The organism is Cupriavidus sp. 207A1, from assembly GCF_057798955.1.
This window is the reverse complement of record NZ_JBYOJO010000015.1, coordinates 131,425-174,717: the sequence shown is the minus strand read 5'-3', so window position 1 is coordinate 174,717 and position 43,293 is coordinate 131,425. Positions and strand designations below refer to the sequence as shown.

Annotated in this window: 34 protein-coding genes and 2 rRNA genes; 29 read left to right on the top strand and 7 right to left on the bottom strand. The window is 66.7% G+C overall.

The features are described from left to right. The first annotated feature begins 202 nt into the window (after positions 1-202). From AC3FMM_RS25045 to AC3FMM_RS25035, 3 genes are all read left to right on the top strand, one after another. Positions 203-3,187: ribosomal RNA gene (locus tag AC3FMM_RS25045) — 23S ribosomal RNA — on the top strand. Between the two features lie 115 nt (positions 3,188-3,302). After that, positions 3,303-3,419: ribosomal RNA gene (gene rrf, locus AC3FMM_RS25040) — 5S ribosomal RNA — on the top strand. A gap of 294 nt (positions 3,420-3,713) precedes the next feature. After that, positions 3,714-4,661, top strand: a complete 948-nt coding sequence (locus AC3FMM_RS25035; protein WP_115710946.1) for a DUF3047 domain-containing protein — start codon at positions 3,714-3,716, stop codon at positions 4,659-4,661. Positions 4,662-4,682: 21 nt separating this feature from the next. On the opposite strand, the gene AC3FMM_RS25030 is transcribed toward AC3FMM_RS25035, so the two are convergent. Together AC3FMM_RS25030 and AC3FMM_RS25025 are read right to left on the bottom strand one after the other, a co-directional pair. Continuing rightward, positions 4,683-5,708 carry a DUF2891 domain-containing protein gene (locus tag AC3FMM_RS25030; protein WP_488687625.1) on the bottom strand — a complete coding sequence of 342 codons (1,026 nt, stop codon included), beginning with the start codon at positions 5,706-5,708 and terminating at the stop codon, positions 4,683-4,685. Positions 5,709-5,795: 87 nt separating this feature from the next. After that, positions 5,796-6,989: a M20 aminoacylase family protein gene (locus tag AC3FMM_RS25025; RefSeq protein ID WP_115710942.1), complete on the bottom strand. Its 1,194-nt coding sequence runs from the start codon at positions 6,987-6,989 to the stop codon at positions 5,796-5,798. A 56-nt stretch (positions 6,990-7,045) separates the two neighbouring features. Here AC3FMM_RS25025 and AC3FMM_RS25020 point away from each other — a divergent pair, with 56 nt between their 5' ends. From AC3FMM_RS25020 to AC3FMM_RS24995, 6 genes are all read left to right on the top strand, one after another. Beyond that, positions 7,046-7,246, top strand: coding sequence for a hypothetical protein (locus tag AC3FMM_RS25020; RefSeq protein ID WP_147299319.1), 201 nt, complete (start codon positions 7,046-7,048; stop codon positions 7,244-7,246). A gap of 66 nt (positions 7,247-7,312) precedes the next feature. Next, entirely contained in the window at positions 7,313-8,899 is a 1,587-nt protein-coding gene (locus tag AC3FMM_RS25015) for an ABC transporter substrate-binding protein (RefSeq protein WP_116313130.1), read from the top strand. Positions 8,900-9,014: 115 nt separating this feature from the next. Further along, the gene (locus AC3FMM_RS25010) at positions 9,015-9,992 is read left to right on the top strand and encodes an ABC transporter permease (protein WP_012353976.1); all 978 of its coding nucleotides are present in this window, start codon (positions 9,015-9,017) and stop codon (positions 9,990-9,992) included. 3 nt (positions 9,993-9,995) lie between these two features. Beyond that, the gene (locus AC3FMM_RS25005) at positions 9,996-10,928 is read left to right on the top strand and encodes an ABC transporter permease (protein WP_115710936.1); all 933 of its coding nucleotides are present in this window, start codon (positions 9,996-9,998) and stop codon (positions 10,926-10,928) included. Positions 10,929-10,941: 13 nt separating this feature from the next. After that, positions 10,942-11,940: an ABC transporter ATP-binding protein gene (locus AC3FMM_RS25000; protein WP_018003713.1), complete on the top strand. Its 999-nt coding sequence runs from the start codon at positions 10,942-10,944 to the stop codon at positions 11,938-11,940. After that, complete coding sequence (locus AC3FMM_RS24995; RefSeq protein ID WP_115681210.1) at positions 11,937-12,998, top strand: ABC transporter ATP-binding protein; 1,062 nt, start codon at positions 11,937-11,939, stop codon at positions 12,996-12,998. The genes AC3FMM_RS25000 and AC3FMM_RS24995 overlap by 4 nt, the downstream gene beginning before the upstream one ends. Positions 12,999-13,090: 92 nt before the next feature. On the opposite strand, the gene AC3FMM_RS24990 is transcribed toward AC3FMM_RS24995, so the two are convergent. Continuing rightward, entirely contained in the window at positions 13,091-14,293 is a 1,203-nt protein-coding gene (locus tag AC3FMM_RS24990) for an ABC transporter substrate-binding protein (protein ID WP_115681209.1), read from the bottom strand. Between the two features lie 288 nt (positions 14,294-14,581). Between AC3FMM_RS24990 and AC3FMM_RS24985 the strand changes: the two genes are divergently transcribed. From AC3FMM_RS24985 to AC3FMM_RS24970, 4 genes are all read left to right on the top strand, one after another. Beyond that, positions 14,582-16,681 carry a molybdopterin-containing oxidoreductase family protein gene (locus AC3FMM_RS24985; RefSeq protein WP_488687624.1) on the top strand — a complete coding sequence of 700 codons (2,100 nt, stop codon included), beginning with the start codon at positions 14,582-14,584 and terminating at the stop codon, positions 16,679-16,681. Further along, positions 16,678-17,811, top strand: coding sequence for an aminopeptidase (locus AC3FMM_RS24980; RefSeq protein ID WP_473703852.1), 1,134 nt, complete (start codon positions 16,678-16,680; stop codon positions 17,809-17,811). The genes AC3FMM_RS24985 and AC3FMM_RS24980 overlap by 4 nt, the downstream gene beginning before the upstream one ends. Before the next feature lie 68 nt (positions 17,812-17,879). Continuing rightward, entirely contained in the window at positions 17,880-18,542 is a 663-nt protein-coding gene (locus tag AC3FMM_RS24975) for a TetR/AcrR family transcriptional regulator (RefSeq protein ID WP_116313128.1), read from the top strand. Positions 18,543-18,730: 188 nt separating this feature from the next. Beyond that, complete coding sequence (locus AC3FMM_RS24970) at positions 18,731-20,413, top strand: long-chain fatty acid--CoA ligase (RefSeq protein WP_115710928.1); 1,683 nt, start codon at positions 18,731-18,733, stop codon at positions 20,411-20,413. A 76-nt stretch (positions 20,414-20,489) separates the two neighbouring features. Here the strand turns inward: AC3FMM_RS24970 and AC3FMM_RS24965 are convergent, their stop codons facing one another. From AC3FMM_RS24965 to AC3FMM_RS24950, 4 genes are all read right to left on the bottom strand, one after another. Next, positions 20,490-20,939 carry a hypothetical protein gene (locus tag AC3FMM_RS24965; protein ID WP_115681204.1) on the bottom strand — a complete coding sequence of 150 codons (450 nt, stop codon included), beginning with the start codon at positions 20,937-20,939 and terminating at the stop codon, positions 20,490-20,492. Then, positions 20,936-21,439 carry a MarR family winged helix-turn-helix transcriptional regulator gene (locus AC3FMM_RS24960; protein WP_062801825.1) on the bottom strand — a complete coding sequence of 168 codons (504 nt, stop codon included), beginning with the start codon at positions 21,437-21,439 and terminating at the stop codon, positions 20,936-20,938. The genes AC3FMM_RS24965 and AC3FMM_RS24960 overlap by 4 nt, the downstream gene beginning before the upstream one ends. Positions 21,440-21,603: 164 nt before the next feature. Then, the gene (locus tag AC3FMM_RS24955; protein WP_488687623.1) at positions 21,604-22,605 is read right to left on the bottom strand and encodes a Bug family tripartite tricarboxylate transporter substrate binding protein; all 1,002 of its coding nucleotides are present in this window, start codon (positions 22,603-22,605) and stop codon (positions 21,604-21,606) included. 172 nt (positions 22,606-22,777) lie between these two features. Further along, positions 22,778-23,911 (bottom strand): porin, encoded by a 1,134-nt coding sequence (locus tag AC3FMM_RS24950; protein ID WP_115681201.1) that lies wholly within the window; start codon positions 23,909-23,911, stop codon positions 22,778-22,780. A 336-nt stretch (positions 23,912-24,247) separates the two neighbouring features. On the opposite strand from AC3FMM_RS24950, the gene coq7 reads away from it, so the two are divergent. The 16 genes from coq7 (at position 24,248) to ftsZ (ending at position 42,993) form a co-directional block, all read left to right on the top strand. After that, complete coding sequence (gene coq7 / locus AC3FMM_RS24945) at positions 24,248-24,871, top strand: 2-polyprenyl-3-methyl-6-methoxy-1,4-benzoquinone monooxygenase (RefSeq protein ID WP_115710922.1); 624 nt, start codon at positions 24,248-24,250, stop codon at positions 24,869-24,871. A gap of 436 nt (positions 24,872-25,307) precedes the next feature. Continuing rightward, the gene (gene mraZ / locus AC3FMM_RS24940) at positions 25,308-25,736 is read left to right on the top strand and encodes a division/cell wall cluster transcriptional repressor MraZ (RefSeq protein ID WP_018006227.1); all 429 of its coding nucleotides are present in this window, start codon (positions 25,308-25,310) and stop codon (positions 25,734-25,736) included. A 7-nt stretch (positions 25,737-25,743) separates the two neighbouring features. After that, on the top strand, positions 25,744-26,733 hold the full coding sequence (rsmH, locus tag AC3FMM_RS24935) for a 16S rRNA (cytosine(1402)-N(4))-methyltransferase RsmH (RefSeq protein WP_115710920.1): 990 nt from the start codon (positions 25,744-25,746) through the stop codon (positions 26,731-26,733). After that, on the top strand, positions 26,730-27,041 hold the full coding sequence (gene ftsL / locus AC3FMM_RS24930) for a cell division protein FtsL (protein WP_018006229.1): 312 nt from the start codon (positions 26,730-26,732) through the stop codon (positions 27,039-27,041). The genes rsmH and ftsL overlap by 4 nt, the downstream gene beginning before the upstream one ends. After that, entirely contained in the window at positions 27,041-28,846 is a 1,806-nt protein-coding gene (locus tag AC3FMM_RS24925) for a peptidoglycan D,D-transpeptidase FtsI family protein (protein WP_115710917.1), read from the top strand. Before ftsL ends, AC3FMM_RS24925 begins: the two co-directional genes overlap by 1 nt. Positions 28,847-28,856: 10 nt before the next feature. Continuing rightward, the gene (locus AC3FMM_RS24920; protein WP_115710915.1) at positions 28,857-30,422 is read left to right on the top strand and encodes a UDP-N-acetylmuramoyl-L-alanyl-D-glutamate--2,6-diaminopimelate ligase; all 1,566 of its coding nucleotides are present in this window, start codon (positions 28,857-28,859) and stop codon (positions 30,420-30,422) included. Next, the gene (locus AC3FMM_RS24915) at positions 30,419-31,819 is read left to right on the top strand and encodes a UDP-N-acetylmuramoyl-tripeptide--D-alanyl-D-alanine ligase (RefSeq protein ID WP_326347928.1); all 1,401 of its coding nucleotides are present in this window, start codon (positions 30,419-30,421) and stop codon (positions 31,817-31,819) included. Before AC3FMM_RS24920 ends, AC3FMM_RS24915 begins: the two co-directional genes overlap by 4 nt. A gap of 13 nt (positions 31,820-31,832) precedes the next feature. After that, complete coding sequence (gene mraY / locus AC3FMM_RS24910) at positions 31,833-33,002, top strand: phospho-N-acetylmuramoyl-pentapeptide-transferase (RefSeq protein WP_012353957.1); 1,170 nt, start codon at positions 31,833-31,835, stop codon at positions 33,000-33,002. A 64-nt stretch (positions 33,003-33,066) separates the two neighbouring features. Further along, positions 33,067-34,581: a UDP-N-acetylmuramoyl-L-alanine--D-glutamate ligase gene (gene murD / locus AC3FMM_RS24905; protein ID WP_326347929.1), complete on the top strand. Its 1,515-nt coding sequence runs from the start codon at positions 33,067-33,069 to the stop codon at positions 34,579-34,581. Further along, entirely contained in the window at positions 34,578-35,819 is a 1,242-nt protein-coding gene (gene ftsW / locus AC3FMM_RS24900) for a putative lipid II flippase FtsW (RefSeq protein WP_018006235.1), read from the top strand. Before murD ends, ftsW begins: the two co-directional genes overlap by 4 nt. Before the next feature lie 109 nt (positions 35,820-35,928). Next, a complete protein-coding gene (gene murG / locus AC3FMM_RS24895; RefSeq protein WP_488687622.1) occupies positions 35,929-36,999 on the top strand; it encodes an undecaprenyldiphospho-muramoylpentapeptide beta-N-acetylglucosaminyltransferase in 1,071 nt (356 codons plus the stop codon). A 21-nt stretch (positions 37,000-37,020) separates the two neighbouring features. After that, positions 37,021-38,445 carry a UDP-N-acetylmuramate--L-alanine ligase gene (gene murC / locus AC3FMM_RS24890; RefSeq protein WP_115681194.1) on the top strand — a complete coding sequence of 475 codons (1,425 nt, stop codon included), beginning with the start codon at positions 37,021-37,023 and terminating at the stop codon, positions 38,443-38,445. Further along, positions 38,442-39,425, top strand: coding sequence for a D-alanine--D-alanine ligase (locus AC3FMM_RS24885; protein ID WP_116379241.1), 984 nt, complete (start codon positions 38,442-38,444; stop codon positions 39,423-39,425). The genes murC and AC3FMM_RS24885 overlap by 4 nt, the downstream gene beginning before the upstream one ends. Before the next feature lie 27 nt (positions 39,426-39,452). Continuing rightward, a complete protein-coding gene (locus AC3FMM_RS24880) occupies positions 39,453-40,391 on the top strand; it encodes a cell division protein FtsQ/DivIB (RefSeq protein WP_115681192.1) in 939 nt (312 codons plus the stop codon). Beyond that, a complete protein-coding gene (gene ftsA / locus AC3FMM_RS24875) occupies positions 40,388-41,620 on the top strand; it encodes a cell division protein FtsA (protein WP_012353950.1) in 1,233 nt (410 codons plus the stop codon). Before AC3FMM_RS24880 ends, ftsA begins: the two co-directional genes overlap by 4 nt. A 179-nt stretch (positions 41,621-41,799) precedes the next feature. Then, on the top strand, positions 41,800-42,993 hold the full coding sequence (gene ftsZ / locus AC3FMM_RS24870) for a cell division protein FtsZ (protein WP_092306216.1): 1,194 nt from the start codon (positions 41,800-41,802) through the stop codon (positions 42,991-42,993). Positions 42,994-43,293 lie beyond the last annotated feature (300 nt).

The following is a 43,293-nucleotide window of genomic DNA, read 5'->3' as shown; positions in this document are numbered from 1 at the left end:
GATCGGCTGTTCTTTAACAATATGGGATGTAGTAAAGGTGTCGCGGTGCTTTGATGAGAAGCACAGTAGTTAAACGCGATACCGGGTTGTGATTGTATCAACCAAAATGTATTTTAAAGTGATCGAAAGATGACTTGGAATACGGCACAAATGCGAGAACTCAACCTGTAGTGAGCGTGTCTTCGAGACACACTTGTTATAGGGTCAAGCGAACAAGTGCATGTGGTGGATGCCTTGGCGATCACAGGCGATGAAGGACGCGGTAGCCTGCGAAAAGCTTCGGGGAGCTGGCAAACAAGCTTTGATCCGGAGATGTCCGAATGGGGAAACCCGGCCCGTATGGGTCATCCCACACTGAATTCATAGGTGTGGGAAGCGAACGCGGCGAACTGAAACATCTAAGTAGCTGCAGGAACAGAAATCAACCGAGATTCCCAAAGTAGTGGCGAACGAAATGGGAAGAGCCTTGTACTCTTTAGCAGTGGTGTTAGCAGAACGGGATGGAAAGCCCGGCCATAGCAGGTGATAGCCCTGTATGCGAAAACACGATTGTGGAACTAGGTGTACGACAAGTAGGGCGGGACACGTGAAATCCTGTCTGAAGATGGGGGGACCATCCTCCAAGGCTAAATACTCGTGATCGACCGATAGTGAACCAGTACCGTGAGGGAAAGGCGAAAAGAACCCCGGGAGGGGAGTGAAATAGATCCTGAAACCGCATGCATACAAACAGTCGGAGCCCCGCTTTAAGCGCTTTCGGCGATTTTTACGACAGTAAAAATCGTCAAAAGACTCCAGTGTGAAATAGCACCACTGGCGCGCAAAGCGGTTTAAGCGCGAGAGCGCTTAAAGCGGGGTGACGGCGTACCTTTTGTATAATGGGTCAGCGACTTACATTCAGTGGCAAGCTTAACCGTTTAGGGAAGGCGTAGCGAAAGCGAGTCCGAACAGGGCGTTGAGTCGCTGGGTGTAGACCCGAAACCAGATGATCTATCCATGGCCAGGTTGAAGGTGCGGTAACACGTACTGGAGGACCGAACCCACTAACGTTGAAAAGTTAGGGGATGAGCTGTGGATAGGGGTGAAAGGCTAAACAAATCTGGAAATAGCTGGTTCTCTCCGAAAACTATTTAGGTAGTGCCTCGTGTCTCACCTTCGGGGGTAGAGCACTGTCATGGTTGGGGGGTCTATTGCTGATTACCCCGCCATAGCAAACTCCGAATACCGAAGAGTGCAATCACGGGAGACAGACATCGGGTGCTAACGTCCGGTGTCAAGAGGGAAACAACCCAGACCGCCAGCTAAGGTCCCCAAATATAGCTAAGTGGGAAACGAAGTGGGAAGGCTAAAACAGTCAGGAGGTTGGCTTAGAAGCAGCCACCCTTTAAAGAAAGCGTAATAGCTCACTGATCGAGTCGTCCTGCGCGGAAGATGTAACGGGGCTAAGCTATATACCGAAGCTGCGGACGCACGCAAGTGCGTGGTAGGAGAGCGTTCTGTAAGCCTGTGAAGGTGTCTTGTAAAGGATGCTGGAGGTATCAGAAGTGCGAATGCTGACATGAGTAGCGATAAAGGGGGTGAAAGGCCCCCTCGCCGTAAGCCCAAGGTTTCCTACGCAACGTTCATCGGCGTAGGGTGAGTCGGCCCCTAAGGCGAGGCAGAGATGCGTAGCTGATGGGAAGCAGGTTAATATTCCTGCACCGTCGTATGATGCGATGGGGGGACGGATCGCGGAAGGTTGTCCGGGTGTTGGAAGTCCCGGTCCCTGCATTGGAGAAGGCGCTCAGGCAAATCCGGGCGCAGGATTCAAGGATGTGGGGCGAGCGGCCTAGTGCTGCGAAGCAATTGGAAGTGGTTCCAAGAAAAGCCTCTAAGCTTCAGTCATACGAGACCGTACCGCAAACCGACACAGGTGGGCGAGATGAGTATTCTAAGGCGCTTGAGAGAACTCGGGAGAAGGAACTCGGCAAATTGGTACCGTAACTTCGGGATAAGGTACGCCCTGGTAGCTTGACTGGCCTGCGCCAGAAGGGTGAAGGGGTTGCAATAAAATGGTGGCTGCGACTGTTTAATAAAAACACAGCACTCTGCAAACACGAAAGTGGACGTATAGGGTGTGACGCCTGCCCGGTGCCGGAAGATTAAATGATGGGGTGCAAGCTCTTGATTGAAGTCCCGGTAAACGGCGGCCGTAACTATAACGGTCCTAAGGTAGCGAAATTCCTTGTCGGGTAAGTTCCGACCTGCACGAATGGCGTAACGATGGCCACACTGTCTCCTCCCGAGACTCAGCGAAGTTGAAGTGTTTGTGATGATGCAATCTCCCCGCGGCTAGACGGAAAGACCCCATGAACCTTTACTGTAGCTTTGCATTGGACTTTGAACCGATCTGTGTAGGATAGGTGGGAGGCTTTGAAGCGTGGACGCTAGTTCACGTGGAGCCGTCCTTGAAATACCACCCTGGTTTGTTTGAGGTTCTAACCTTGGCCCGTGAATCCGGGTCGGGGACAGTGCATGGTAGGCAGTTTGACTGGGGCGGTCTCCTCCCAAAGTGTAACGGAGGAGTTCGAAGGTACGCTTGGTACGGTCGGACATCGTACCTAAAGTGCAATGGCAAAAGCGTGCTTAACTGCGAGACCGACAAGTCGAGCAGGTGCGAAAGCAGGACATAGTGATCCGGTGGTTCTGAATGGAAGGGCCATCGCTCAACGGATAAAAGGTACTCTGGGGATAACAGGCTGATACCGCCCAAGAGTTCATATCGACGGCGGTGTTTGGCACCTCGATGTCGGCTCATCTCATCCTGGGGCTGTAGCCGGTCCCAAGGGTATGGCTGTTCGCCATTTAAAGAGGTACGTGAGCTGGGTTTAAAACGTCGTGAGACAGTTTGGTCCCTATCTGCCGTGGGCGTTGGAATCTTGACGGGGGCTGCTCCTAGTACGAGAGGACCGGAGTGGACGTACCGCTGGTGTACCTGTTGTCTCGCCAGAGGCATCGCAGGGTAGCTATGTACGGAAGAGATAACCGCTGAAAGCATCTAAGCGGGAAACTCGCCTGAAGATGAGGATTCCCTGGAGGCTTGACCTCCTTGAAGGGTCGTTCGAGACCAGGACGTTGATAGGCTGGGTGTGGAAGCGCAGTAATGCGTTAAGCTAACCAGTACTAATTGCCCGTAAGGCTTGATCCTATAACCAGTGTGTTTCACCTGGTGAGGCAATTGCCTTTGTGCCAGATACGCACAACCCCAACTACATCCCAATTCGTGACGCTGTCCCAACCCGACAGCGCCACAACCCCTCATGCCTGGTGACCATAGCGAGCTGGAACGAACCACCCCTTCCCATCCCGAACAGGACCGTGAAACAGCTCCGCGCCGATGATAGTGCGGATTCCCGTGTGAAAGTAGGTCATCGCCAGGCTCTTATTGTGCAAAACCCCTCGACAGCGTGTGCTGCGAGGGGTTTTTGCTTTGGCGCGGCGGAAATGCTGCGCTCGCTATTGCCCTAACGCCGGCACGCGGATCCCCGTTGTTTTCATGCTGCATTGCGGGTCGTGGCGCATTCCTGCCCGGTCCGCCTTCTGCTATGTTCGACCCTCAAGTGCCAACGGGTGGCACGAAGGCGGTTGCAACACGCGTTTGCAGCAAGCAGTGAGCAATAGAGCGGGCCGATGCCGACAGAGCGGGTCCGCGATTTCGGGTTTCGAGGGGTTACATGACGGCCAAGAGGTTCCGGCTGGTTTTGACTGGCGCCGCCGGCGCGCTGCTGCTGGCAGGGTGCGCTTCCACTTCCCCTCAATCTTCCCCACCGCAAGGCGGCTCGGCTCCCGCCGCCCCGATTGCCTCGGGCTCCGCCATTGATTGCCAGGCCTTCACCGAGCGCATGGCCGCCCACGCCGCCGCGCAGGCCGAGACCGCGGTCATTGAACCCGATGCCCTGGCCGCCGCCAACCCGCTGGCGGCCGATGCGGAAGCAGGGGACGATGGCGAACCCGCCGACGCCTCGCCGGCCACCCTCGCCACGCTGCCGTTGTTTTCGGTTTCCCCACGCGGCAACCGGCTGCCCGTTGGCTGGCAGCCGTGGACCATCAACCGCAACAAGATTCCCACCACTTACTCGATGGCCGAGGTCGACCAGCGTGTCGTGGTGCACGCCAAGGCCGACAGTTCGGCCTCCGGCCTCTATGTGCCGCTGCGCGAGCGCGACGCCGGCATGCTGCGCTGGACCTGGAAGACCAGCGGCATCATCCGCAACGCCGACAACAGCCATGGCCCGCGCGAGGATTCGCCGCTGCGCCTTTTTGTCGCGTTCGACGGCGACAAGGGCGCGCTGCCGCTCAAGGACCAGCTGATGTACGAGATGGCGCGGCTGACCACCGGGCGCGAGATGCCGTACGCGACGCTGATGTATATCTGGGGCGGGCAGCGCGCGGAAGGCGCGGTGGTGAAAAACCCGCATACCGATCGCGTGCGCATGATCGTAGTGGATAGCGGCATGAAGCACGCCAATGAGTGGCGTTGCCACGAGCGCGATCTGCGCGCCGACTACCGCAAGGCGTTCGGGACCGACCCCGGCCGCGTCATCGCGGTCGGCATCATGACCGATACCGACAATACCAAGAGCAAGGCCGAAGCCTGGTACGGCGACATCGCGCTGGATTAGGTTGCCGCGCCGGCGGCGCCCTCAGCCGCCGATCGGCTCGGCCAGCGCGAGCACCGCGAACGAGGCCAGCCAGTGCGTGGACACATACTCGCCCTCCACCGCCTGGGGCAGCGACGCCTCGATATGGTCAGACCACGCGCGGATTGCCAGCGGCCGCAGCGGATCGGGCAGGGCGGGTTCCAGCATGCGCCAGCACCACGCACGCGACAGGTTCAGGCCGTCCAGGTGTGCGGCCTTGGGGTCGCCGCGGTTGGTCACCGTGACCGGTGTCAGCCAGTTGGCCAGTTCGGCCTGGCCCGGCACGAACAACTCCCACCATTCCGAAAACGCGCAGCCGTCCATCACGGCGTGCATCAGCACGGCTTCGGTCAGTCCGCCGGACAGGAACTCGTCACCGCCGGGCTCGTAGCGGGCCGGATACTTCTGGTCGTGGCCGAACCAGCGGTGGGCGCGCCGTACGATGGCGCGCCGCAAGGCCAGATCCTGATGCGCGCGCGCATAGGAAAGCGCCATGACCAGCGCGAAGGCGCTGTTGTAGTGGGTCCCGGTGCGCACCGGAAACGCTGCCGCATCGAGGAAATCCGCCAATTGCTGCGATAAGTGCGAGGCCAGCGGCGCGCAGGCCTCGGCCCAGCCCGTGGCATGCGGGTCGTGCCGTGCCAGCGCCAGCAGCTCGGCCTGCAACTTCAGCATCCAGCCCCAGCCGTAGGGACGCTCGAAGGTGCTTGAGTCGGGCCGGCGGAAATACGCGAGTTCGGCGGCCATCGCGTCCGGACGCAACTGGGCGTCCAGCATGGCGCGGATGCGCGGCCCTTCCTCGAGGTCCGGATGCAGTGCCAGCAACCGCACCAGCAGCCAGTGCATATGCACGCTGGAGTGCCAGTCGTAGCTGCCGCAAAACACCGGATGCCAGGCGGCCGGCCCGGCGAGATCGCCGGCGCCCGCCATCATGTGGTCCAGCTTGTACGGATAACGGCGCAGGATATTCTCCAGCGCCACGCGCGCAAAGCTGCGCGCGGTCTCGCGATCCAGCGCCGAACGCCCCATCGCCGAAGCTCCCCTTTGTGATCGTATTGCCCTGCTCAGGCAGGCGTGCTCGGGCACGCTCTGGTCTATGCCATCAACTACCTGCCATCAGGCAGGTGCGAGCCACTTCTCCACCAGCCGCACGAAGAAGGTCGAGCCGACCGGCAGCAGTTCGTCGTTGAAATCGTAGCTGGGGTTGTGCAGCATGCAAGGCCCGATGCCATGGCCGGCATCGCGATGGCCGCCGTCGCCATTGCCCAGGAACAGATAGCAACCGGGCTTGTGCTGCAGCATGAACGAGAAATCCTCGGCGCCCATGGTGGGCTCGACGTTGCTGTCGACGTTGTCCGCGCCGACCAGCTCGGCGGCGACCGCGGCGGCAAAGCCGGTCTCGGCCTCGCTGTTGATGGTGGGCGGATAGTTGCGGTGGAATTCGTATTCGATGGTGCAGTCGAATGCGGCCGCCACCGCGCGCGCCACCTCTTCCATGCGCCGCTCGATCAGGTCGAGCACCGGCACCGTGAAGGTACGCACGGTACCGCCGATCCAGGCCTGGTCCGGCACGATGTTGGTGGCATCGCCGGCATGGAACTGCGTGACCGAGATCACCGCGGTATCGATCGGGCGCTTGTTGCGCGTGATGATGCCTTGCAGCGCAGACACGATCTGCGCCGCGGTGAACACCGGGTCGTTGCCGTTGTTGGGCATGGCCGCATGCGCGCCCTTGCCGCGCACGACGATGCGGAACTCGTTGCTCGAGGCCATCAGCGGGCCCGCGCGCGTGCCGAAGGCACCCGTCGGCATGCCCGGCCAGTTGTGCACGCCGAACACCGCGTCGCACGGAAAGCGCTCGAACAGGCCGTCCTTGATCATCTCGCGCGCGCCGCCGCCGCCTTCTTCGGCCGGCTGGAAGATCAGGTGCACGGTGCCGTCGAAGGGCTTGTGCTGTGCCAGGTAGCGCGCCGCACCCAGCAGCATGGCGGTGTGGCCGTCATGGCCGCACGCGTGCATCTTGCCGGTGTGCTGCGAGCGGTGGTCGAAGGTATTGGCTTCCTGCAGCGGCAATGCGTCCATGTCGGCGCGCAGGCCGATGGTGCCCGTGCTGCTGCCATTGCGAATCACACCGACCAGGCCGGTGGTGCCCAACCCGCGGTGGACTTCGATGCCCCACGCTTCCAGGTTGCGCGCGACTACGTCCGCGGTGCGCTGCTCTTCGAAGCAGAGTTCAGGATGGGCGTGGATGTCGCGCCGGATCGCGCGGATTTCGGCTTGTGCCTGCAGGATTTCGGGGATCAGCTTCATGATGCCGGGCGGCCTTGGAGTCGAAGGCGTTAGCAATTGGATACCCGGATCATACGATGCCTGTCGCGAAAGCGCCAAAACGCGACGATTTGCTGCGCGATCGTCGCCTTGGCGCAGTGCAATATGCCGGCGCGGGTGGGTTTCCCCGCATTGCCGTGGCATGTGCACTGCTGGAACAGTTCATGCTTGAAGTGCCCGGCCGGCAATACCGTCGCTTTGTGATGCCCCATCGCACCAAAAAGCAGCGCCGCTCGTGACCCGCTGCGCGCGCGCATTGCCGATCCTAAAACGTCTGCTTCACTTCCTACAGGGAGAATTGCGCGATGTCCCTTCGCACTTTCAAGAAGGCAATTGGCGCGGTGGCGGTGGCGGGGGCCCTTGGCCTCGCGCTGGCCGGTACCGCCCAGGCCGCGGACCTCAAACTGGCCATGAGTTCGCCGCCGACCTCGATGGATCCGCACTTCTACAACCTGTTCTCCAACATCAATGTTTCCGAGCATATCTTCGACTCGCTGACCAAGATGGACCCGGACAGCCGCATCATCCCGGGCCTGGCCGAGTCGTGGAAGCTGGTCAACAACCTCACGTGGGAATTCAAGATCCGCAAGGGCGTGAAGTTCCACGACGGCTCCGAACTGACCGCCGAGGACGTGATCTGGTCGCTCGACCGCCCCGCCACGATCCAGAACAGCCCGGGCAAGTTCGACGTCTACACCAAGGCGATCGTCAACAAGAAGATCATCGACAAGCACACCATCCAGCTCACCACCGCCCAGCCGTATCCGCTGATGCTGAACGACCTGACCTCGATCTTCATCGTGCAGAAGAAGGCCACGCAGGGCCTGGGCTCGGATGACTTCGCGCAGGGCAAGGGCATGGTCGGCACCGGCCCGTTCAAGTTCGTCAGCTATGCGCGCGACGACCGGGTCGAGCTGGTGCGCAACAACGATTACTGGGGCAACAAGCCGGCCTGGGACAAGGTCACGCTGCGCTTCATCCCCAACCCGGCGACGCGCCTGGCGGCGCTGCTGTCGGGCGATGTGCAGGCCATCGAGAACGTGCCCACGCCCGACCTGCCCAAGGTGCGCAAGGATCCCAAGCTGGCGTTCTTCTCCAAGATCTCGCACCGCGTGATCTACCTGTACTTCGATGCCAAGCGCGACAAGTCGCCTTACGTCACCACCAAGGAAGGCGCGCCACTGGACAAGAACCCGCTGAAGGACACGCGCGTGCGCAACGCCATCAGCATGGCGATCAACCGGCAGGGCATCAAGGACCGGCTGATGGAAGGCCTGTCCGAGCCTACCAACAACCTGGTGCCGCCCACGCTGTTCGGCTACAACCCCAACCTGAAGACGGTCAAGTACGACCCCGAGGGCGCGAAGAAGCTGCTGGCCGAGGCGGGCTTCCCCAACGGCTTCGGCGTGACGCTGCACACGCCCAACAACCGCTACGTCAACGACGAGAAGATTGCCCAGACCATCGCGCAGAACCTGACCCGCATCGGCATCGCGACCAAGGTCGAGGGCATGCCGATGGCAACGTACTCGTCCAAGGGCATCAAGCACGAGTGGTCGTTCGGCCTGCTCGGCTGGGGCGCGCAGACCGGCGAGGTCAGCTCGCCGCTGCGCGCGCTGCTGGCGTGCGAAGACAGCAAGAAGGGCTTCGGCACCACCAACTGGGGCGAGTACTGCAACCCGAAGATGGACGTGGTGCTGGAAAAGGCGCTGTCGACGGTGGACGACACCGAGCGCTCCAAGCTGCTGCAGGAAGCCACCGCGATCGCGATCAACGATGGCGGTATCATCCCGATCCACCAGCAGGTCACCACCTGGGCCACGCAGAAGGGCATCGTCTACGTGCCGCGCACCGACGAGCGCACGTACGCGCATAATTTCAAGCCCCAGTAAGCAGGCTGCCTGCTGCTGAATTCGCGGTGCCGCGCATGGCTGCCGCGCCGCCTGGAAGCGCCACGCGCTCCCGGGCGGCGTGCGCATTCCCGCGCGAAAGGATAGTGGTCTGAATATGCTGGTCTTTATCATCCGGCGCCTGATGCAGAGCGTGGTCGTGCTCTTCGTCATGTCGCTGCTGGTTTTCCTCGGCGTCTTTGCCATCGGCAATCCCGTCGACATCCTGATCAACCCGCAGGCCGACCAGGAGGACATCAAGCGCACCATCGCGGCGCTGGGCCTGGACAAGCCGCTGTGGGAGCAGTACTGGGTGTTCCTGCAGAACGCGCTGCAAGGCAACCTGGGCACGTCGTTCGCGCATGGCACGCCGGCGCTCAAGCTGATCTTCGAGCGCATGCCGGCGACCATGGAGCTGGCGGTCTGCGCGATCCTGCTGGCGATCGTGCTGGGCATCCCGCTGGGCCTGTGGGCCGGGCTGCGGCCCAAGGGCATTGCCGGCAAGTCGATCATGACGGTGTCGATCCTCGGCTTTTCGCTGCCTACCTTCTGGGTCGGGCTGATGCTGATCATGGTGTTCGCGGTGCAGCTGGGCTGGCTGCCGTCCAACGGCCGCGGCGAGACCGTGCGCGTGCTGGGCATCCCGCTCAGCTTCCTGACCGCGGACGGGATCCGCCACCTGATCCTGCCCGCCGTGACGCTGTCGTTGCTCAACATCGCCATGGTGATCCGGCTCACGCGCGCCGGCACGCAGGAGGCGATGCTGCAGGACTACGTCAAGTTCGCGCGCGCCAAGGGCTTGTCCAATACCCGCATCGTCGGCGTGCACGTGCTGAAGAACATCCTGATCCCCATCGTCACCGTGATCGCGCTGCAGTTCGGCTCGATCATCGCCTTTGCGATCGTGACCGAGACCATCTTCGCCTGGCCCGGCATGGGCAAGCTCATCATCGACTCGATCCAGCTGCTGGACCGGCCGGTGATCGTCGCCTACCTGATGGTGATCGTGACGCTGTTCATCCTGATCAACCTGGTGGTGGACATCATCTACAGCATGCTCGATCCGCGCGTGCGCATTGCCGACAACAAGGGCTGAGCCATGACCGCCGTCACTGTCGAACCCGAAGACAAGACGCCGCCGCCCGCCGCGGCGCGCGAGCAATCCCCGTGGCGGCGCTTTGCCGCCGAGTTCTTCGCCAGCAAGATTGCCGTGGCCGGGCTGGCCACGCTGGTGATCATCATCCTGATCGCCATCTTCGCGCCGTGGCTGGCGCCGCAGAACCCGTATGACCTGGCCACGCTGGACGTGCTCGACGCGCGCCTGGCGCCGGGCGAGCAGGCTGGCAGCGGCATGACCTTCCTGCTGGGCTCGGACGAGCAGGGCCGCGACATCCTGTCGGCGGTGATGTACGGGCTGCGCATCAGCATCGGCGTGGGCGTGGTCAGCACCCTGATCGCGCTGCTGCTGGGTGCCACGCTCGGCCTGCTGGCCGGCTTCCTGGGCGGGCGCACCGAAGCCTTCATCATGCGCGTGGCGGACCTGCAGCTGTCGTTCCCGCCGATCCTGCTGGCGCTGATCCTGCTGGCCTTCCTGCGCCCGGGGCTGGGCAATATCGTGATCGCGCTGGTCGCGGTGCAGTGGGCCTACTATGCGCGCACCACGCGCAGCGCCGCGCTGGTCGAACGGCGCAAGGAGTACATCGAAGCCGCCACCTGCCTGGGCCTGCCGCCCGCGCGCATCATGTTCCGCCACCTGCTGCCCAACTGCCTGCCGCCGCTGATCGTGATCGCGGCGCTGCAGGTGGCCTCGGCGATCACGCTGGAGGCCACGTTGTCCTTCCTCGGGCTGGGGGTGCCGATCACCGAGCCGTCGCTCGGTTCGCTGATCTCGAACGGCCAGCAGTACATGCTGTCGGGCAAGTACTGGATCAGTTTTTTCCCGGGCATCGCGCTGGTGGTCACCATCGTGGCGATGAACCTGGTCGCCGACCAGCTGCGCGATGTGCTGAACCCGCGCCTGCAGACGCAATAACCGGGAGCGCAACATGGCACAACCGACACTGGTGGTCGAACACCTGAAAACGCATTTCTATACGCGCGGCGGCATCGCCCGGGCCGTCGACGACGTGTCCTTCACCGTGGGCCGCGGCGAGATCATGGGGCTGGTCGGCGAGTCCGGCTCGGGCAAGTCCATGACCGGCTATTCGATCATGGGCCTGATCGACCCGCCGGGGAAGATCGTCGACGGGCGCATCGCGCTGACCAGCCGCGACGGCGTCACGCGCGACCTGCGCGCGCTCACGCCGGCGCAGCAGCGCGACGTGCGCGGCAACCGCATCGCGATGATCTTCCAGGATCCGATGATGACGCTCAACCCGGTGCTGCGCATCGACACGCAGATGATCGAGGCGGTGCTGGCACATGAGAACGTGAGCAAGGCGGTGGCGCGCGAGCGCGCGCGCAATGCGCTGGCACGGGTCGGCATTCCGTCGCCGGACGAGCGCCTGCAGGCCTATCCGCACCAGTTCTCGGGCGGCATGCGCCAGCGCGTGGCGATTGCCACGGCGCTGCTGAACAAGCCCGACCTGATCATTGCCGACGAACCGACCACGGCGCTCGACGTCACCATCCAGGGCCAGATCCTGTACGAGATGCAGACCCTGTGCCGCGAGTCCGGCACTGCGCTGATCTGGATCACGCACGATCTGTCGGTGGTGGCGGGACTGGCCGATTCGGTATGCGTGATGTATGCCGGCAAGATCGTCGAGGCCGGCGACGTGCGCCAGGTACTGGAGCACCCCGAACATCCCTACACGCACGGGCTGATCAGTTCGGCGCCGTCGCGCAATCCGCGCGGCGCGCCGCTGCGGCAGATCCCGGGCATGACGCCTTCGCTGCTGAACCTGCCGGGCGGCTGCTCGTTCCGCGAGCGCTGTCCCTATGCGACCGCGGCCTGCAAGACCGAACCCCCGCTGGAAACCGCCGCGGACGGGCGCCGCCTGCGCTGCTTCCATCCGGTGCTCGCCAACCAGGAGGCGGCATGAACGCCACTGCACTGCAATCCCGCCCGATGACCGAACCGGCCGGGCAAGAAGGCGCCACGCCCGCTGCGCCGATCCTTGAACTGCGCGGCGTGTCCAAGCGCTTCGTCAAGTCGCTCGATGCCGCGGCGCGCATCGCCAACCTGTTCGGCGCGCATGCGCGCGAAGAGGTGGTGCACGCGGTGGACCGGGTCGACCTGAGCATCCGCGCCGGCGAGGTGGTGGGGCTGGTGGGCGAATCCGGCTGCGGCAAGTCCACGCTCGGGCGCATGGCCGTGGGACTGCACTCGCTGACCGAAGGCGAGCGCCTGTGGCGCGGCACCAACCTGGATCACCTGCCGCCCGACAAGCGCCGTGAAAAGCAGCTGGCGATCCAGATGATCTTCCAGGACCCGTACGCCTCGCTCAACCCGCGGCTGCGCGTGCTCGATATCGTCGGCGAGGCGCCGGTGGTGCACGGCATGGTCGAACGCGGCGCGCAAAAGGGCTATGTCGAAGACATGCTGGTGCGCGTGGGCATGGACCCGACCGTGCTGCGCCGCTTTCCGCACCAGTTCTCCGGTGGCCAGCGCGCGCGCATCGGCATCGCGCGCGCGCTCGCGGTGAAGCCCGAGTTCCTGGTCTGCGACGAATCGGTGGCGGCGCTGGACGTGTCGATCCAGGCGCAGGTGCTGAACCTGTTCATGCGCCTGCGTGAAGAACTGAACCTGACCTACCTGTTCATCAGCCACGACCTGGGCGTGGTCAAGCACATCAGCGACCGGGTGGTGATCATGTACCTGGGACGGGTGGTCGAATCCGCACCGACCGAAGACGTGTTCGCCGCGCCCAACCATCCCTATACGCAGGCGCTGCTGGCGGAGGCGCCCAAGCTGGAGGTGGCGCGCAAGAACTACGTCGCGATCCGCGGCGAGATCCCGTCGCCGCTGCACCCGCCGAGCGGCTGCCATTTCCATCCGCGCTGCCCGCACGCGATGCCGCGTTGCCGCGAAGAGCAGCCGCTGCTCAAGGAGATTGCGCCGCTGCGGTTCTCTGCATGCCATTTGAATGACATGAAGTAGGGCGTTTCAACCGGCGTTGGTTTGCTCCCCTCTCCCATTTATGGGAGAGGGGCGGGGGAGAGGGGAGACAACATGCGGTCACGCTGAGCGCCTCAGCGGATCACCTGGCCCTTCGAATTGATGATCGTCATCTCCACGAACTTCGAGCCGACATGGTTCTCGGGCGTGAAGTTGACGATGAAGCCGCCCAGGTCATAGTTGCGCATCGATTCCAGTGCGGTCACCAGCTTCTCGCGCGTCAGGTCCTTGCCCGCGCGGCGCAGGCCTTCGGTGAAGGTCTTGGCGGCGATGAAGCCCTCGATGCTGGCATAGTCGAATTCGCTGGGCTTGCCCGCGGCCTGCAGCAGGCGCAGGTATTCGCGCACGATCGGCAGCGTGGCGTTGCCCGGGTGCGGCATGACCTGCGAGATGATCACGCCGCTGCCCTGCGCGCCGACCACGTTGGCCAGCGCCTGCGTGCCGACGAAGGATACGTTGTAGAACTGGCCGTTGTAGCCGCGGCGCAGCGCTTCCTTCACGAACGCGCCGGCGGTGCGGTAGGCGCTGATCATGACCACCGCGTCGGGCTTTGCCTTCATCGAGCCCTGCATGGCGTCGCCAATTTCCGTGGTGTTGCGCACCACGGGCTCGCGCGCGACGATCTGCACGCCGCTGTCGGGCGCGGCCTTGAGCGCGCGCTCCAGCCCGTCCAGGCCGGCCTTGCCGTAGGCATCCTCGTTGTAGACCACGGCCACGCGCTTGAGCCCGGTGGTCTGGATCTGGCGCACGATGGCCGCGGTTTCCTCGTTGTAGCCGGCGCGCACATGGAACACGTAGCGGCTGCGCGGCTCGCGCAGCGACTGCGCGCCGGTGTATGGACCGAAGAACGGCACCCTGGCCTGGATCGCCAGCGGCAGCGCGGCCTGGCTGGTGGGCGTGCCGACATAGCCGAACAGGGCGAAGACGCGATCCTCTTCGATCAGCTTCTTCGTGTTCTTGGCCGCTGGTTCGGGTTCGTAATAGTCGTCCAGCGCCTCGAGCCGGATCTTGCGCCCGTGGATGCCGCCCTGCTGGTTGATGTGGTCGAAGTACAGCCGCGCGCCAGAGTTCATCTGCTTGCCGAGAACGGCGGTCGGGCCCGTCAGCGCGGCGGACTGGCCCAGCAGGATGGTGTCGGCGGTGACGCCTTGCTCGGATGTGGCAGCAGTGGTGGCGGTGTTCGCCGCCAAGGCGGCGCAGGACGCGCCGCCGGTGCCGATGGCGCACGCCACCAGCAGGCCGGCAAGCCGGCCGTTGACCCCGGATCGGAAAGACATAAACCCCCCGCGAATGATGGTTCGGTTACCCGTTCGCCGCGTTGGCCGGTCTGCGCCGGCGAGCTGCTGGATCGTGCGGCATGGTGCGCGTCCCGGTCTGTGCCGCGAGCGCGCCGGCACATCATAATCGAATACAATCGGGACGAGATACTCCCCGCCGTCGCCCCGCACGCCCGGGGGAATGCGCCGCCGGCCGGCGCGACGCAGGCGCTGCCATCCGCGGCCTGCGCCGGCATCTCCCGTTCCGTACGACCGAACGAAAACAACACAGCCCCGCCCGGAGACCCCATGGCTTCCCGCATCGTCCGCGCCGCCTGCCCGCATGACTGCCCCGATACTTGTGCCTTGCTCGTCACCGTCGAGGACGGCCGCGCCGTCAAGGTAGCGGGCGATCCCGACCATCCCGGCACGCAAGGCGTGCTCTGCACCAAGGTGTCGCGCTACACCGAGCGCACCTACCACCCGGACCGCCTGCTGACGCCGATGAAGCGCGTCGGCCAGAAGGGCGAGGGCAAGTTCGCGCCGATCTCGTGGGATGAGGCGCTCGATACCATCGCCACGCGCCTGCAGGCGATCGCCGCACGCGATCCGCAGGCGATCGTGCCGTACAGCTATGCCGGCACCATGGGGCTGGTGCAGGGCGAGAGCATGGCGGCGCGCTTCTTCAACAAGCTGGGCGCGTCGCGGCTGGACCGCACCATCTGCGCCAGCGCCGGCGCCACCGCACTGCGCTACACCTACGGCGCCAGCGTGGGCATGGACATGGAGCACGTGGTCGATGCCAGGCTGGTGATCATCTGGGGCGGCAACCCGATTGCCTCCAACCTGCACTTCTGGACCCGCGCGCAGGAGGCCAAGCGGCGCGGCGCCACGCTGGTGGCGATCGACCCGTACCGTTCGCTCAGCGCCGAGAAGTGCCACCGCCATATCGCCCCGATGCCCGGCACCGACGGCGCGCTGGCGCTGGCGCTGATGCACGTGCTGATCCGCGACGACCTGCTCGACCACGACTACATCGAACGCCACACCGTGGGCTTCGAGGCGCTGCGCGAGCGCGCGCAGGCCTATCCGCCGGCGCGCGCCGCCGAGATCTGCGGCATCCCGGTCGAGGACATCGAATGGCTGGCCGGGCTCTACGGCCAGCTCGCGGTGCGCGAGCGCCAGCCGGTGGCGATCCGGCTGAACTACGGCATGCAGCGCGTGCACGGCGGCGGCCAGGCGGTGCGCGCGGTGGCGTGCCTGCCCTCGCTGGTGGGCGCTTGGCGCCATCCGGCGGGTGGCCTGCAGTTGTCGACCTCGGGCTTCTTCCCGATCAACGAAGCCGCGCTGCAGCGCCCGGACCTGCTGCCGGGATGGCCGCAGCAGCTGCCGCGCCTGGTCAACATGAGCACCATCGGCGATGCCTTGCTGGCCGGGGGCGCGCCGCGCATCGAGGCGGTGGTGGTCTACAACAGCAACCCGGTGGCGGTGGCGCCGGAATCCGGCAAGGTCGCGGCCGGCTTCGCGCGCGAGGACCTGTTCACGGTGGTGCTGGAGCATTTCCGCACCGATACCGCCGACTATGCCGACATCATCCTGCCCGCGACCACGCAGCTCGAGCACACCGACGTACATAAGGCCTACGGCCATACCTATTTCCTGGCCAACAACGCCGCCATCGCGCCGCTGGGCGAGGCCCTGCCCAACACCGAGATCTTCCGCCGGCTGGCGCAGCGCATGGGCTTTACCGAGGACTGCTTTGCCGACAGCGACGAGGCGATTGCCGCGCAGGCGATCCTGCCGGACGATGCGCGCGCGGCCGGCATCAGCTGGGATTCGCTGAAAGCGCAGGGCTGGCAGAAGCTGGCGCTGCCGGCGGCGCCGTTCGCCGAGGGCGGCTTCCCCACGGCATCGGGCAAGTGCCAGTTTTATTCCGAGCCGATGGCGCGCGACGGCTTCGACCCGCTGCCCGACTACGTGCCGCAATACGAAGCGCCGCAGACCGCGCCGGAACTGGCGGCGCGCTATCCGCTGGCGATGATCTCGCCGCCGGCGCGCAATTTCCTCAACAGCTCGTTCGTCAACGTCGACAGCCTGCGCGCCACCGAGGGCGAGCCGCACCTGGACATCCATCCCGCCGACGCCGCCGAGCGCGGCATCGTGCACGGCGCGCTGGTGCGCGCCTTCAATGACCGCGGCAGCATGGTGGCACGCGCACGCGTCACCGATCGCGCCCGGCGCGGCCTGGTGGTAGGTCTGTCGATCTGGTGGAAGAAGCTTGCGTCCGACGGCAAGAACGCCAATGAGCTGACCAGCCAGCGCCTGACCGACCTGGGCCGCGCGCCGGTGTTCTACGACTGCCTGGTGCAGGTCGAAGCCTGCGCGCAAGGGGCGGTCGAGGCGGCATGACGCGGCCGCGCGGCCGCCGCGGCTGGGCGGCACTCGTGGGGGCGGCGGCGCTGTCGGCCCTGGTGGTGGTGACGGCGGGATGCGAGGCGGTCGGCTACTACGCGCAGTCGATCGGCGGCCATCTCGGCGTGATGGCCCAGGCGCAGCCGCTCACCGACGCCATCGCCAGCGCGCGCGACGCCAACGATGCGCGCCTGGCGCAGCGGCTGGCGCTGGCCGGCCGCATGCGCGACTTCGCCTCGCGCGAGCTGAAGCTGCCCGACAACGGCAGCTACCGCCGCTACGCCAACCTGCACCGGCCCTACGTGGTGTGGAGCGTGTTCGCCACGCCCGAGCTGTCGATGGAACTGCGCAAGTGGTGCTTCCCCATCGTCGGCTGCATCAGCTACCGCGGCTACTACGCCCAGTCCGACGCCGAGCAGTACGCGCAAGGCCTGCGCCGCGACGGGCTCGAGACCTATGTGGCCGGCGTCCCCGCCTATTCGACGCTGGGCTATTTCGATGACCCGCTGCTCAACACCTTCGTCTACCTGCCCGAGGGCGAGCTGGCGCGGCTGATCTTTCATGAACTGGCGCACCAGGTAGTGTACGTGCGCAACGACACCGCGTTCAACGAGTCCTTCGCCACCGCGGTCGAAGCGGCCGGCGTGGAACGCTGGCTGGACCAGGATGCGTCGGAGGACGCGCGTACCAGCTATCGCCAGTACGATGCCCGGCGCCAGCAGTTCCGCGCGCTGCTGCTGGGCACGCGCGACCGGCTGGTGGCGCTGTACCAGACCCCGCTCGACGACGCCGCCAAGCGCGAGGGCAAGGCCAAGATCTTTGCCGACCTGCGCGCCGGCTATGCGCGGCTGCGCGTGGAGTGGGGCGGCTACAGCGGCTATGACCGCTGGTTCGACCAGCCGCTGACCAACGCCCACCTGGCCGCGGTGGCGACCTACCAGCAATGGGTGCCGGCCTTTACCGCGCTGCTGGCGCGCTGCGACGGCGACTGGCAGCGCTTCTACGACGAGGCGCGCCGCATCGGCGCGCTGCCCGCCCGCGAGCGCGAGGCGGCATTGCGCCGGCTGGCGCCGCCGGCGACCCGCACCGACACGCTGACCGCGGGCGGCAAGGCCGCCGTCAACTAGGCCGCAGGCGCTCCCTGGGCGGGTAACCACGGTGCTGCGCTCCCCGCGCCGCGTGCGAGAATGCCGTCATGTCGATTGCTCCAAGATCCGAACCGCTGGCGCCGCCGTCGGGCGCGCCGCCGGAGCCCCAGCCGGCCCGCCCGCATATCGCCGAGCGTCAGGAGGCGCGCCGCCGGCAGATCCTCGATACCGCCGCGCAGCTGTTCTACAGCAAGGGCTACCCCGGCATGACCATGAACGACCTGTGCCGTGCGCTGGGCGTGACCAAGCCGGCGGTCTATTACTACTTCACCGACAAGTACGAGATCTTCGACATCCTGTGCCGCGAGTCGGCCCAGACCTGCCTGCCCGTGATCCGCGAGACCGCGGACCCGGCGCAACCCGTGCTGGCCCGGCTGCATGCCTGCCTGCTCGAGATGGCGCGGCGCTGCATCGCTTGCCACGTGCCGGCCACGCTGAGCTTCCGCGACCGGCAGTACCTGCGCCCGGACACCGTGTCCTGGCTCGACAGCATGGCGCGCGAGTTCTATCGCGACCTCTATGCGCTGCTGGACGAAGGCAAGCGCGAGGGCGTGTTCGCCTTTGGCGATGCACGCGTGACCGCGCATTCGATCGGCAGTGTGGTCGGGTTCCTTTACACCTGGCACGAACCCGGGCGCACCGACCCCGAAACCCTGGCGCGGGAACTCGCCGCCAGCATGATGAAGCTGGTGCTGCCCAGCGACGGTTGAGCGCGGCGCGGGCACCTAGGGGTTATCCCGCTGCCTATGTCCGGTCGGTGGCGCATAATGCTCGCCATGGGCGCAAAGAATGGGCGGACGACCCTGAGGACTTCGTCTAAGTTGTTGTTTTAACCGGAACGCACGTTTAGCATCTCGGCAAAATCGAACGACCATTCAGAAATTCAGGAGACGGTGCTATGGAAAGAATTTGGCTGAAACACTACCCGGCCGGCGTCCCTGCCGAGATCGATGCCAGCCAGTTCCGCTCGCTCGCTGCGCTGCTCGAGGCGTCATTCCACACCTATGCCGACCGCAAGGCCTTCATCTGCATGGACAAGGCCATCACCTACGGTGAACTGGACCGGCTCTCCTCTCACTTTGCCGCGTGGCTGCAGTCACGCGGGCTGCGTCCCGGCGCGCGCGTGGCGATCATGATGCCCAACGTGCTGCAATACCCGGTGGTGCTGGCCGCGGTGCTGCGCGCGGGATTCGTGGTGGTCAACGTCAACCCGCTCTACACCCCGCGCGAGCTCGAGCACCAGCTCAAGGACAGCGGCGCCGAAGCCATCGTGATCCTGGAGAACTTTGCCGCGACGCTGCAGCAGGTGCTGCCCCGGACCCCGGTCAAGCACGTGGTGGTGGCCAGCATGGGCGATATGCTGGGCGGGCTGAAGGGCGCGATCGTCAATTTCGTCGTGCGCAATGTCAAGAAGATGGTGCCGGCGTGGGAGTTGCCCAACTGCGTGCGCTTCAACAGCGTGCTGGCCGAAGGCCGCAAGCTGACGCTGCAGCCGGCCACCACCGGCCCCGACGACATCGCCTTCCTGCAGTACACGGGCGGCACCACCGGGGTGTCCAAGGGCGCGGTGCTGCTGCACCGTAACGTGGTCGCCAACGTGCTGCAGTCCGAGGCGTGGATGCAGCCGGCGCTGAACAAGGGCGCGCATATCGACCAGCCCATCACCATCACCGCGCTGCCGCTGTACCACATCTTCGCGCTGACGGTCTGCTGCCTGCTGGGCATGCGCAGCGGCGGCACCAGCGTGCTGATCCCGAACCCGCGCGACATCCCGGGCTTCATCAAGGAACTGCAGAAGTACAAGTTCAACATGTTCCCGGCCGTCAACACGCTGTACAACGCGCTGCTCAACAACCCGGAGATCGGCAAGGTCGACTTCTCCGGCCTGCGCGTGGCCAACGGCGGCGGCATGGCGGTGCAGGAGGCGGTGGCCAAGCAATGGCTGGCCAAGACCGGCTGCCCCATCATCGAGGGCTACGGGCTGTCCGAGACCTCGCCGTCGGCCACCTGCAACCCGACCGACACCGACGCGTTCTCGGGCACCATCGGCATGCCGCTGCCGTCGACCGAAGTCGTGATCCGCGACGACGACGGCAACGACGTGCCGCTGGGCCAGCCCGGCGAGATCTGCATCCGCGGCCCGCAGGTGATGGCCGGCTACTGGAACCGCCCGGACGAGACCGCCAAGGTCATGACTCCGGACGGCTTCTTCAAGACCGGCGACATCGGCGTGATGGACGAGCGCGGCTACACGAAGATCGTCGACCGCAAGAAGGACATGATCCTGGTGTCGGGCTTCAACGTCTATCCGAACGAAGTCGAAGGCGTGGTGGCGGAGTGCCCGGGCGTGCTGGAAGTGGCGGCCGTCGGCGTGCCGGACACGCACTCGGGCGAGGTGGTCAAGCTGTTCGTGGTGAAGAAGGACCCGGGGCTGACCGAGGCCGACGTGATCGAATTCTGCAAGGAGCGCCTGACCGGATACAAGCGGCCCAAGTACGTCGAGTTCCGCACCGAGCTGCCGAAGACCAACGTCGGCAAGATCCTGCGGCGCGAACTGCGCGACAGCCGCGCGGCAGCCTGATCCCGGCCCTTCCGCCACGGCAAACGACAACGGCCTCCTTGGAGGCCGTTGTGCGTTCAGGCGGGGCCGTTCAGGCTCAGCACTCGTTCGACGGCGCCAGGCGCGCCTCCTGGCCGCCGTCGGGGTAGATCACACGTACGCAGGCGCCAGGCTCCAGCCCGGGCGCCGCCGGTGCGTTGGCCGACACCATCGCGCCGTCCAGGGTGCGCACCTTGTACTGGAACAGGTCCACCTGCTGCACCGGCGCCGGCTTGCTGAACAGCCGGCTCAGGTCGAAGGCGAAGCCCACGCCCACGCCGCCGCCGCCGTGGCTGCCGCTCGCCGCACCCACGCCGACGCTGGTGCCGCCGCCGTAGTAGGAAGGCACCTGGGCCACGTCCAGGCGGGTCAGGAACACCCTTTCCGTGACGTGGCCAAGCTTGATGGTGGCGTTCACCGGGGTGACCTGCGGTGGCTGCGGCGTGCTGCTGCAGGCGGCCAGCACCGGCAGCGCGCCGCACAGGGTGAGGATGGCAAGCGGTTTCATGGCGAGATCAGGCCGGATTTGAGCCGGCCCAGCAGTCGGAACAAGGCGCGCCGGTCGGTCTCGGCCAGGCCCGAGAACAGTTGCCCGATCCAGTCCTCGTGCGCGCGCGCCATGCGCGAGAACGCGGCGCGCCCGGCCGGCGTCAGGCGGATCAGGTAGGCGCGCCGATCGGTTGGCAGGGCCTCGCGCGAGACCAGCCCTTCCTGCTGCAGCTGGTCGGTGATGCCCGTGACGTTGCCGCCGGTCACCATCATGCGGCGCGACAGTTCGCCCATCTTGAGCCCCTCGGGATGGCGGTCGAGCTGCGCCATCAGGTCGAAGCGGGGCAGGGTGCAGGCGAAGTCCTGGCGCAGCCGCGAGCGGATATCGGCTTCGATCAGGTTGGTGCAGGTCAGCAGCCGCAGCCACAGCCGCAGGGCCTCGTGCTCGGTGTGGTCGGCGCGGGTTTCGAGGTCGACCGGCGCGCTCTCGGCGCCGGCCGCAGGAGACAGGTTTGGCATCTTCGGTGCGGCCTGGGGTGGCAGGTGTGCGGCAAGCGCCGCCGGGGCCGCCCCACGCTGCGGGCGGCTGACATTTGATGCCTCAAGTATATGCGCGATATGTACCCGACAAGCGCCGCGGCCCTGCCGGCGATCAATTCAAGCCGATCCGGCCGAGTCCTGCCTCAATCCACCTTGGCGCCTGAATCCTTGACCACCTTGGCCCATTTCGCGGTTTCGGCGCGGATGAAGGCGGCGAACTGCTCTGGCGTGTTGCCGACCGGCTCGGCGCCCTGTGCCTGCAGCCGCTCGCGCACCGCCGGGGCGCCCAGCGCCTTGGCCACTTCCTGATGGATGCGCTGGATCACGTCCGGCGGCGTGCCCGCCGGCGCCAGCATGCCGAACCAGGAACTGGCCTCGTACTGCGGCAGGCCGGCCGCCTGGGCGATGGTGGGCACGCCCGGCAGCGCCGGCGACGGCCGGGCGCTGGTCACGGCCAGCGCCTTGAGCTTGCCGCTCTTGATCAGCGCCATCGACGACGGCAGGTTGTCGAACATCACCTGCATGGTGCCCCCCGCCAGGTCGGTCAGCGCGGGCCCGCTGCCCTTGTACGGGAAGTGCACCATGAAGGTCCGGGTTTGCGTCTTGAACAGTTCGCCGGCCAGGTGGATCGAGGTGCCGTTGCCGCTCGAGGCCATGTTGATCTTGCCGGGGTTGGCGCGCGCATAGGCGATCAGGTCCTTGACGCTGTCGATCTTGTGCTGCAGCGCAAACGCCGGATTGAGCACCAGCACGTTGGGCACCGCCGCCACCTCGGTGATCGGCGCGAAGTCCTTGATCGGGTCGAATGGCAGCTTGCCGTACAGCGACTGGTTGATGCCGTGGGTGCCGACCGTGCCCATCAGCAGCGTGTAGCCGTCGGGCGCGGCCTTGGCGACGATGTCGGCGCCGATATTGCCGCCGGCGCCCGGCTTGTTGTCGACCACCACGTTCCAGCCCGGCAGCTTGGCCAGCTCGGCCGCCACCGCGCGCGCCAGGATGTCGGTGGTGCCGCCGGCGGCAAAGGGCACCACCAGCCGGATCGGCTTGGCCGGATACGGGTCGGCGGCCAGCGCCGGCTGGCCGGCGAGCGCGCCGAGGCTGGCGGACAGCAGCAGCGCAACGACGCGCCGGCGAGTGGGTTGCATGCTTGGTCTCCCTGGGATTGGCCGCGGCACCTGACGGCGGCATGGTCAGTGCATTCTAGTTGGCACCCGCGACGGAGCCGATGAGGTGATGCCCTATGGCGTATCGTGGGGCGCGGTCCTGCCAATGAAAAAAGGCACCCGGAGGTGCCTTTCCAGTTCGAGCTTGGACTGCTTAGAACTTGTGGCGGATGCCGATGGCGGCGCCAATCATCTTGTCTTCGCCGGTACCCAGGAAGTAACCGTTGGCGAAGCTGATTGCCGAGGTGTCGAAGTTCAGGCCGGCGTTCTTCGAGAAGGCAGCGGTCAGGTAGACGTCGGTGCGCTTGGACAGGTTGTAGTCCGCGACAAACGAGATCTGCCAGGGGTTCTTGATGTTGTTGGTGGTGCCGGTGGCGGCCAGGTTCAGGTTCTTGACGTCGTCGTAGAAGTAGGCGAGCGTCAGGCCCAGCGCCGGGCTGACCTGGTAGTTGGCACCGACCCAGTAGTAGTTGTCCTTCAGGATGGTGTTGTCGTTGGGAGCCTTGTTCATGCCCCAGCGGTAGCCGGCCATCAGCTTGGCGGGGCCGAAGGCGTAGCTGGCGGCGACGGCCGCCTTCTTGAAGTCGCCGGTGCCGCCGGCGGCGTTCAGGGTCGGGTTGTACTGGTCGTAGGCCGCCGAAATGCCGAACGGGCCTGCTGCCCACGCCAGGCCGGCACCGTAGCCGGTGTCGCGGCGGAACTGGCCCGGGACCTCGCCGGCGCCGGCGACGCCGTTGCCGAACGACCAGTGGGCGATCCCCGTGACCGGACCGAACTTGCCGGTGTACTTGGCGGTGTTGTCCGAGCGGAAGTTCAGGCCCAGCTGCGCCACCACCGGTTCATACTGGGTGGCGTAGCCGGTCGGCGAGAAGTTGGCCATCATGTCGAACAGCGTGGTGTACTGGCGACCGAAGGTGAAGCGGCCGACCTGGGCACTTTCCAGGCCGACGTAAGCCTGACGACCGAACAGTCGGCCGCCTTGCTGCGACCTGCCGTCATCGAGACCGAAACCGCTTTCGAGCACGAACAGCGCCTTCATGCCGCTGCCCAGGTCTTCCACGCCACGCAGACCCCAACGCGAACCGGACAGGCCGCCAGAGGTCAGCCGGAAGACGTTTTCCGCCGGGCCGACTGCGAGGCCGTTGGCGAGCGACGGCGTGACGCTGGACATGTTGCTCACGTATTCGATGTTGGCATCGACCACACCGTACAGGGTCACGCTCGATTGGGCCTGCGCCGCCCCAGCAAATGCGCCAAGCGCTGCCAGCGCCAGAAGCGATTTCTTCATGCTCGTTGATCTCCACTGTAAGAATTATTGGTGACGGCGCGGGAGAACCTCCTGATGGTCTCCATCTCCCGTGCGTCAAACTTCCTTCGAAGTTGCGAAGTACTGTAACAAACAACTTTTCGTTCACCATTGGGGCCCAACCCCTTGTCTTGTTTTAACAACTCAGGGTTTCTGAGTAGCCGGGCGTATCAGCGCAAGGCGGGATGCGGGCTGGCGGCGATTAGAGGCAAGCTACAATACGGGTAATCCCGATGGCGCCCCGGCGTGCCGCGCCGCGGCCGCGCACCCCACCATGGCGGGGCTGGCCCGGGCACCGATTCCAACCGCCTCTGCGACATGGACACCCTGATCAAAGAATTCGACGTGGCCCTGCGCGCCATTGCCGGCGCCACGCGCTCGGCGCGCGCCAACCCGGCCGACCGGCTGGCGCCGGACACCGAACAGATGAGCGCCGAGGAGCGCCGCCATGTGGCCGGCCTGATGCGCATCAACCATGTCGGCGAGGTCTGCGCCCAGGCCCTGTACCAGGCGCAGAAGCTGACCGCGCGCAACGGCGCCGTGCGCGCCCAGATGGACGCCGCCGCGCGCGAAGAGGAAGACCACCTGGCCTGGTGCGCCGAGCGCCTGCGCGAGCTGGGTTCGCGTCCCAGCCTGCTCAATCCCCTCTGGTACGCCGGCGCCTTCGCCATCGGCTGGGTCGCCGGCCGCGCCGGCGATCGCGTCAGCCTCGGCTTCGTGGCCGAAACCGAGCGCCAGGTCGAGCACCACCTCGGCGGACACCTGGACCGCCTGCCCGAGTCCGACGGCCGCTCGCGCGCCATCCTCGAGCAGATGCGCGACGACGAGATCCGCCACGGCGATGCCGCGCGCGAGGCCGGCGGCATGCCCCTGCCGGCGCCGGTGCGGGCGCTGATGCGCGGTGCCTCGCGCGTGATGACCACCGCCGCCTACCGCATCTGAGGTCCGCCGCCCGGGATCCGGCGTCTCCCGCCCAGCCCTGAATTCAGCAGGGCTGGCAGGCAATTGTTGTATCCTCGGGGCGCGCGCCCGGACAGGTCTTTTCCGCGCGGTCGGCAGTTCCTCCGCAAGTGGTTCTCAGGTGGTTTCTCTGCTTTCCTCCCTAAGATCTTCATTTCATTAAGGATTCACTTTCGCGGTGCGTGAGGTGTGCGCGCTAAGTCATTGTTCTGATTAAAAAAATCTCGTTTGCAGCCCCGCCTGCAGCCTTGACCGCCCATATCGCTTCCTCTAAAGTGGGAAATAGTGTGAGGAAGTGTATTTTTGTGTGAAATTGGGCCCCGGCCATGGGATGATTCTCACCATAGTCGGAACGGAAGGATTCACGCGCAGGCCGGCCGGCGAACCGTTCGCAGGCCGGCGTGGACCGGGAGCGAGCTTGTTTCAGGGAGCATCGGCGCTGTCGCTGGATGCCAAGGGGCGGATGTCGATTCCGTCGCGGCATCGCGAAGCGCTGCAACAGCAGGCCGAGGGCCGGGTGACGCTGACCAAGCACCCGGATGGCTGCCTGCTGCTGTTTCCCCGGCCCGAGTGGGAAAACTTCCGCACGCGCATTGCAGCGCTGCCGATGGATGCGCACTGGTGGAAGCGCATCTTCCTGGGCAACGCCGCCGACGTGGAAATGGACGGCGCGGGCCGGGTGCTGATCGCACCGGAGCTGCGCAGTGCCGCCATGCTCGACAAGGAAGTCATGCTGCTCGGCATGGGCAGCCATTTCGAAGTGTGGGATGCCGCGACCTACGCCGCCAAGGAACAGCAGGCGATGGCGCAGGGCATGCCCGAAGCATTGAAGAATTTCTCTTTCTGAAGAGGTCATGAGTCCTACCGGAACCCCGGCAACCCCCGCCTTGCAGCATCGCACCGTGCTGCTGGACGAGGCCGTCGACGCCTTGGTCTGGCGGCCCGACGGGGTGTACGTCGACGGCACCTTCGGCAGGGGAGGGCACAGCCGGGCGGTACTGGCCCGGCTGGGGCCAGACGGGGCCCTGGTTGCGTTCGACAAGGACCCAGCAGCAATCGCAGAAGCGGGCACCATCAAGGATGCCCGCTTCTCCATTGAGCACGCGAGCTTTGCGGCCATGGCCGAGCGCCTGTCGGGGCGCGGCCATGTCGCCGGCGTGCTGCTCGACCTGGGGATCAGCTCGCCCCAGATCGATGAGGCGGCGAGGGGGTTTTCCTTTCGTTTCGAGGGCCCGCTGGACATGCGCATGGACACCACGCGCGGCATCACCGCCGCCCAGTGGCTGGCGCAGGCGGATGAGCAGGACATTGCCAGGGTGATACGAGACTATGGGGAAGAACGGTTTGCTGTACAGATTGCAAAGGCGATTGTTGCTCGCCGGAGCCAATCCGGCGATGGCGGACCCGTCGCCACTACTGCCGACCTTGCCGCGCTCGTGGCGAAAGCCGTCAAAACACGCGAGAAGGGTCAGGACCCTGCGACCCGCACCTTTCAGGCTCTACGGATTCACGTCAATCAAGAGCTTGAGGACCTCGAAAGAGGGCTGAAGGCGGCTTATGACCTGCTGCAGGTAGGGGGACGCCTGGTGGTGATCAGCTTCCATTCGCTGGAGGACCGCATCGTCAAGCGGTTCATGACGGCGCACGCCCGTCCCCAGCAGGATGCCGATCCGGCGCTGCGCCGTGCGCCGCTGCGTGCGGCCGACCTGCCGCAACCGACGCTGCGCCTGCTCGGCCGCTACAAGCCGGGCGCCGAAGAGGTGGCCGCCAACCCGCGCGCGCGCTCGGCGGTGATGCGCGTGGCCGAGAAGCTGGCCCCGGCCGGCGGAGGTGCGCGCGCATGAACCGCCTGACCTTCTTCCTGCTGGCCGCGCTGATCCTGTGCGCGCTGTCGCTGGTGAGCGCGCAGCACCAGGCGCGCACGCTGTTCGTCGCGCTCGAGCGCGCCCAGGCGGAAGAGCGGCAGCTCGATATCGACTGGTCGCGCCTGCAATACCAGCAGAGCGCGCTGGGCAAGAGCGCGCGCATTGCCGATGCGGCGCGCGCGCAGCTGAAGATGGCGCCGGTCAACCCCGGCAAGACCCAGTACCTGTCCGGCATCGTGCTGCCGCCGGCACCGTCCGCGCCGGCCAGCGCAGCGGAGGCGCGCTGATGAGCATGGCCCGCCCCAACCCGCCCCGCCGTGACCGTAACGGCACCGCCTCGCGCCCGCGCAGCGGCCAGTTCGCCGCCAGCCCGGTGCTGGGCCTGCGCCTGCCGATGTGGCGCTCCAAGCTGGTGGTGTTCCTGATGTTCGCCGCGTTTGTCGCGCTGGCCGTGCGCGCCGCGTGGATCCAGGGGCCGGGCAACCAGTTCTACGAGGCCGAGGGCAAGAAGCGCTTCCAGCGCACGCTGGAACTGCCGGCCACGCGCGGCAAGATCCTCGACCGCAACGGCCTGGTGCTGGCCACCAGCCTGCCGGTCAAGGCGATCTGGGCGGTGCCCGAGGACGTGCCCAACCAGGTCGAGGCGGCCAAGATCCGCCAGCTGGCCAGGCTGCTCGGCATGTCCGAGAAGGAACTGGGCAAGAAGCTGTCCGAGGACAAGGGCTTTGTCTACCTGAAGCGCCAGGTGCTGCCCGACGTCGCCGACAAGATCGCCGCGCTCAAGATCGACGGCATCCACCAGACCCGCGAATACAAGCGCTTCTACCCGGAAGGGGAGGCGATGGCGCATATCGTCGGCTTCACCAACGTCGAGGATCGCGGCCAGGAAGGGGTCGAGCTGGCGCGCGAGAGCGGCCTGGCCGGCCGCGCCGGCGCGCGCCAGGTGATCAAGGACCGGCTCGGTCGCGTGGTCGAGGACATCGGCGTGCTCAAGACCCCGCGCGACGGCGAGGACATCCAGCTGTCGATCGACGCCAAGATCCAGTACCTGGCCTACAACGAGCTCAAGGCCGTGGTCGACAAGCACAAGGCCAAGGCCGCCAGCGCGGTGGTGCTCGACGCCCAGACCGGCGAGGTGCTGGCGCTGGCCAACTGGCCCACCTACAACCCCAACGACCGCACCCGGCTGTCCGGCGAGCAGCTGCGCAACCGCGTGCTGACCGACACCTTCGAGCCCGGCTCGATGATGAAGCCGATCACGGTGGGGCTGGCGCTGCAGCTCAAGCGCGTGTCGCCGTCGACCGTCATCGCCACCACCGGCAAGTACAACTTCGAAGGCGCCACCATCACCGATACCCACAACTACGGCGCGCTCACCGTCACCGGCGTGATCCAGAAGTCGTCCAACATCGGCACGACCAAGATCGCGATGATGATGAAGCCGCAGGAAATGTGGGACCTGTACACCAGCATCGGCCTGGGGCAGGCGCCCAAGATCGGCTTCCCCGGCGCGGTGGCGGGGCGCGTGCGCCCGTACAAGAGCTGGCGCCCGATCGAGCAGGCCACCATGTCGTACGGCTACGGCCTGTCGGTGTCGCTGTTCCAGATGGCGCATGCCTACACCATCTTCGCGCATGACGGCGAGCTGATCCCGGTGACGATGTTCCGCACCAACGGCCCCGCCACCGGCGAGCGCATCCTGTCGCCGCAGGTGGCGCGCGACGTGCGCGCGATGATGGAAACCGTGACCGCGCCCGGCGGTACCGCGCCCGAGGCGCAGGTGATGGGCTACCGCGTCGGCGGCAAGACCGGCACCGCCTACAAGCATGAAGGGCGCGGCTACAACCGCAGCAAGTACCGCGCCTCGTTCATCGGCCTGGCGCCGATGTCCAACCCGCGCATCATCGTCGCCGTCAGCGTGGACGAGCCCACCGCCGGCAGCCACTACGGCGGCCTGGTCGCCGGCCCGGCGTTCGCCGCCATCACCGGCGGCACGCTGCGCGCGCTGAACGTCCAGCCCGATTCGCCGATCCGCCAGCTGGTGGTCAGCGACAAGGTGCAGGAAAGCGAACCGTGGAGTTCGACCCAATGAGATCGACCCGATGACGGCCAAGCCCCTGCTCCCCCTCGAGGTCACCGCCCAGGCCAGCAACGCGCTGGCCTGGCTGCGTACCAACGTGGCCGCCGCGGCGCAGCTGAGCGGCGATACCCGGCGCCTGGCGCGCGGCGATGTGTTCTTCGCCTACGTGCTGGGCAACAACCGCCTCGCCACCGACGGCCGGCCCTATATCGCCCAGGCGATCGCCGCCGGCGCCGGCGCCGTGGTCTATGAGGCCGACGGCTTCGACTGGCCCTTCGGCGACGTCGTGCCGCATCTCGCCGTAAGCCGCCTGCACCAGCTGGCCGGCCCGATCGCCGCGGGCTGGCACGGCAATCCGGCGCGCGGCCTGGCCGTGACCGGCATCACCGGCACCAACGGCAAGACCTCGTGCAGCCAGTGGCTGGCGCGGGTGCTGCAGGCCGCCGGCACGCGCTGCGCGACCATCGGCACGCTCGGCACCGGCTTCCCGGACGCGCTGCAGGCCACCGGCTTCACCACCCCCGACGCGGTGCAGCTGCAGGCCAGCCTGGCCACGCTGCACGATGCCGGCGCGCGCGCCGTGGCGATGGAAGTGTCCTCGCACGGCCTCGAGCAGGAGCGCGTGGCCGGCACGCATTTCTCGGTGGCGGTGCTGACGAACCTGACCCAGGACCACCTCGATTACCACGGCTCGATGGCCGAGTACGAGGCCGCCAAGGCGCGCCTGTTCCGCTGGGACGGCCTGCGCACCGCGGTGATCAACCGCGACGACGGCATGGGCCAGCGCCTGCTGGCGGCCGACGCCGTGGCCGTGGCCGCGCCGCACGTGATCGAATACGGCATCGATGGCCCCGCCGGCGCCACGGTGCGCGGCCCGCGCGGCGCATGGCTGCGCGCCACCAACGTGCGCGCCACGGCCACCGGCACCGCCTTCCATATCGACGGCAGCTTCGGCCACGCCGAGATGGCGACGCCGATGATCGGCGCCTTCAACGTCAGCAACCTGCTGGCGGTGCTGGGCGCGGCATTGGCCAACGGCGTGGCGTGGGACGCGGCGATTGCCGCGCTGCGCGCGCTCGCGCCGGTGGAAGGACGCATGGAGCTGTTCGGCGCCGGCCACGACGCCGCGCAGGCGCCGCTGGCGGTGGTCGACTATGCCCACACCCCCGACGCGCTGGCCCAGACGCTGGCTGCACTGCGCCCGGTGGCGCAGGCGCGCAACGGCCGCCTGTGGTGCGTGTTCGGCTGCGGCGGCGACCGCGATCCGATCAAGCGCCCGCTGATGGGCGCCGTGGCCGAGCGCCTGGCCGACGAGGTCGTGCTGACCAGCGACAACCCGCGCAGCGAAGACCCGCAGGACATCCTCGACGCGATTGCCGACGGCATGGCCGAGCGCGCGCGCGGGCGCCAGATCGAAGACCGCGCCGCCGCCATCCTCTATGCCGTGCGGCACGCCGCGCCGGCCGACGTGGTGCTGGTGGCGGGCAAGGGCCACGAGGCCACCCAGGAGATCCAGGGCCGCAAGCGGCCGTTCTCGGATCGCGAACACGTACGGCTGGCACTGGCCACGCGCGGAGTATCGGCATGAGCCAGACCACCATGACCACCTTGCAGCAGGCCGCCGGCTGGATCGCCGGCGCGCGCATTCGCGGCGACGGCGCCGTGCCGTTTGCACGCGTGCATACCGACAGCCGCAGCGTCGAGCCCGGCGATCTGTTCGTGGCGCTGCAGGGCGAGCGCTTCGACGCGCACGACTTCATTGCCGACGTGGTCGCGCGTGGCGCGGCTGCGGTGCTGGTCAGCCGCGAGGTCGACGCCGCGGTGCCGGCCATCGTCGCGCCGGACACGCGCCTGGCGCTGGGCCAACTGGGCGCCGGCTGGCGCCGTCAGTTCACGCTGCCGGCGGTGGCGGTGACCGGCAGCAATGGCAAGACCACGGTCAAGGAAATGATCGCGGCGATCTTTGCCGCGGCCGTCGGCGAAGACCAGCGCCTGGCCACCGGCGGCAACCTGAACAACGATATCGGGCTGCCGCTGACGGTGCTGCGCCTGCGCGCCACGCACAGGCTGGCGGTGCTGGAACTCGGCATGAACCATCCGGGCGAGACGGTCTACCTGGCCGGCATCGCCCAGCCCACCGTGGCGGTGATCACCAACGCGCAGCGCGAGCACCAGGAGTTCATGGTCAGCGTGGAAGCGGTGGCACACGAGCACGCCGCCGCGATCGCGGCGCTGCCTGCCGACGGCGTGGCGGTATTCCCGCTCGACGCGGAAAGCGGCGGCGCCTACGCCCCGGTGTGGCGCGCGGCCGCGGGCACGCGCCGCGTGCTGTCGTTCGGCACCTCGCAGCAGGCCGACGTGCATGCCACCGTGGAACTGGTCGACGGCGTGCAGGTGATGAAGGTGCGCGCGCCGGGCCATGCCTTCGAGGTGCGGCTGGCGCTGCTGGGCGAGCACAACGTGCGCAACGCGCTGGCGGCGATCGCCTGCGCGCTCGCCGCGGGCGTGCACGTGCCGGCCATCCAGGCGGGCCTGGCGGAGTTCAAGCCCGTGAAGGGGCGGCTGCAGGTCAAGTACACGCCGGCCGGCACCGTGGTGATCGACGACACCTACAACGCCAACCCCGACTCGATGCGCGCCGCCATCGATGTGCTGGCCGGCTTTGCCGCGCCGCGCGTGCTGGTGCTGGGCGATATGGGCGAAGTGGGCGACCAGGGGCCGGCGTTCCACGAAGAGATCGGTGCCTACGCCCAGGCGCGCGGCATCGACGTGCTGTGGGCCACCGGCGATCTGGCGCTGCACGCGGTGCAGGCGTTCGGCGCCAACGGCCGCCATTTCGGCAGCGCGCAAGACCTGGCAAAGGCCTTGGAGGAAGACAGCGGGGGCATGGTGGCGCAAGCGGGCGCCGTGCTGGTGAAGGGATCGCGCTTCATGCGCATGGAACGGATGGTCGCGGCGCTGGTCGCAGACACTTCCGCACACTAAATAAGACAACACGATGTTATTGGCTCTGGCCCAGTGGCTGCAAAACGACTACAGCTTCCTCCGGGTCGTCAACTACCTGACTTTCCGCGCGGTGATGGCCAACGTCACCGCGCTGGTGATCGGCCTGGCGTTCGGGCCGTGGGTGATCCGCAAGCTGACCGAGCTGAAGGTCGGCCAGGCGGTGCGCACCATCGGCCCGCAGACCCATCTGGTCAAGTCCGGCACGCCCACCATGGGCGGCGTGCTGGTGCTGGTGTCGATCGCCGTGTCGACGCTGCTGTGGTGCGACTGGGGCAACCGCTTTATCTGGGTGGTGATGCTGGTCACGTTCGGCTATGGCGCGATCGGCTGGGTCGACGACTACCGCAAGGTGGTGTATCGCGACCCGCGCGGCATGTCGAGCCGCGAGAAGTTTTTCTGGCAGACGCTGATCGGCCTGGTGGCCGCGGTCTACCTGGCGTTCTCGGTGTCCGAGAGCAGCAATGTGCGGGTCTGGGAGCTGTTCCTGAACTGGGTCGAGGGCGGGCTGTCGCTGGACATGCCGTACAAGTCCAACCTGATCGTGCCTTTCTTCAAGGAGATCAGCTACCCGCTGGGCGTGGCCGGCTTCATCGTGCTGACCTACCTGGTGATCGTGGGCTCGAGCAACGCGGTCAACCTGACCGACGGCCTGGACGGACTGGTGATCATGCCGGTGGTGCTGGTCGGCGGTGGCCTGGGCGTGTTTGCCTATGTGATGGGCAACGCGGTCTACAGCAAGTACCTGCTGTTCCCGCATATCCCGGGCGCGGGCGAGCTGCTGATCTTCTGCTCGGCGCTGGGTGGAGCGGGGCTGGCGTTCCTCTGGTTCAACGCGCATCCGGCGCAGGTGTTCATGGGCGACGTGGGCGCGCTGGCGCTGGGTGGCGCGCTGGGCACGGTGGCGGTGATCGTGCGGCAGGAGATCGTGCTGTTCGTGATGGGCGGCATCTTCGTGGTGGAAACGCTGTCGGTGATGGCGCAGGTCACGTGGTTCAAGATCACCAAGCGGCGCTATGGCGAAGGCCGGCGGCTGTTCCGCATGGCGCCGCTGCATCACCATTTCGAGCTGGGCGGCTGGAAGGAAACGCAGGTTACGGTGCGCTTCTGGATCATCACCATGCTGCTGGTGCTGATCGGGTTGTCGACGCTGAAGCTGCGTTAAGGAAGGCGCTGCGCTGAAGAGGCGCGGCTTTATCGTTACAGGAAACCAAAGGCAGGAAATCGAAGTGTTTGGCGAGCTGCAAAAACCTCATGTGCTGGTACTGGGCCTCGGCGAGTCGGGGCTGGCCATGGCGCGCTGGTGTGGCCTGAACGGCTGCGCGGTGCGCGTGGCCGACACGCGCGAGGCGCCCGCCAACCTTGTGTTCCTGCAGGCCGAACTGACTTCGGCCGAATTCGTCGGCGGCCCGTTCGCCGAGAGCCTGCTCGACGGCATCGGCCTGGTGGCGATCAGCCCCGGCCTGTCGCCGCTGGAGGCCGCCACCGGCGCGCTGCTGGCCGCGGCGCAGGCGCGCGGCATCCCGGTGTGGGGCGAGATCGAGCTGTTCGTGCGCGCGCTGCGCCACCTCGAAGCCGAGTCCGGCTATGCGCCGAAGCTGCTGGCGATCACCGGCACCAACGGCAAGACCACCACCACCGCGCTGACCGGCCGCCTGGTCGAGCGCGCCGGCAAGAGCGTGGCGGTGGCGGGCAATATCAGCCCGTCGGCGCTGGACAAGCTGTCGGCCTGCATCGCCTCGGCGTCGCTGCCGGAGGTCTGGGTACTGGAGCTGTCGAGCTTCCAGCTTGAAACCACCCATACGCTGGCGCCGCATGCCGCCACCGTGCTCAACGTGACGCAGGACCACCTTGACTGGCACGGCTCGATGGAAGCCTATGCCGCGTCCAAGGCGCGCATCTTCGGCCCGGCCGGTCACGCGTGCGTGCAGGTGCTGAACCGCAACGACCGCCTGACGCTGGACATGACGCGCCCGGGCTCGACCCCGGTGACCTTCGGCATCGATCTGCCCGAAGTGCCGGGCAGCTTCGGCATCCTGCGCGAGGGCGGCATGCCCTGGCTGGTGCTGGCCGAGCCCGATCCCGACGCGGAAGGGGAGGGCAAGCCGCGCCGCCGCAAAGCCGTGGCCGAGGCCGCGCCGGAAGCGGTGCCGGTGCGCCACAAGCGCCTGATGCCGGCCGACGCGCTGCATATCCGCGGCATGCATAACGCCACCAACGCCATGGCGGCGCTGGCGCTGTGCCGTGCCATCGACCTGCCGCTGAACGCGCTGCTGCACGGCCTGCGCGAATACCGCGGCGAGCCGCACCGGGTGGAGTGGGTCGCCACCATCGACGACGTCGAGTATTTCGACGACAGCAAGGGCACCAACGTGGGCGCCACCGTGGCCGCGCTGTCGGGCCTGGACAAGCGCGTGGTGCTGATCGCCGGGGGCGAGGGCAAGGGGCAGGATTTCTCGCCGCTGGCCGCGCCGGTGGCGCAGTACGCGCGCGCGGTGGTGCTGATCGGCCGCGCCGCGGCCGAGCTGCGCGATGCGCTGCAGGGCAGCGGCGCCAGCCTGGTCGACGCCGCCACGCTGGAACAGGCGGTGACGCAGGCCGCCGCGCTGGCCCAGGCCGGCGACGCGGTGCTGCTGTCGCCGGCGTGCGCCAGCCTCGACATGTTCCGCAACTACGTGCATCGCGCCGAGGTGTTCCGCGGCGCGGTGGAAGAACTGGCGCTGTCCCGGGGGATCCTGCCATGAGCGATGCACAGGTCAAGCGCAGCGGCTTTATCGGCGCCACCATCGGCAATGCCTGGGGCGGCCTGCGCGACGCGGTGTCGGGCGTCAAGCCGACCCGCTCGCGCATGATGGAGTACGACCAGCCCATGCTGTGGGTCTCGATCGTGCTGCTCGCGCTCGGCCTGGTGATGGTCTACTCGGCCTCGATCGCGCTGCCGGACTCGCCGCGCTACGCCAACTATCGCGAAAGCCACTTCCTGCTGCGCCACGCGTTCGCGCTGGGGATCGGGCTGTCGGTGGGGCTGGCCGCGTTCCAGGTGCCGGTCAAGGTATGGGACCGCTACGCGCCCAAGCTTTTCATCCTTGCCCTGATCCTGCTGGTGATCGTGCTGGTGCCGTTCGTGGGCAAGGGCGTGAACGGCGCGCGGCGCTGGATTCCGCTGGGGGTGATGAACTTCCAGCCGTCCGAGCTGATGAAGCTGGCGGTGGTGCTGTACGCCGCCAACTACACCGTACGCAAGCAGGAGTGGATGCAGACCGTGTCCAAGGGCTTCCTGCCGATGGGCGTGGCGGTGGTGGTGGTGGGCCTGCTGCTGCTGCTCGAGCCCGACATGGGCGCGTTCCTGGTGATCGCCGCGGTGGCGATGGGCATCCTGTTCCTGGGCGGCATCAACGGCAAGCTGTTCGCCGGGCTGGTCGGGGTGGCGGTGGGCGCGTTCGCGCTGCTGATCACCGCGTCGCCCTGGCGGCGCGAGCGGATCTTTGCCTACCTGAATCCATGGGAAGAGAGCAACGCGCTGGGCAAGGCCTACCAGCTGACGCATTCCTTGATCGCGTTCGGGCGCGGCGAGTGGACCGGCGTGGGGCTGGGCGGCAGCATCGAAAAGCTGCACTACCTTCCCGAAGCGCACACCGACTTCATCCTCGCCGTGATCGGCGAGGAATTCGGCTTTATCGGCGTGCTGGTGGTGATCGTGCTGTTCTACTGGCTGGTGCGGCGCGCCTTCAATATCGGCCGCACCGCGCTGCAGCTGGACCGCACCTTTGCCGGCCTGGTGGCCAAGGGCATCGGCGTGTGGATCGGCTGGCAGACCTTTATCAACATGGGCGTGAACCTGGGCCTGCTGCCGACCAAGGGGCTGACGCTGCCGCTGGTCAGCTATGGCGGCTCGGGCATCCTGATGAATTGCGTGGCGCTGGCGATCCTGCTGCGCATTGATTATGAAAATCGCGTGCTGATGCGTGGAGGGAAGGTATGACCGGAACGCAGCAGCACGCGATTTCGGCGAAGGCTAACTTCCTGCGACTGCAGGAAGTTAAGCGCAGCGGCCGAAGCCAAAACAGAGTCATGATGCGCGGAGGCAAGGTATGACGCAGCCGCGTACCCTGCTCGTAATGGCCGGCGGCACCGGGGGACATGTGTTCCCGGGGCTGGCGGTCGCGCACGCGTTGCGCGAGCAGGGCTGGAACATCGTCTGGCTGGGCAACCGCACCGGCATGGAAGCCACGCTGGTGCCCAAGCACGACATCCCGATGGAATTCATCCAGTTCGGCGGGCTGCGCGGCAAGGGGCTGGTGACCAAGTTCCTGCTGCCGCTGAACCTGCTGCGCGCGTTCTGGCAGAGCATCGCCGCGCTGCGGCGGGTGCGTCCGAGCGTGGTGCTGGGCATGGGCGGCTATATCACCTTCCCGGCCGGCATGATGGCCTCGCTGCTGGGGCGGCCGCTGGTGCTGCACGAGCAGAACTCGATCGCCGGGCTGGCCAACAAGGTGCTGGCCAAGGTGGCCGACCGCGTGCTGTGCGCGTTCCCGGATACGCTCCCCGGCGGCGAATGGACCGGCAATCCGGTGCGCGAGGAACTGGCGCACCTGGACGCGCCCGAGTCCCGCTACGACCAGCGCACCGGCCCGCTGCGCATCCTGGTGGTGGGCGGCAGCCTGGGCGCCGCGGCGCTGAACGAGGTGGTGCCGAAGGCCGTTGCGCTGCTGCCGCAGGACCAGCGCCCGGTGGTGACGCACCAGGCGGGCGCAAAGCAGATCGACACGCTGCGCGCCAACTATGCCGCGTCGCAGGTGCCGGCGCAGACGCTGCCGTTCATCGACGACATGGCGCGCGCCTATGCCGATGCCGACCTGGTGATCTGCCGCGCCGGCGCGATGACGGTGTCGGAAGTGGCCGCCGCAGGTGTGGCGGCGCTGTTCGTGCCGTTCCCGCATGCGGTGGACGACCACCAGACCACCAACGCACAGTTTTTGTCGAGCCAGGGCGCGGCCCTGCTCGTGCAGCAGCAAGACCTGACGGCCGCGGGCCTGGCGCAGACCATTGCCAGCCTGACCCGGCCGCAGTTAAAGGACATGGCGCGCCTGGCGCGCGGACTGGCCAAGCCTGAGGCAACCCGGCGCGTCGCCGAGGTATGCAGCGAGCTGGCCAGGGACTGAAGTGAGCGAAGCAGCAATCCAATGAAGCATATCGTCAAGAACATCCACTTCGTGGGCATCGGCGGCGCCGGCATGAGCGGCATCGCCGAGGTCCTGCTGAACCTGGGATACAAGGTCTCGGGCTCGGACGTGGGCAACAATGCCGCCACGCGGCGCCTGGCGTCGCTGGGCGCCACCGTCATGCACGGCCACGACGCCGCCAACGTGAGCGGCGCCAACGCGGTGGTGGTGTCGACCGCGGTCAGCGGCGACAACCCCGAAGTGCTGGCCGCGCGCAGCCAGCGCATCCCGGTGGTGCCGCGCGCGGTGATGCTGGCCGAGCTGATGCGGCTGAAGCAGGGCGTGGCCATCGCCGGCACGCACGGCAAGACCACCACCACCAGCCTGGTGGCTTCGGTGCTGGCCGAAGGCGGCCTCGATCCCACCTTCGTCATCGGCGGCCGGCTGAACTCGGCCGGCGCCAACGCGCGCCTGGGCACCGGCGATTTCATCGTGGCCGAGGCCGACGAATCGGATGCCTCGTTCCTGAACCTGTTCCCGGTGATCGAGGTCATCACCAATATCGATGCCGACCACATGGACACCTACGGGCACGACTTCGCCCGGCTCAAGCAGGCGTTCATCGAATTCACCCAGCGGCTGCCGTTCTACGGCATCGCGGTGCTGTGCGTGGACGACCCGAACGTGCGCGAGATCCTGCCGTTCGTGTCCAAGCCGGTGGTGCGCTACGGCTTTGCCGAAGACGCGCAGATCCGCGCCGTCGATGCGCGCGCGGTCGACGGCCAGATGCACTTCACCGTGCTGCGCCAGCTGAACCAGCACGCCGAGCCGCCGCTGGAGATCGTGCTGAACCTGCCCGGCATGCACAACGTGCAGAACGCGCTGGCGGCGATCGCCATCGCCACCGAGCTGGAGGTGCCCGATGCCGCCATCGTCAAGGCGCTGCGTGAATTCCACGGCGTCGGCCGCCGCTTCCAGCGCTACGGCGAGGTGGCTACGCCGGACGGCGCCGGCACCTTCACGCTGGTGGACGACTACGGCCACCACCCGGTGGAAATGGCCGCCACGCTGGCCGCCGCGCGCGGCGCCTTCCCCGGGCGCCGCCTGGTGCTGGCGTTCCAGCCGCATCGCTTTACCCGGACGCGCGATTGCTTTGAAGACTTCGTCAAGGTGCTGGGCACGGTCGATGCCCTGCTGCTGTCCGAGGTCTATGCCGCCGGGGAGACCCCGATCGTCGCCGCCGACGGCCGTGCGCTGACCCGCGCGCTGCGCGTGGCCGGCAAGGTCGAACCCGTTTTCGTGGAGCAGATGGAAGAGATGCCGCAGGCCATCCTGAATGCCGTACGGCCCGGCGATGTGGTCGTGACCATGGGCGCGGGCTCGATCGGCGGTGTGCCCGGCCAACTGGTGTCGCACCAGCAACCGCTGCAAGGGAGCCAGGCATGAGCTTCGTCGCCCATCCCAATATCGATCCCAAGTCGCTGGGCAAGGTCGGCGTGCTGCTGGGCGGTCGCTCGGCCGAGCGGGAAATCTCGCTGATGTCGGGCAACGGCGTGCTGGCCGCGCTGCAGTCGCGCGGCGTCGACGCGCACGGCTTCGACCCCGGCCTGCAGGGCGTGGCCGAACTGGCGGCGGCCGGCTTTGACCGCGTCTTCATCGCGCTGCACGGCCGCTACGGCGAGGACGGCACCATCCAGGGCCTGCTCGAGCAACTGGGCGTGCCGTACACCGGCAGCGGCGTGCTGGCCTCGGCGCTGGCCATGGACAAGCAGGCCACCAAGCGCCTGTGGATGACGCACGGCCTGGCCACGCCGCGCTTCGCCATGCTGCATGCCGACACCGACTTTGACGCCGTGGCGGCCGACCTGGGCCTGCCGCTGATCGTCAAGCCGGCGCGCGAAGGCTCGTCGATCGGCCTGACCAAGGTCACCGCCGCGGACCAGATGCGCGCCGCCTTCGACAAGGCCGCGGCGCTGGACAACGACGTCATCGCCGAGACCTTTGTCGACGGCGCCGAGCTGACCTGCCCGGTGGTGGGCGAGGGCGATACCGCCGAAGCGCTGCCGGTGATCCGCATCGTCGCGCCCGAAGCCAACTACGACTATCAAAATAAGTACTTTACTGACGATACCCAATACTTGTGTCCGTCGGGCCTGGATGCCGAAGTCGAACGGCAGGTGCAGGCGCTGGCGGTGCAGGCCTACCGCGTGCTGGGCTGCCGCGGCTGGGCGCGCGCCGATGTGATGCTGCGCGCCGACGGCACGCCTTTCCTGCTCGAGATGAATACCTCGCCCGGCATGACCGGCCATTCGCTGGTGCCGATGGCGGCGCGCGCGGTTGGCATCAGCTACGAGGACTTCGTGCTGCAGGTGGTGGCCGCCGCCACGCTGGACCTGCATCCCAACGAGCATTGGAAACCCGAATAACTTCACCCGACAGGACCGCACCGGACCATGTGGCATAACGCACGCCTGCTCAACCTGATCGCCTCCACGCTGTATGCGGTGGTGGCGCTGATGGCGCTCGCGGCGGGCCTGCTGTGGCTGGCGCAGCGGCCGGTGTTTGCCATCACGCACGTGGAGATCGGGCCGATGGACGGCGGCGCCCTGCGCCACGTAAACGCGCCGAGCGTGCGCGCCAGCGCGCTGGGCAAGCTGAGCGGCAACTTCTTCACGCTGGACCTCAACGCGGCGCGCCAGGCGTTCGAGTCGGTGCCGTGGGTGCGGCGCGCCAGCGTGCGGCGCGAATGGCCCAACGGCCTGGCGGTCGAGGTCGAGGAACACGAGGCGCTGGGAACCTGGGGCGCGCCCGACAGCGGCCGCCTGATCAACACCTATGGCGAGATCTTTGTCGCCAACACCGCCGAGGCGGAAGAGGACGCGCAGCTGCTGGCGCTGGACGGTCCGCCGGACAGCGAAGGCGATGTGATCGAGAAGCTCGAGGTCATGCGCCAGTGGTTCAAGCCGCTCAAGGCCGAGCCGCTGGCGGTGGCCCTGTCCGGCCGCTACGCCTGGCGGGCGCGCCTGTCCAACGGCATGGAGGTCGAGCTGGGCCGGGAGCAGAACGAGGAGGACCGCACCGCGATGGACCAGCGCGTGCGCCGCTTCGTCGCGGCCTGGCCGCAGGTCACGCAGCAATGGGGCAGCCAGATCGAATATGCCGATCTGCGCTATCCGAACGGCTTTGCCATCCGTGCCGCCAACGCGCGCTTCCTGACCGAGGCGCAGATCGCGGCGGCGGTGCGGGCCGAAAAGGCCGAGCGAGCGGCCAAGGCGAAGGCGGCGAGCGCGGCGACCAGCGCCGCCCGGCCGGGGGCGGCCGCAACGGTTTCAGGTACATCCAACAACAATCCGACGCGACTGAAGAGCAAGAACGCGGAGAAAACCCGATGAGCAAGGAATACAAGGACCTGTTGGTCGGTCTCGATATCGGCACCTCGAAGGTGGCGGCCGTGGTGGCGGAACTGCGCCCCGACGGCAGCTACGAGGTGATCGGGATGGGCCAGTCTGAGTCCAAGGGTCTGAAGAAAGGGGTCGTGGTCAACATCGAGGCCACCGTGCAGTCGATCCAGAAGGCGCTGGAAGAGGCCGAGCTGATGGCCGACTGCAAGATTTCGGAGGTCTTCACCGGCATTGCCGGCAGCCATATCCGCAGCTTCAATTCCAGCGGCATGGTGGCGATCAAGGACAAGGAGGTTACGCAGACCGACGTGGCGCGCGTGATCGAGACCGCCAAGGCGGTCAATATCCCGACCGACCAGCAGATCCTGCACATCCTGACGCAGGAATTCATCATCGACGGCCAGGAAGACGTGCGCGAGCCCATCGGCATGAGCGGCATCCGCCTGGAAGTGAAGGTGCATATCGTCACCGGCGCCGTCAGCGCCGCGCAGAACATCGTCAAGTGCGTGCGCCGCTGCGGGCTGGAAGTGCACGACCTGATCCTGCAGCCGCTGGCGTCGAGCCTGGCGGTGCTGACCGAGGACGAAAAAGAACTGGGCGTGGTGCTGGTCGACATCGGCGGCGGCACCACCGACATCGCCATCTTCAGCGAAGGCGCGATCCGCCATACCGCCGTGATCCCCATCGCCGGCGACCAGATCACCAACGATATCGCGATGGCGCTGCGCACGCCGACACCGGACGCCGAGGACATCAAGATCCAGTACGGCATCGCCAAGCAGGCGATCGCCGACCCGGAAGACATGATCGAGGTGCCCGGCGTGGGCGACCGCGGCACGCGCACGCTCAGCCGCCAGGCGCTGGCCGCGGTGATCGAGCCGCGCATCGAAGAGTTGTACTCGCTGGTGCATCAGGTGGTGCGCGAGTCCGGCTATGAAGAACTGTTGTCGTCGGGCGTGGTCATCACCGGTGGGACCGCGATGATGCCGGGCATGGTCGAGCTGGGTGAGGACATTTTCCTCAAGCCCGTGCGCGTCGGCGTGCCCGAGTATCGCGGCAACCTGCACGAGGTGGTGAAGAGCCCGCGCTACGCGACCGTGATGGGCCTGCTGCTGGAAGGCCGCGTGCAGCGCATGCGCGGGCGCAAGGTGGCGGTGCAGAGCGGGTCGGTCAAGCAGGTGTGGACCCGCATGAAGGAATGGTTTGTCGGCAATTTCTGATCGATGCGGAAATTGACGCGCTAACGATGCAACGGCGCGCGGGCAGGGCGGTCTACCGGACAGGCCGGCGCGCCGGATGGAAGTTTTCTGATTTTCTTTTTTTGGTTTCTTGTTCAGAAACCAGGGGTTGCGGCGGGGAGGCCGCATCGTCTGGGGACTGATTTTTCTCGGAGGCAGTGATGGACTTTGACATGATCGAAACGGAAGTGATGGACGGCACCATCATCAAGGTGGTCGGCGTGGGTGGCGCGGGCGGTAACGCCGTGCAGCACATGATCAGCCGCGGTGTCCAGGGCGTTGAATTCATCTGCATGAATACCGACGCCCAGGCGCTCAAGCGTTCCACCGCTTCGCGCGTGCTTCAACTCGGCAATACGGGCCTGGGCGCTGGCGCCAAGCCGGAAGTCGGCCGCGGTTGCGCGGATCAGGCCCGCGAGCAGATCGCCGACGCGCTGCGCGGCGCGCACATGGTCTTCATCACTGCCGGCATGGGCGGCGGCACCGGCACGGGCGCCGCGCCGATCGTCGCGCAGGTGGCCAAGGAGATGGGCATCCTGACCGTGGGCGTGGTCAGCAAGCCGTTCGACTTCGAAGGCGCGCGCCGCGCCAAGGTGGCCGAGCACGGTTCCAGCGAGCTGGAATCGAGCGTCGACTCGCTGATCGTGGTGCTCAACGAAAAGCTGTTCGAAGTGATGGGCGACGACGCCGAGATGGACAAGTGCTTCCAGTGCGCCGACGACGTGCTGCACAACGCGGTGGCCGGCATTGCCGAGATCATCAACGTTGACGGCCTGGTCAACGTCGACTTCGAAGACGTCAAGACGGTGATGGGCGAGCAGGGCAAGGCCATGATGGGGACGGCCACCGTGTCGGGCGTCGACCGCGCCCGCCTGGCGGCCGAGCAGGCCGTGGCCAGCCCGCTGCTGGAAGGCGTGGACCTGTCCGGCGCGCGCGGCGTGCTGGTCAACATCACCGCCAGCCGTTCGCTCAAGCTGTCGGAAACCAAGGAAGTCATGAACACCATCCGCAGCTACGCCGCGGAAGATGCGACCGTGATCTTCGGTACGGTGTACGACGATTCGATGAGCGATGCGCTGCGCGTGACCGTGGTCGCGACCGGCCTGGGCCGCTCGGCCAAGAAGCAACAGCCGATGACGCTGCTCAAGACCGGCACCGACAACATGCCGGTGCAGATGATGGCCAACATGGCCGCCACCGCCGCGCAGCACAGCTCGCCGGACTACAGCAACCTGGATACGCCGGCAGTGTGGCGCAGCTCGCGTGAGTCGGCATCGGCCCACGTGGCGGCGCTGCAGGAAAAGGGTGTGGATACGTACGACATCCCGGCCTTCCTGCGCAAGCAGGCAGACTGAAGCCTGCCTGGCGCGGCATCGGTGCCTCCACCGGCCGCCTGACGGAACGCTTCGCCTGGTCGCGATGCACGTGCGCTCCCCATCCGCGCGTGCCTTGCATGGCTGACGTGAACCGCCGGGCTGCTGGCGGCGCCGCGCCTGCGCCGGACTGACTTCACCCGCATCCCGTTGCCGGGTTCGGGCGTGCCGCTGGCCGCCTCCCCGGACTGGTTTCCCGCCTTCCCGGTCGGGATGTATCGCCGTGCGGGGGGGGCGCCCCCAAAGGGGGCCGCCCCGGGCCCGGTGGTGGGGGGTAAGGTG

Excerpts from the sequence above, each read along its gene's own strand:
- AC3FMM_RS25035 (WP_115710946.1), top strand. The coding sequence starts at position 3,714 with ATGACGGCCAAGAGGTTCCGGCTGGTTTTGACTGGCGCCGCCGGCGCG.
- AC3FMM_RS25030 (WP_488687625.1), bottom strand. The coding sequence starts at position 5,708 with ATGGGGCGTTCGGCGCTGGATCGCGAGACCGCGCGCAGCTTTGCGCGC.
- AC3FMM_RS25025 (WP_115710942.1), bottom strand. The coding sequence starts at position 6,989 with ATGAAGCTGATCCCCGAAATCCTGCAGGCACAAGCCGAAATCCGCGCG.
- AC3FMM_RS25020 (WP_147299319.1), top strand. The coding sequence starts at position 7,046 with ATGCCTGTCGCGAAAGCGCCAAAACGCGACGATTTGCTGCGCGATCGT.
- AC3FMM_RS25015 (WP_116313130.1), top strand. The coding sequence starts at position 7,313 with ATGTCCCTTCGCACTTTCAAGAAGGCAATTGGCGCGGTGGCGGTGGCG.
- AC3FMM_RS25010 (WP_012353976.1), top strand. The coding sequence starts at position 9,015 with ATGCTGGTCTTTATCATCCGGCGCCTGATGCAGAGCGTGGTCGTGCTC.
- AC3FMM_RS25005 (WP_115710936.1), top strand. The coding sequence starts at position 9,996 with ATGACCGCCGTCACTGTCGAACCCGAAGACAAGACGCCGCCGCCCGCC.
- AC3FMM_RS25000 (WP_018003713.1), top strand. The coding sequence starts at position 10,942 with ATGGCACAACCGACACTGGTGGTCGAACACCTGAAAACGCATTTCTAT.
- AC3FMM_RS24995 (WP_115681210.1), top strand. The coding sequence starts at position 11,937 with ATGAACGCCACTGCACTGCAATCCCGCCCGATGACCGAACCGGCCGGG.
- AC3FMM_RS24990 (WP_115681209.1), bottom strand. The coding sequence starts at position 14,293 with ATGTCTTTCCGATCCGGGGTCAACGGCCGGCTTGCCGGCCTGCTGGTG.
- AC3FMM_RS24985 (WP_488687624.1), top strand. The coding sequence starts at position 14,582 with ATGGCTTCCCGCATCGTCCGCGCCGCCTGCCCGCATGACTGCCCCGAT.
- AC3FMM_RS24980 (WP_473703852.1), top strand. The coding sequence starts at position 16,678 with ATGACGCGGCCGCGCGGCCGCCGCGGCTGGGCGGCACTCGTGGGGGCG.
- AC3FMM_RS24975 (WP_116313128.1), top strand. The coding sequence starts at position 17,880 with ATGTCGATTGCTCCAAGATCCGAACCGCTGGCGCCGCCGTCGGGCGCG.
- AC3FMM_RS24970 (WP_115710928.1), top strand. The coding sequence starts at position 18,731 with ATGGAAAGAATTTGGCTGAAACACTACCCGGCCGGCGTCCCTGCCGAG.
- AC3FMM_RS24965 (WP_115681204.1), bottom strand. The coding sequence starts at position 20,939 with ATGAAACCGCTTGCCATCCTCACCCTGTGCGGCGCGCTGCCGGTGCTG.
- AC3FMM_RS24960 (WP_062801825.1), bottom strand. The coding sequence starts at position 21,439 with ATGCCAAACCTGTCTCCTGCGGCCGGCGCCGAGAGCGCGCCGGTCGAC.
- AC3FMM_RS24955 (WP_488687623.1), bottom strand. The coding sequence starts at position 22,605 with ATGCAACCCACTCGCCGGCGCGTCGTTGCGCTGCTGCTGTCCGCCAGC.
- AC3FMM_RS24950 (WP_115681201.1), bottom strand. The coding sequence starts at position 23,911 with ATGAAGAAATCGCTTCTGGCGCTGGCAGCGCTTGGCGCATTTGCTGGG.
- coq7 (WP_115710922.1), top strand. The coding sequence starts at position 24,248 with ATGGACACCCTGATCAAAGAATTCGACGTGGCCCTGCGCGCCATTGCC.
- rsmH (WP_115710920.1), top strand. The coding sequence starts at position 25,744 with ATGAGTCCTACCGGAACCCCGGCAACCCCCGCCTTGCAGCATCGCACC.
- ftsL (WP_018006229.1), top strand. The coding sequence starts at position 26,730 with ATGAACCGCCTGACCTTCTTCCTGCTGGCCGCGCTGATCCTGTGCGCG.
- AC3FMM_RS24925 (WP_115710917.1), top strand. The coding sequence starts at position 27,041 with ATGAGCATGGCCCGCCCCAACCCGCCCCGCCGTGACCGTAACGGCACC.
- AC3FMM_RS24920 (WP_115710915.1), top strand. The coding sequence starts at position 28,857 with ATGACGGCCAAGCCCCTGCTCCCCCTCGAGGTCACCGCCCAGGCCAGC.
- AC3FMM_RS24915 (WP_326347928.1), top strand. The coding sequence starts at position 30,419 with ATGAGCCAGACCACCATGACCACCTTGCAGCAGGCCGCCGGCTGGATC.
- mraY (WP_012353957.1), top strand. The coding sequence starts at position 31,833 with ATGTTATTGGCTCTGGCCCAGTGGCTGCAAAACGACTACAGCTTCCTC.
- ftsW (WP_018006235.1), top strand. The coding sequence starts at position 34,578 with ATGAGCGATGCACAGGTCAAGCGCAGCGGCTTTATCGGCGCCACCATC.
- murG (WP_488687622.1), top strand. The coding sequence starts at position 35,929 with ATGACGCAGCCGCGTACCCTGCTCGTAATGGCCGGCGGCACCGGGGGA.
- murC (WP_115681194.1), top strand. The coding sequence starts at position 37,021 with ATGAAGCATATCGTCAAGAACATCCACTTCGTGGGCATCGGCGGCGCC.
- AC3FMM_RS24885 (WP_116379241.1), top strand. The coding sequence starts at position 38,442 with ATGAGCTTCGTCGCCCATCCCAATATCGATCCCAAGTCGCTGGGCAAG.
- AC3FMM_RS24880 (WP_115681192.1), top strand. The coding sequence starts at position 39,453 with ATGTGGCATAACGCACGCCTGCTCAACCTGATCGCCTCCACGCTGTAT.
- ftsA (WP_012353950.1), top strand. The coding sequence starts at position 40,388 with ATGAGCAAGGAATACAAGGACCTGTTGGTCGGTCTCGATATCGGCACC.
- ftsZ (WP_092306216.1), top strand. The coding sequence starts at position 41,800 with ATGGACTTTGACATGATCGAAACGGAAGTGATGGACGGCACCATCATC.